Here is a 55,127-nt window from a genome sequence, read left to right as displayed (position 1 = left end):
CCATCCCTCGGTCAAAATCAGGTTATGGGATGTCCCACTCTCTAACCGTGCAAATCCCTTACACCCAGTGTAATCAATGTCATAATCAGGGAGATTATAAGGTCGATACTATGGATTTTATTCCTCGCCCTGATTTAGAACGTGTTAAATCTTCGCCACCCCCGGATAAGGAAAGTCTGGAGACGCGCTGGCAGAATGTATATTCCCCGGGATTGGTCTTTACTAAATGCGAAGTCAACTTGGACTGTGTAGACTGCCATACCCGCCAGGAGACTATGGGAGACGGGGAAATGTATTCTTCTGAATGGAAAGCGTTGAAAATCCAATGTCGGGATTGCCATGGAAGTACGGTTAGTAAGCCCATTGAGTGGGAGATAACGGATAAATCCGATATGGCCTGGGTAGAAGCACGCATCAATCCAGCCTTTCCATCTCTCGAAATGGGGGATGTCATTCTGAAGACGGCAAAGGGCGAGGAATTAGCTTACGTCCGTCAGGAAGACGGCAAATGGTTCAGTTATCGTAAAACAAATGGGGAAAAATATCTAATTCCCCAGGTTATTGATAGTCAATGTCGTCAGGACCCGGATAAGCAGTCTTCCGATGACTGCCATAAATGTCATGATGTCTCGAAGGATAAACCTTCCTCGGGAGGAGAATGAGACTGCAACTGAAGCGATGAGGGGGAAGAAGTATGTGGCAGATAGTCTGAAATGAACGGAGGCCAAAGCTTGGTTGATTGAATTCTATAGTGCTTGGCTATACAATACTGATATATGTTTAATTCCTTAGAAACTTAGAGGATGGTGAAATTGTATTGGATAGTAACCAACTCAAGATCTTTTGTATGGTAACGCGTCAACAAAGTTTTTCAAAAGCAGCAAAATTATTGCATATGAGTCAACCGGCCGTTAGCACACATGTTAAAAATTTAGAAGAATACTACCAGGGGCAATTGCTTGACCGAACTCCACAGGGCGTGACGCTTACCAAGGCTGGCGAAGTCTTTTATAACTATGCACAAAAGATCCTTGACCTTCAAGACGAAATGGAACAACAAATCGAAACTGTCTTCAAGCATGAAAACAATCAAGTCATAATTGGGGCAAGTACCACTATTGGAAATGTCTCTCTTCCCTGCTCGATCTATTTGTTTAAAGAACAATACCCGGAGGTCGAGCTTTGCCTAAATATCGCCAATGCCGAAGAGGTCCTTAGTATGGTGATTTCTGATGTCGTTGATATCGGTGTTGTGGAAGGGGACACAGAGTCTTCTACCCTTAAATCCCTTCATGTTGCTTCGGATGAATTGGTACTTATTGTCCCTCCTCAGCATCCTGCTGAAGGAGGCGTTATCTCCCTGCAAGACTTCCTCAAACAACCGCTAATTATGCGAGAAGATGGATCAGGCACACGTAAGATTTTAGCAACAGCTTTAGCTCGTCATGGCTATTCTGTGAATCAGCTGAAAGTGATTACCGAGATGAAGAATATCTATGCCATCAAATCCGCCGTTGAGGCAGGATTAGGGGGATCAGTTATGCCACTGCTCGCAGTTCGCAAAGAAGCTTACACGGGGACGCTTAAAGTCCTAAGGATTATGGACATGGAGATGCCTCTCATCTTTAATATTGTTTATCCTAATAATCGACCACTTACGACGAAGGCAAAGCTGTTTATTAAATTCCTTACGAATCCTGAAGAAAGTTGCCTTTGTTGAAAATAGGAACAAATGTAAAGAGACAGCGTCGGCTGTCTCTTTACATTAAATATTTAAGGAGAAGTTTTGATCCTAGCCATGTTCCTAAAAAGACCGCGAATGCAAAAATCCATCCGGTAAGAGAACTAGAAGCAATTCCATTTAACAGGGCGCCTACATTGCAACCATATGCAATTCGTGCTCCGTATCCCATGAGCAGTCCACCGATTAAAGCAGAAAAAAAGAACTTTTTATCCCGGATTGGTCGAAAGCGAACTTGTGAAGCCACCAATGTTGCCCAAAAAGCACCCAGCAACAAACCGAGGTTCAAATAGGTTCCTGAGGCAGCCATTAATCCCTCAAAGGTAAATCCTCGGTCACTGAGAACTCCAAGGTTAGTACCGATCCATTCCGCCCAAATTTCTATATTCCAAGTAACTCCCCAGGGTTGACGCCTCACGATCAGCACAAGTATGTTTAGGAGACCTAAAATAATTGCCCCTATCCAATAAGCCCAAGGGCCATGGATGATTGTCTGTAAAGTCTTTTTCATTGCTGCACACTCTCTTTAATCATGCGTTTTTGTCAGCTCAAGATGCCATATTCCATTCGCCACTTCTTTTTCTTCAATAATATATCGATTGGCTTTTGCCCATACAACAATTCCCCTTGAGGTACAACTGTGTTCAGTTTCTAGGACCAAAATATCCCCGCATTGCATGGACGACAACTTTTTTTTTGCTTTAATTAGGGGAATTGGACACATTTCTCCCCATATATCAATTGAAAAACGAGTCATAGCTTTCACCTATTCCCCTAATTGTTTTTTTTGCCACCATCTAGCTAACTGCCATAAGGTTAATAAAACGATTAATTCAAGAATAAGGGTTGGAACCCAACCGAAAATGTCCGGCAAAAAAATTCCTGGCCATTCACCAAAGGTATACCTCCAGCTTTTCAACGATCGCTCTCCTAAAACTGAGCCTACAGCTAAACCGAAAAAAGCCAGCATCTGCATGGCAAAACCTTCTCCGATACGGATTATAATTCCGGTTGAACAGCCGCCAGCCAGCACCATCCCTATCCCGAACAACAAACCACCGACAACAGTGTGCACGCCCATGGGAAAGATATTAAGGGATAAGGGGATATTACTCTGCGAAGCTCCCCAGGAAACCAGGGCAAAACCAAGGATACTAATTCCTAAAAGCAAAAGAAAGGCTCGAGTGAGTTGAGTCATACCAATCAATATGGGATCTCGTAATGCAGACACAAGACAAAAGCGAGACTTCTGTAAAACAAAACCCAAACTTATCCCTAGAGCCGTAATTAGCGTAAGACGGATACTTATTTGAGAAAGGAGAAGGAGCAACAATGTGAGAAAAAGGATAAACCCGATATTCCATTTCCTTTGGGAATGAAAAGCACTATTGATCGACACTGACCAATCTCCCCCTCACATAGTCACCTAAAACAATATAGACAATAAATATCATATCATAAATATTGTTGTCAAGCTCAGGCTATAGAGGAAATTGATAGATAAATTTCTTCCATTTAGACCATATTTTTTTAGGAAGTATCTCAACTTCTGCTAAGGAAGGAAGTTTTAACAATATGAAAAGCACGTTGATTGTCCACGTCAACGTGCTTTCACTATGATTCCTGTCATGTTTCCTCTGTGAATAAGGCGAGGGAGGATGGTGACAGGAAAGTTTAGGAAATTCCTTCCCAACAGCCGGAGGGACTACTGTTTAAAGAAGGCACTTCCTACATTAAGTCCTCCTTGGAGAAACGCCACCTGAGAAATACCTTTACTTTGGAGCATGCATGCAGCTTCGTAGCCCCTTATTCCTAATCCGCATACGGTTACAATTAAAGAATCCCTGGGGATCTCTTCCCAACGTTCTCGGAGTTCGCCTAACCCAATCACCATGGTCCCATCAAGGGACAGCGGGTTAGCCATCACTTCGTCCGGCTCACGGATATCAAGAATACAGAGCTTTTCTCCAGCCGCTAAGCGTTTGGTGACGTTTTCCGCTGTGATTCCTAACGCTATCCCCTGACGCATGTTTTCTAACGTTGTAGCAGCATGTATGAGCACATCAATAGCGGTGGCAAATGGCGGTGCATAGGCTAGGTCTAAATCGATCAAATCTTCTGCCTTAGCGCCAAATTTAAGCGCGGTTGCCAGTACATCAAGTCTCTTGGCACATTCCCCTATGCCACAGACTTGGGCGCCAAGTAAGCGGCCATTTTCCTGTTCAGCAATTAATTTAATCGTGATAAGAGCATGCATGGGATAATAGTGAGTAGCATCAAGGCCGCTGCTCACACTGGTTACGACATTGTATCCTCGATTGCGAGCCTCCTCTTCGCCTAATCCCGTGCGACCGATAGTGAGATCAAAGGCTTGAAGAATAGATGTTCCCTCGACTGGGGCAAAGCGAGCGGGGATTCCAGCAATATGATCTGCGATAACGCGGCCTTGCTTGTTAGCGGTCGAGGCCAGCGGAATATAAACAGGTTCCCCGGTAAGGAGATGACGTTGTTCGGCACAGTCTCCGCCAGCATATATAGCCGGATCATTGGTCATCTGATGCTCATCGACTTGAATTGCTCCTGTGTTGCCAATCGTGAGCCCGGCCTCTCTGGCGAGACCAATTTCTGGACGAACGCCAGTGGCGATAATTACCATTTCCGTTTCAATTGTTCCTTGTTCTGTTATGACTCGGCATACATTGTCTTCAGCATCTCCTTCGAAAGCCTTCACTTTACAGGAAAGTTGCAAATCAACGCCATGTCCCTTTATTTTTTGCTCAACCAGTTTGGACATGTCAGAATCAAGTAACTTTGGCAATACCCGAGAATCTGCCTCACAGATTGTAACCTTCAAACGAGGGCTAACTAGTGCATCCGCTGTTTCTATTCCGATTAACCCAGACCCAATTACGGTGACATGCTTCACCTGCTTTGTTTTGATCAAATCCTTGACACTCTGGGCATCATGCGGATGATGCATGGTGAATATCCGTCCTAACTTAACGCCAGGAATTGGCGGTATACTCGGCTTAGACCCGGTTGCGAGAACTAAATAATCATAAGGCAAGGCATCCTCGAGATTTGTGAGCAAATTTCGGACCCAAACTCTTTTATTAATCCTGTCAATTTTTATAGCTTCTGTTTGAGTGTAAACTTTTGCATTCTTTTGTGCCGCAAAAAATTCCGTATCTCTAATTACACCGTAGGAGGTCGTCATTAAATCTTCTAATCGGGGCACTAAGTTAGCGACATAAAATGGCAGTCCACATCCACCGTAAGAGATTAGACTTCCTTTTTCTAGGATGGTAATCTCAGCATCCGGATTAATACGCCTTAAACGTGCAGCCACTTTAGGACCAATAGCAACCCCGCCTACAATAATTACTTTCATGAAAGCTCCCCCTCATTAAATTAAGAAATACACAATCATTATTCCAAGAACTCCAAAAATGGTTTTTCCATACTCACAAGTGCATTAACCATCAATTCTACTAAACCGCCATATTGAACATTAAATTTGTCTGTCGCCTCGTAAAACTCTAGAATGTCGCGAATAGCTCCTTTACAATTAGAACAAGGTGCACACACATATTTAGGCAGGGCAGTATTTTCCATACTATCCTGAAAGGCTCCGAGGATCTGGTTAAACTTCATACGAGAGCTTACTTTGTTTCTCCATTCAGAGAAGTTCATAGAATTCGTAATAGCAAAACCACCGCCGCCGCCACAACAATAATTGTCAACACCATGCGGAGTCATCTCTCTAAACTGAGGACATATGGCTTTTAAGACATTTCGTTGCGGTTCCACAATCCCCATTCCTCGAACATAATTACAAGGATCATGGAGCGTTACAGGAAAGTTATTTTTTCTGGGATCTAACCTTAATTGTTTGAGCCTGACCATATCCCAAAGAAGAGGGAGACAACTCTCAACCGGAACTTTAGCATCTGCAAACACCATTCGATCCGCTATTAGCGCCGAAGCCTTATGAGCATGTCCGCACTCTGCAATGACTATTCGGTTGACTCCTAGTTCTTTGGCAACTTTCATCTGTAATGTGGCCAGAGCTTTTGCTTGGAAATCATCATACCATATCCCGTAGTTTACATTGTCATATCCAGCGATTTCACTGCTGAGTGTCCAATTCAAACCAGCTTCTTCAAAGAGAATAGCAAAAGCGATAGGGTTTTCCGGCCAGGCCATGTACTCGCCCGCATTATGGATCAGAAGAATATCAGCACCCTTTTTGTCCATGGGAAATTTGATTTTTAAGCCATACTTCTCTTCGATATCCTCTTCTAAAAACTCTATCGTATCTAAGAAAGCCGGTTTGCTAACTCCCGTAGATGAACCGGTTTTTATTTGGAGAACCGTTCCTTTGGTATGGAGGGGGAGAGGTGCAATGCCCATCTCTTGGCTGAAAATTTTACGGATTTCTTTCGTGAGAATGGCATTATCTAAGCCCAATGGACAAGTCTGAGCACAACGACGGCAAAGATTACAGCGATAGGCTAATTCTCCAAGCCGAGCAATTGTTTCCCAATTTACATCGATATCAGCTCCGACAAAACTGCCTAGAAGCTTTCCGCTTTTGGTAAAGTACTTCTTTACAATCTTGCGAAGAACTTCGGAGCGGAAAATTGGGCGATACAGCTCATTGTTTCCCGAGGCTTCGTAGATATGACAGGCCGCTGAACACGTATCACATTTTGCGCAGTATTCAAAGGATAATAAGAGGGGCTGGAGCACTCCATTGTTGGCATCTGAAAAGCTTTTTTCTAAGCCATTGAGGAATTTCCGTACAAATTCATCCTCTTCAGCTTTGGTTTTTGGGCGAATCAACGTATCGATTCCGACGTAGCCATCCAAAGATGTACAGAATTTTTCTTTCCATGCGGGTTTAGGATCAGTTAAGGGCGGTTCCATTCCTGGTTTATTATAGGGCGGAAATAATGGCATTAGCTGTTCAGGTTCAAGTTTGATCAGTTGCTCATCTGATCGTCCCATATCTTTTGGGCGTAAATCTCTTTGATTGATCATATTTAACTCTCCTCTTTCGACAAGTTAACTCTCCAAAATATGTAGTTATTCCTTGGGCTGCGTCTTATCGCCTAATAACGAAGTGAGTAAAAAGATAATCTTAATATGATATAATTCATGTCAATATAGTTGTATAGTTATTGACATATGCCCCATTCGATTTTATTATACTCTGTATTGAACATATGTCAATAAACGTTTTTTATTATCCTAAGCATTGAATTTCTTAATATCTGGAATAGTTGTGCTTTTAATGGAGGGAGGTAAGGTGCAGCAAATAAAAAGTCTGAATTTACGCTGAGAAAGAAGACTTTCTTGGTGTTGAGGGAGGTCACGAATAAACAGAACACTTAGTTATTGACATATGTTCAAAATGGAGTATAATTCAATTTGTAAAGGGCATATGTCAATAACTAAAGGGGGGCGGTAGTATGCCGAGAAGAGATGGAACGGGTCCGATGGGCGGATCTATGAACGGTGCCGGTTTAGGCCAAGGGTCAGGTTACAGAAGGGGCCCGGGTAGGAATTTCACAAAAGATTTAATAGTGCCAAAAACGCAAAAGGAATTGTTGCAAGAGCAAAAAGAACAACTTGAAAAAAGGCTTGCTGATATTAGCAAGCAATTGGAGATTTTATAACTGGTAGTTGAAAGCACGCCTGCAGGCTTGTAACTTTCTTAATGAAATAATTGAGGTGTACGAATTATGCCAAGACCCAGAAAATGGAGAAAAGTTTGTTGCTTGCCGGAAAGCAACAGCTTTGGGCCCCTTAATACGTTAATCAATCAAGAACATTTTGTAATCATGACAGTTGATGAGTATGAGACGATACGGCTCATTGACTTAGAAGGTTTTACCCAGGAAGAGTCTGCCGACCAAATGAATATAGCACGTACAACCGTCCAGCGCATTTATAATGATGCGAGGAGAAAACTGGCAGATTCCTTGGTCAACGGAAAAATGTTAAGAATTGAGGGCGGTGATTATAAGCTGTGTGACGGACTCGAAAAAACATGCGGTTGTGGTGGCTGCCTCAGACATAAATGCGATAGAAGTTTTAGGCTTGAGGATAATGGAGGTGAGTGATCATATATTCGGAGAAAGTGATAGAACACTTTATGTGTCCACAAAATGCTTACAGTATGCCTGATGCCAATGCTCAGGGAGTATGTGGGGATTCTTCATGCGGAGATGAACTCATCATTTTTCTGAAAGTACAAGATAATTATATTCAAGAGATTAGTTATCTGGTGTTTGGTTGTTGTGCATCAATTGCAACATCTAGTATGACGTCAGTATTGGCTAAAGGAAAAAGCCTGGAGGATGCTTTGGCTATTACCGAAGAAGATATTATCCAGGCACTGGATGGTCTACCTGAAGCTAAGGTGCATTGTTCAAATCTAGGAGTTAGTGCTTTGCGTGATGCCATAAACAATTACCGCGAAATCACCAAAGACAAGTGTTAAGGAGGATTCTCAATGAAAATTGCAATTCCAGTCGATGACAAATCCATGGAAACAAGTGTCAGCCAATCCTTTGGTCGCACCCCTTATTATCTGATTTATGATACCGAATCGAAGGAGAGTGTTTTTTTAGATAACAGCGCAGTAGCCAGCCAAGGCGGCGCTGGGATCAAGGCTGCCCAGACGATTGTAGACAGCAAGGTGAGCGCTTTACTTACTCCTCGATGTGGGGAGAATGCCGCAGATGTTCTCAAGGCAGCCAATATCAAATTATACAAAACTGTAAATGCTTCTATTCAAGACAATATTGATGCATTAAATGACGGAAAGCTATCCTTGTTAGAAGATATCCATCCTGGGTTTCATGGTCATGGAGGCTAATAGCATGAAGATAGCTGTCCTAAGCGGCAAGGGAGGCACGGGAAAAACACTTGTATCTGTAAATCTGGCTTCGGCAGCTAAGGATGCTATCTATATAGACTGCGATGTTGAAGAGCCAAACGGACGTCTTTTTTTTAAGCCCAAGAACATTGCATCAGAAAGCGTTTCAATTAAAATTCCTTTCGCAGATCAAAAGCTTTGTGTTGGTTGCCGGAAATGCATTGATTTTTGTAAGTTCAATGCTATAGCCTTTATCATCAACAAGGTGATCGTGTTTGATGACGTTTGTCATTCTTGTGGAGGGTGCGTACTTTTTTGTCCGGAGAAGGCCTTGACGGAGAAAGATAAAATTATTGGAGAAGTTCAGAGTGGTGTTTCAGAAAATGTCAGTGTCATTACTGGGATATTAAATACGGGTGAAGCATCCGGCGTCCCCCTTATCAAGAAGCTCCTGAATAACAATTTAGCAGGGAAAGAATTGACCTTTATAGATTGTCCACCGGGGAGTGCCTGTATTGTCATGGAAAGCATCAAGGATGCAGACTATTGTATTATGGTTGCCGAGCCCACCTTGTTTGGAGTACATAACCTCAATATGGTTTATGAACTGGTAAAGTTGTTCAAGAAGCCGCATGCCGCAGTACTTAACAAATGTCTGGAGGGAGAAAATCCTGCTGAAGACTTTTGCCGAGAAAAAGATATTAAGATTTTAGGCAAGATACCCTTTGACAGTGAGCTTGGAACACTGAATTCCAATGCTCTCATCTCAGTTAGAGAGAACCAGAAGTATCGTGATATGTTCTCTTCTATGCTTCAAATTGTGGCTAAGGAGGTGCAACATGAAACAGTTGCTAATTCTTAGCGGCAAGGGCGGTACGGGAAAGACAACAATCGCCAGTGCTTTTATTCAGTTATCAGAGGCTAAAGTGTATGCAGATTGTGATGTGGATGCACCTAATTTACATTTAATAATGAATCAGGCATCCGTTGCCAAGCGCTCAGGCTATTATGGAATGCCCAAGGCACATATTGATCTAAATGAATGTGTGCAATGTGATTTGTGCAGGCAAAACTGCCGCTTTAATGCTATTCAGGCGGATATTGATTATAAAGTTGATTACTATGCCTGTGAAGGTTGCGGCGTTTGTCAAGCCCTTTGTCCCGCAGGAGCTGTATCGCTCAAACCTGCCCTGGCAGGAGAATTAATGCTCTACGCCAATGATTCGGTGTTTTCAACTGCAGAGCTTAAAATGGGGAGCGGTAACTCAGGGATGCTGGTCACCGAGGTGAAAAAGCAGATGAAGTCAGGGGCTGCAGATGCTGGGCTTGCAATTATTGATGGATCTCCGGGTATAGGATGTCCGGTCATCGCCTCGCTTAGCGGTGTTGATATGGTGCTGATTGTTGCAGAACCTTCTATCTCAGGCATTAGTGATATGGAACGCATCATTAAAACAGCGGAAAAATTCCATACCAGAATCGCCATTTGTATTAATAAATATGACACCAATATTGAAAACACAAAAAAGATAGAGTGGTTTTGTCAAAAACTCTATCTGCCTTGTGCAGGAAGAATACCCTATGACCCGGATGCTGTTAAAGCAATCAACCAAGGTCAGAGCATTGTTGAGATGGATTGCGAAGCAGGACGTGCTGCCAAAGCTGTTTTTGATAAGACAATTAAACTGTTATTCAATGAATGTTTAGGGTTGTAAGTTTGAATATGACTAAACCGATCAGCTTAGCAACTTGATAAGGCATGTATGAATCTTTTGATGGGGAGTGGCTTGGCAATAATATGTAAAAATTAGGAATAAATGGAGGAATGTAACATGAAAATCGCAGTAGCAAGTAATAATGGAATGGTTACAGAGCATTTTGGTCATTGCGAGAGTTTCAGTATCTTTGAAACTGAAAACAATCAGATTGTTAAGAGTGAGTCCATCCCAAACCCCGGGCATAAGCCGGGCTTTTTACCGAACTTCTTAAACGACATAGGAATTAATGTTATTATTTCAGGCGGTATGGGTGGTGGCGCGATCCAAATATTTAACGAGAAGGGTATCGAAGTAATTACAGGCGCAAAAGGGCTGGCAAAGGCTGCAGCAGAGCTCTATTCACAAGGCAAACTTAAAACTACTGGCTCAGTTTGCCATGAACATCAGCACCACGATGAATGCGGACATTAAAGGAGCTATAGGGATGACTGAAGGTAGTGGACAAAATGAACGTTTTGATAACAGACATTAATTAAGCAAGATTCAACAGATGTTGTAATGGGACAATGGTAGAGTAATTCAATGCCTCCTGGCTAATACTATTTTAGCAAGGAGGCAATTTTATTGGGGGTTTATCGCTGGACTGATTCGCTGTAATTCCGATGGTATACTAAGTACTTAATCAACTCTGCCTTAAAGTAAGCAAGATATCTAATAAACGTTTTTGTTATAAGTATGAAATAAACTCATTCAAATTAAGATATATTCTATTCTCCCAGTACTCACAACAAAAGCCCTATAGGAATAATATGGGATGTGAGGATGGAACTGGGAGGCGACCGGTTTGGAAGCTGAGGAACGGGTTTGTTATATCGAACGTTTAGAAGAATTAAGAGATTCCAAAGTCTTAGTCTATTTTTCTTATACACCGTTAGATGATTCGATCTTGGTCCCCCTATATAAACAGTTGAAAGAAATAGGGCATACTAAAAAAATTGATTTAGTTCTACACAGTTATGGGGGAGCGGTGGATACTCCTTATAAAGTTGTGATGTTGATTCGAGAGTTTTGTGAAGAATTTGCCGTAATTGTTCCCTTTGTTGCCAAATCAGCTGCTTCGATGCTTGCCCTAGGGGCAGATGAGGTAGTGATGGGACCGATCTCCGAACTAGGCCCTATTGATCCATTGGTTAAGCATCCAATTTATAAAGACGTTTTAGTACCCGTTCAAGCAGTTTGGCATTGCTTAGATTTTTTTCAAAGGTTAATTGTCAACAGTTCTACCCCTGAAGTTGCAACCGATATTGCTGCTCCAATGCTTGCTAAGCTTGATCCTTGGCTTATCGGGGACTACGAAAAGACAATCAAGGCATCAAGGCAATATGCAGAAACATTATTATCGCGCTATATGCTTAAAGACTCTCCTGAAAAAGTTTCCATCGTGACCCATGCTCTAACAGAAGGATACTTTTCCCACGGATATCCAATCGGACGTCGAGAAGCAAAAGAACTAGGGATTAAAGTAACTGAAGCACATGGAGAACTATGGGATATTATTTGGAATCTGTATCTTGGCTATGAAAAACTTTTTAAAGAAAACGAATAAAAGGACTCGCGTAGGCGGTCTTTTTATTCGTTTTCTTTAGTTTCCAGTGATAACATATTGCAGGTTATCCATTAATGAGGTAGGATAAACATAATGCTTGGTTTTGCAATTTAGTTATGTTAAGTATATGATTAGATGATGAGTAGATAGTTTTGGAGGTGCCTGAATATGCTAACAACGTTTGGATTAATTACTCCAGTGACTGCGGGAATCGCCCTTGTAATTGCTCTAGTTATTTTTGGACCAGGAAAACTCCCGGATTTGGGGAAAGCCCTTGGAAAAGGGATTAAAGAATTCAAATCCGCTACTGAAGGTGATGACAAACCTGAAGAGGTCAAAGAAGTAAAAGAAGTAAAAGAAGTTAAGACTGTAAAAATCGAAAAAGAGTAATAGTCACACAGATAGAGAAAGACGGAGCAGAAGCCCCGTCTTTTTGCTTGTATAGAAAATTTTATTTAAAGCTGTAAAGAGTTAAACTTATCTTTAGTTTTTTGAACTTCTTGAGCTTGAGCATCACTAGTCGGATACCATCCTTTTTGGTTCATTACATTATACAGGTTTTCATGAATACTATGTTCTTCCGTTAGGATATCCTTTAAGTTCTGCCTTAAATTAGCACATGTCGATTCGGTAATGAACGTATTAATGGTAGAAGATGTGTGCTTTTCAGAAGTCAATAAATCTGTCAAAATTTCCTGCTCAGACAACGTATTTTGCATGTTAAATCCCGCCCTTTCTGTTTATTGATGAGAATTTAAATAATTGAGCAATGTATCGTAATGTTTACGATGTTGTTGGGAGATGGAAGTAAGTTGGGAGCTAATGGCTTGGTCTTGAACGGATTGAGCTGCTTGGGCGAACTTATGAACTAGCAACGCTTCCGCGCCAAGTTGGTCATTTAAAATGGTCAGATTTTTTGCTGTTAATTCAGGATTTGAAGTATTCATTTGCATTCTCCTCTCAGTATATTTAACCTTTTATAGGATGTCACATTAAAGAAGAAGTATGTAGACTTGAAAATTAAATATAAGAAATATTACTTCAAATATATATCATCAGGAATATAAAATTGGGGTTGAAATGGATTAATTTGGAAACAATATTTTAGTAAGTTGAACATCAATCGCAATGCTCTAACCTCGAACATCCTTGTTGGGGTCATGGCTACAGTAACACTCGGAGCTGGTGTTAGTTATAGTTTTCTAAAATAAGGAGAAAATAAATATATGAATACTTCGGATGTTAAGCCCTCAAATAGAGTGAAGTTGATTTATCTATACGTAACAAAGGTCTTTCCTATTGTGAAACAAGAGCTAAATGAATGGAAGCAAAAAGCTAAAGAGGCACCTGATGCACGATTGAGTCAACAAGCCTTAGAGAGTATTCGCTTAAAAGCCTTTCACTGTCAAGGGGGGAGTATTTATGCTCTTTATCCAGGCATTAATAGGGCAGAAACTATTCGATTTATCGTAGCCTATCAAACTATGAGCGATTATCTGGATAATCTTGTGGACAGTCTTGAAGTGCAAGACGAAAACGCATTCTCACAATTGCATTTAGCAATGCAAGAGGCCTTAAATCCTGAAGCGGTTCCGTCAGACTATTATTTATACTATCCTTATCGCGAGGATGGTGGGTACCTGGAACAGTTGGTCAAAACCTGCCAAGAAAGTATACGCCAATTGCCATCACATAAAACAGTTCAAGAGGAAGCCATTAAGTTAGCCGAGCTATATTCTTACTTGCAAACTTATAAACATTTAGCAATGGATAAACGGGAAGCTAAAATGCTAGAGTGGATTAACCCTCATATATCTAAGGACTCTCAGATTACGGCCTGGGAATTTGCAGCTGCAACAGGGTCGACCTTAGGCATTTTCTGCCTGTATGCAGTGGCTCATCATCCCAAATTACCAATAGGACAAGTTAAGATGATTACTAATGCCTATTTCCCCTGGATATGCGGCCTTCATATCTTATTGGATTATTTCATTGATCTGCGCGAAGATCGCGAGACGAATCAGTTAAATTTCGTAGCCTATTACGATCATGCGGATATGATTTATGAGCGCATGCACTTATTTCTGGAAAACTCCCTAAAACAAGCACAGCTTTTGGAATATCCTAAGTTTCATGAAGTTGTCATTAAAGGACTTCTCGCTATGTATCTGTCCGATGAAAAGAGCATGGATGTTGACATTCAGTCTATTGTGAAGAAACTATTAGACAGGAGCGGGGTAGGAGTTAAGTTGCTCTATCGATTGTGTCGGCAACTTCGAAAAAGTAACGTTATTTAAATGAGGGACTGAAAGAGTCGATAACCTATAAATTGCGAGGGATCCATTATGGCTTTAAATTAGACCATAATGGATCTCTTTTATAGTCGCATGATTTTACACTCTGCGGAGTAAGATCGAATCAGCGAGATTGATCAGTGTTGTTTTATAATGGCTCGAAGGAATTGCATCCAGGCTTTCCTTGGCATGGTTAATACATTGAGTTGCGGTGAGATAGGCTTGATCAATACATCCTGTATTGATAAGAGCTTCTTTGATGCTTTGAGTGCCTTGATAGGTAATTTTACGAAGTTCCATGATTTCCTTTAGCCAGCTCCCATAAATCGGTTTTTCTAAGAGATATAGTATCGGAAGAGTAATGTTTCCATTGACCAGATCAGCTCCTACCGGTTTACCAAGGGATTCAGTATCCCCGTTAATATCCAGGATGTCATCAGTGATCTGGTAGGCATAACCTAGATTTAGTCCGTATTCTCTCATTAGACCCAGCTCTTCTGGCTTGGCACCTGCCAGGATAGCCCCAGATTGACAGCATGCTGCTAGAAGAATTCCGGTTTTTTTAGCAATCCGATTAAAATAACCTTCCGTGTTAACCGAGCTCGAAAATTGATCATCCGCTTGATGAACTTCCCCATGGCACATAGCTTGAATGGCATCAACCAGAAAGGTCATACTGGTTAATAACTGTTGTTTAGAAAGGATATTAAAGGCTTCAGCGAAGAGGTAGTCCCCAGTTAATATTGCTGCATGGTTACCATATTCCGAGACTATTGTTGGTTTTCCTCGTCGAGTAGCTGATTCATCAATAACATCGTCATGAATCAGGGAAGCCATGTGAATAAGTTCTGACGCGACAGCTGCTTCAATCATTAATGGATTTAAGGGAGCAAAACACATACCACTATAAAGGGTGAGGAGTGGTCGGATTCTTTTGCCACCGGATTGTAACAAACTTATACAGGTTTGTCGAATGAGACCATCGGCTTTTTGGAGTACAGTCTGTAACTGATCCTCAACAAAGAGGAGTTCCGTGAATTGGAGATTGGGAATAGATGTTTCTGTATTGATATAAAGTTGTTGTATACTCATTGCATCCGCCTCTGTCCTCTTTTTTGAAATATAGTAAAAGCTTTTATATTATGTCATAAAGCGGATGATAGGATACCCTAAGTAGAAATATATTTCTAAATCCTTAACCTCGTAATTATCTTAATGATACGTTAGCAATATGAGTAAGATTAATTCTATGGGGGAATCTAAAAATGTTCGAGCTATAGTTTGAATTAATTAAAGGAACAAAAAATACATTGAGGAGGCAAATTTAATGAGTAATGAAAATGACAAAGAACATGCATCTCAATTAAATCGTCAGCCCTGGGAACCGGCAGGTGTAGTGAGTGTAATAGAAGATGATAAAACGCCAAAGTACGGTGATGATGGCGGCAAGAATGCCAAGGGCGGCATGTTAACCTTAGAGGTTAAAGAAGTCTTTCACGATAAGGGGATCATGCAAGGGCTCAACAACACAAATCCAAAAGGGTAAGGCTAATAGCTGAATCATGTACTGAATAAATTAATTAAAAATCTCCGGCAGGTGTCAATATGATGGACACGTTGCCGGAGCAAATACGAGCATTTAATTAAAATTTCATTTGGAAAATATAGTAACATTCGATGACTCAGAGGTGAAATAATGCATAAAACAAGAATTTGGAATGATCTAATCAAGCCAACAATCTTGGCATACATAATAGCATGTGCAATCCCAGCAAGTATCGCTGGAACATATTATATTTACAGTCGTTTTTTTTAATCAAAAATATGGGGTTTTGTTTTTTTATTAGGGGAGTTTTAGGGATGGCTTATTAGCTTGTATATAAATCTTGAATACTAACATTAACAATGCGATAGAAATAAGGGTTAATGCTCCGGTAAGCCAAAAGGCTGTATGAGCCCCAAACCTATCTGCTGCAAAACCAGCAAACATGTTTCCAATCGGACTCGCCCCGGCAAAGACGAGAGAATAGACACTCATCACTCTTCCTCGATATTCATCTCTCGCATTAATTTGGAGGATCGAATTAGCTGTTGTGCTAAACCAAATATTAAAAATTCCGGTGATAATTAATAGTATCCCCGTGTAATAATACATTTTAGTAAAGCTAATTAAGATTAAATTAACGGAAACAACCACAGCACTGCCTATCAAAACATTAGCCTTTGGTCCGGATTTGCTGTTTAGGGATACCATTAATGCTCCTAAAAATGATCCCACGCCTAAGGCCGACATCAAGAATCCATAGACATATTCTCCTTGGTGAAGCACATTTTTCGTGAAGACTGGAATTAGGACATTGAAGTTAAAAACAAAAATTCCGATTATTAATACCATCATAAGGGTTTTAAGAAGGGGTGGCTCACCAGTTATATACTTCAACCCATTCTTTATCTCTTTAAGTATATTGTTTTCAACTTTCTTTCTTACATAAGGCGTGACTTTAATCTTAAGCAGGCTGACAAGAACCGCCATAAAGCTTAATCCATTGAGAAAAAAGCACCATTCTGGACCTAAAGAAGCCATGATTAAGGCTCCTATAGCAGGCCCAATAATCCTTGCCAAATTAAAGGTGGCAGAATTCAAAGCAATGGCGTTCATTAAATCCTGCTTGCCAGCCAATTCAATAGTAAAGGATTGTCTTGTAGGCATATCAACAGTGTTTAAGAATCCTAGTATTAAAGCCAGAATAAGTATGTATTCATAGCGGACTGTATGAGTAAAAACTAGCATAAATAAGGTGAAGGCCAAAATCATCGAAATAAATTGAGTGATCAGCAGAATGGTTCTTTTAGGATATTTGTCAATCAGCACTCCAGCAAACAACGAAAACAAAGTAATGGGTAAGAATTGAATAGCTCCTAATAAGCCCACCAGCATGGGAGATCCTGTCAAAGAAAATACAAGCCATGTTTGCCCGATACTTTGCATCCATGTTCCAATTAAAGAAACACATTGCCCGAGCCAATAAATTCGGAAATTATCATGGGTTAAGGCGGGAAATCTACGGCTTAACATCCTTTTAGCGTTTATAATGATATCCATAAGAATACACCTTCGTGTCACTTTAGGTTTTGGAATATGTGACTTAGTAATTATATCATAATGAATTACTGTTACTAAGGCAATTTTTGACCATAGAATATAATTCGAGTTGATATGGCATAAAAATCCTTTCAGAGACATTACTTTACTGATACAATAGGAAAATAAATAAGTAATGTAAGGATATGAGAATTATGAACGTGATGATTTTAACAAGCAGCCCGAATATTGATGGGTTGACTGCTGCCTGTGGAAACGCTGCTAAGGCGGGGGCAGAAGAGACAGGGGCAAAAGTCGTAATGGTAAACTTAAATCAGCAACGAATTGGCAGTTGCCATGCCTGTGGCAATGGCTGGGGAACTTGCCGCAATGAACATGAATGTCAAGTAAAGGATGATTTTCAGAGTTTACATGCTTCTATGGCGGATATGGATGCCTTTGTCTTAATAACCCCAGTTTATTGGGGAGAGATGAGTGAATCAGCGAAATCTTTCACTGATCGGTTAAGACGGTGCGAGGCCTTGAAAAAAGAGAAGACGTTCTTCGAAGAAAAACCAGTGATAGCCGTTGCCGCAGCAGGGGGAAGCGGTAATGGAATAACCTCATGTCTCACCTCAATGGAAAGACTTCTTACTCATGTAAAAGCTGAAAGGTTTGACTTTATTGGAGTAACTCAAAAAAATAAAAGATACAAGCTGGAAACTATTTATGATGCCGCTAAAGAGATGGTTTTAAAGCGAAAAGATAAGTAATACATCCTATAGAGTATGGCAAAAGCCATCACCTTGGTATTCAAGGTGATGGCTTTTATACATCGGAGGGCAAGAAGGCTAATTTGAAGCTTCCTGCTTCTTAAAATAATCAGAAACAGCAGTAGATTGCATTTCATCCCAGTTTTTGAATTTGGTTTTCTTCTTTATGAATACGTCAAAATCCTCATTGAGAAGAGCCATAAAGTCTTCCAGACTATTTACGTTAAACTTTCCAACAGTGAGGAGCTCACCAAAATTTGCAAATTGGGTATAAGTGCTCATGAAAGATGGTGTAAACAAATCAGTAAAGCTTACCATACCAAGTTTTTGCTCGGATTTTTCAGCGTTTTTTTCCAAGTTTTCAGTTAAACGGTCTAAATCAGATTTATTATTATCATTCATACGTTCTTTCTCCACCTTTACTAATGTTGAGTTTGTATTAATGACTTTTGAACAGCTAGATACATTATAATATAAATGACAATAGAGTGACAGTATTTAGCTTATTCCGAGTCATTCTTGAACGGGTGTTCTTCATTATTCCAAAACGTACCACCTTGTTTAAATGCATCAGTGCTAAGAATCTCCATTTCTCCTTCACGCAGAGCAGTATTAAAGAATTGTTCAATAGTAATACCAAGTTTAGTACATACATAATTAAGACGTTTACGATCTTCGTCAGAAACCGGGATCACAAGATATTGAGTTTTCATTATAAATCACCTCTAATCTAGTGATTCGATAGAAAGAGAGAAAAACCTGCCTCGCGGACAGAAAAACTCTAAATGGTTTAATTTGGATGCTTCGTCATGTAATCCTTAAGCCACAGTGTATGGAATTCTTCATCGAGCAGATAATCCATAAGAGTATTTCGAAGCTCAGAATAATGTTTATCTCTACTCTCGGTGATAAAAGTGCGATAGGCCTCCATGGCCTTGTTTTCCAGAGCAACACCTAGCTTGCAGGTATTACTGGCACCGCTTAATCCTACCATATCCCCAATAAAACCACCGGCCATTTCAAAGACTGAACCTACAACATTAGGCACTTCAATATTTGCCTTGTCTAACACCTGTGCAAAAAAATCAGCATGGCCACTTTCGATTTGTACCATTTTTTCAAACGCTTTACTGTAGTATTCATTTGTTGAAGCAGAGACTTGAGATTCATAAAATGCAACCTGAAACGTTTCTAATGTGTAGAACTCTTTTAACCGAAAAATCAACTTATCGTCCATAGTTATACCTCACAATCTAGAACCTCATTTCTACTTAGATTTTATCAAACATGGCTATTTTATCCCAAATAAAAAATACTTGGAAAAGCTTGGCCGTTTCTGTTAATATAACCTATAGAGTCAATAATTGTTCAATGTATACAATGGCCAAATATTCCTGTATTGGATTTCTGGTCATGGTTGGGTGGTATGCATAATACATATTAAAGAATCTAGGGGGTTAATTAGAAGATGGATACCAGTTCCAGTGTAGGTCGCTTATTTACCATAAATCCTCCTGTCGGTAGAAACTTGCCTGTAAGCAGGCTTGTAGAAATAGCATTGAATCGGCGGGAAGGAGTGCTGTCTAATACCGGTGCGCTTTGTTGTACTACCGGAAACTACACTGGCCGCTCTCCAAAGGATCGATTTATTGTTGAGGAGACTTCGGTGCGTAGTCAGATTGCTTGGGGAGAAGTTAATAAACCTATTAGCCCTGAGACATTTAATAAACTTTATCAGCGGGCATTGGCTTATTTAGAGACTAAAGAATACTTCGTGTTTGAAGGGTTTGCGGGGGCAGACAACAAATACAGTATGCCAATAAGAGTAATTAATGAATATGCCTGGCACAATATTTTTGTCCAACAGCTATTTATTAGACCGACTGCAGAACAACTGGAAAGCCATCAACCTGAATTCACTATGATATGTACTCCAGGTTTAAGAGCGGATCCTGAAACAGACGGAACGAATTCCGAAGCTTATATTATTTTATCCCTTGAGAAAAAGGTCATTATCTTAGGGGGTACTGAGTACGCTGGAGAAATGAAAAAGTCGATTTTTAGTGTCCTTAATTACTTAATGCCTTTTCGTGAAGTTTTGCCTATGCACTGTTCGGCTAATGTCGGAGCTAATCAAGATGTCGCACTTTTCTTTGGTCTGTCAGGCACGGGGAAAACTACTTTATCGGCTGATCCGGAACGCAGTCTAATTGGTGATGATGAGCATGGTTGGTCCGAAAACGGAGTATTTAATTTCGAAGGCGGTTGTTACGCTAAATGCATTGACCTGTCTCAAGAAAAAGAACCCCAAATTTGGAATGCCATTCATTTCGGGACAGTTATAGAAAATGTTATTTTAGACACAGATTGCAGGGTGCCAAATTACAAAGACAACTCTCTTACTGAAAATACGCGGGCTGGTTATCCTGTAACTTATATTGATAACGCTTTAATACCTAGTCTAGCCGGCCATCCGCGTGTGGTTGTGTTTTTGACCGCCGATGCCTTTGGGGCATTACCGCCGATTGCAAAGCTAACCAAAGAACAAGCCATGTATCATTTTTTGTCCGGCTATACATCAAAGCTTGCCGGTACGGAACTAGGAATCAGAGAACCTCAAGCCACATTTTCGACTTGTTTTGGAGAACCTTTTTTGCCATTGAGCCCGGCCGTTTATGCGGAAATGTTAGGAAATCGCATTGAACAGCATCAGTCTAAGGTTTATCTGGTAAATACCGGCTGGTCAGGCGGCCCTTATGGAATTGGAAAACGTCTGAATCTAACGTTTACCAGAGCTATGATAACAGCTGCTTTAAATGGAGACTTGGAGAAGGTTGCTTATCGTCCTGATCCGGTTTTTGGTATTCTAGTCCCAGAAGCGGTGAACGGAGTACCTGTTGAAATTTTAACTCCGCGTAATACTTGGGAAGACACTGAGGCTTATGACAAAACGGCAAACTCTCTCGCAGAGAGCTTTCGTCAGAATTTCCAAAGATTTGATGACGTTTCAGCTGAAATTCGTTCCGCTGGGCCCAACATCAAATAGAATGGGTTTGAAACGTTAAAATTACTTGAAGAACTTTCAAGTAGAATATATAGTAATATACCAAAACGGACAGCATTTGCTGTCCGTTTTTTTGTATAAAAGTCCTTTGGGTTGCACATTCTGTTCCAGGTTAATGTAATAATCGTTAATTTTCGATAAGGACCGTCAGAAAACAAGCACCAGAAACGTTATTACTATTATAGAAGAATTTTGGGGGGGATTTATATGAGCGGACTGGATTTTTTACTTACGTCCATTTGCTTCTCCGTTTTGGGCTATGGGTTATGCTACATTACTCTTTCATGTAACAATCAACTTAATACGCAAGATGAGCACATAGAAAATTCCTCACAGATTCTACACAAATAGGTCACGAAAATGCAACATATATAGATTATATTAATTATAGAGCCTTAAAAAATTAGGAAGGGAGATGTTTAAACCATGAAATTGATTATCACCTTACTCTTAATCGGTATGATACCCTCGTTTTTAAGAATGCTTCCAACGAATGAATACTCAGACTAATATGATGTCCATACATGAGTTAATTCCCGTTTATTAACGGTGATATAAGCTTCTTCAAAACAGAGCAATTGCCTGGATTCTTCTGTGGAAGCTATCTGAATAAGGTTTTATCAATTATTGAATTACTTAGAGAGAAAATAATCCCTGGAAGCTGAGCTTTCAGGGATTATTTTTATATGTTTTATGTTTTATGCTAGAGAGCAACCTGAAGAGTCTTAGGCTGTTTCCTCACTTCCATTCCATTTATCCTTCCAGCCATCCCATTTGGGGGCAGACGCCAGTTGTTTTTTCATTGATTTGCACTGTATAGTCCAAGGTCCGATACAAAGTGTAGGAATTTGCAGAGATAAATGAGTTATCATAATCCCTAAGTGTCTCCTAAATGCTTTACTCCCCCTGTCCTCTATAACATCAAATTCCTCAATAATTCCTAACACTTCGTTTATATTAGAACAAATTGACCCATTGGCCTTATTTTTATGTGATACAAAATACCCTATCACATCACAGTCGTTCTGCTCTTGTTCTTCCTCCGCCGGTTCCTCTTCTCTGAATTGAAGTCCATTAATGGTATCAAGGGCGTCTCTTAATTCTTCGGCTCTTTGTATTACCTCCATAAGATCATTGCCTTGTGTTATACAACCTTTAACTCCGATTATTTCTGCCAACCAAAGTCCTTCTTCATTAAGTGGGCTTGCTATAAGGGTGCAATTTTTCATTGCGGCTAACCTCCAAAAAGAAATTTAAGTTAACATTTCAAGATGTTATCTGGAAATACCTTCCATGAAAAGAAATTACTTTCCTACTATTCCGACTGATCAGGCCTTATTTTTACTGTGTTTTTATTTTGTCAGACATTTTTCACTGGCATTAGTATATTCTCGATTATGTAATTTATGGAACTGAGATTAAAACGATAATATATTCAGAAATATTTAACTTATAAAGTGAGAAACTATATTGTATAAAAACTGCAGGGGGAATTTAAATGAATAAGATTAAGGACCGCATTTTCTTAAGTATTCTAGCCGGTGGAATTGGAACGATATTTATGATGATTGTTGATCTAATAACTTCGCAGTCTGGATTATCTCAACGGTCATATCGCACAACGGCTGCTGGTGTATGGGTTTCTTCTCGAAGACAAGCGGACTCCTGGGAGGGTCAACTCTTAGGGTCAATCATGGCTTTAGGGCTAAGCATGATAGGTGCTTTTGGCTTAGTAAGTCTATTAACTAAATATGGCAAAGACAAGATAGTTCTCAAGGGAACGTTTTTCGGCATCTCATTTGGGGCAATTATCCAAGCATTGCTTAGCGGGTTAGTAAAAAACAAAGTATCGCCCAAAGATGCCCTGAGTAATTTGTGGTATGTAGCATCTAATGCAGTTTTTGGCATCACTACGGCTTTAGCAGCCTCAACCTTAGGTCACGATTCACTTTTCGATGCCGAACCTCGGAATAATTGGTTAAAACCTACTGAAAAAACTTCAGAAGAAATTGTGGCTAATAATCCAATGGCCGCTAGATAACAAAGGCATGAATTGAATTCCATACACCCATTTCAAACAAGCCTGCAGGTATACTGCAGGTCTGTTTGCGTTATAATAACTTCGCTAATGGCAAAAAAATCTATTTAGTTAAAAATGAGGTGCGGTGAATGTCCGAACAGAATAAATGGTGGTTATGGCGGGTATTGAGCACAATAGTCTTTTTGCTCTTGGGTGTGCTTGCATCTGCAACTGTAGCACAAGCCCAAGACAATTGTCGCCAATGCCATGGGGACGTAAGTTCGAGGATTGAGAGTTCGGTGCACAGCTTTTTAAGTTGTACAAGTTGCCATACAGGCATAACAGGGTATCCACATCCTGAAGGAGCCTCACTTGATAAAAAAGAGAGCGTTGCAACCTGTACAAGTTGTCATAAGGGTCTGGTAACGGATAGTTATGCCAGAAGCTTCCATGGCAAAGCTGTTCACCTTGGCAGTCAAAAGTCGGCAAGCTGCGCGGATTGCCACGGTGCCCACGACATTTTTGGACAAGATAACCCTCATTCTAAAGTCGCCAAGGGAAACATTCCAGAAACTTGCGCCAGCTGTCACGGTGAGGCATCACCCGGCTTTTCAGAGGGTGAAGAGCATTTCGAGTTGAAGCCTGCCGGAGCAGGAGCGCCTATGTACTATACAGGCAAGTTTTTCATCTGGCTGACCCTTATAATCATAACTGCACTGGTTATCCATATAGAGTTGCAACTGTACCATAACCTGCGTACAATTCGCAGGGAACGGAAAAGGAGGTGACAATCAGTGGAAAAAAAGCATGTTTTTCAACGTTTTGATCTCCACCTTCGTATTCAGCATATCGGGATGTTTACCAGCTTTATTGTTTTAACAATTACGGGATTGCCCATTAAGTTTGAGCAAAACCTTGTATCCCAATGGATCGTCTCGATATTCGGCGGTTTTGATAACTTGTTTGCTGTTCATCTGTTTGCGGGAGCAGTTATGCTGGTGGATTTTGTTTATCACTTGCTTTATTTAGTGATCTATCCCATGGTGACGAAGAAACTATCCCTGGCAATATTGCCAAAGGGCAAGGACGTTCTCGATGTGATTCACGACGTACAGTATTTATTAGGCCTAAGAAAAGATCCGCCTAAATTTGATCGTTACACATATAAAGAAAAGTTCGACTACTGGGCAGTATTTTGGGGTATGGCCATCATGGGAGGGTCAGGCTTAATGATGTGGTTTCCGCAGATTTTTACCCGCTATATGCCGCGGTGGGTCATTGATTCCACAAGATATGCCCACACGGATGAAGCAATCTTGGCTATCAGTGCTATTTTCATTTGGCACTTTTTCAACTCCCACTTCAGCCCCAGGTTTTTCCCAATGAATCATGTATGGTACAGAGGGACAATAACCAGAGAAGAAATGGAAGAAGATCATCCATTGGAGTTGGAAAGACTTGATAAGGAAAGCGAAGCATCCAGTTAGGACATAATAGAAGGAGGGCTGATATGTCACAATATTACAAGTACAGAAAAAGCCTGCCACTGACCATATTTCAGATGGTAATCTATCCGATTGCGCTTGTGTTAATTCTTATCTGGGGATTTCATTACATTTAAATGGAAAATGCTTGATAGTATAACTAACAGGGGAATTCAATTAAAAGGAAAGAAATTAATTTGGGTAAGATCATTAATAAAGCAGCCGTTTTAGGCTGCTTTATTAATAATAGTTGGTTAATTGCTAGGAAATCATTTTATCTATTGGAGGTATGTGATTATGAGTAATCTTATGAACAAGTGGAATCAATTGAGCCTTGTAAAACAAATAATTATAGGTTTGTTTATCGGTATTATCTTGGCGGTAACGATCCCAGAAGCAGCAAAACCGATTACAATTTTTGGTGCTTTATTTGTAGGTGCTTTGAAAGCAATTGCCCCAATGATGGTCTTCTTCTTGGTCATGTCAGCTATCTCACAACATAAGAGCGGTCATCAGACCAATATGAAGCCCATTATCTTCCTCTATCTATTAGGGACATTTGTGTCTGCACTGGTAGCGGTTGTTGTAAGCTTTATGTTTCCGGTAACCTTAACATTTGCTGCGGGCGCAGAGAATGTCACTCCTCCCGGCGGTGTAGTAGAGGTCCTCAAAGCATTACTGATGAATGTTGTTGATAACCCAATAAAAGCACTTTTCAATGCCAACTATATCGGTATATTGTCTTGGGCATTGATTCTTGGCTTTGCTTTAAAAGATGCGCCAGATTCTACTAAAACCATCATTTCAAATTTTTCCGAAGCCTTAACTAAAATAGTAAGGTGGGTTATAAAATTTGCACCGTTAGGTATCATGGGTCTCGTATTTGATTCAATTGCTACAAGTGGAATCAAAGTCTTACTTGGCTATGGACAATTACTTGCAGTTCTGATTGGATGTATGGTTTTTATAGCTCTTGTTGTCAATCCAATTATTGTTTACTTAAATATTCGTAAAAACCCATACCCACTTGTGTTCAAGTGCTTAAGGGAAAGTGGTATTACGGCATTCTTTACACGGAGCTCAGCGGCAAACATTCCTGTAAATATGAGCTTGTGCGAAAATTTAGGCTTGGATAAGGATACATATTCGGTATCCATTCCATTAGGCGCTACTATTAATATGGCTGGTGCAGCTGTTACTATTTCTGTTATGACCCTTGCAGCGGTTAACACACTTGGTATTGAAGTGGATATGGCTACGGCCTTAATTCTTAGTGTGCTGGCAGCTGTAAGCGCTTGCGGTGCTTCAGGGGTAGCTGGTGGTTCGCTATTGCTGATCCCGCTAGCAGCAAGCTTATTCGGAATTCCAAATGACATGGCTATGCAGATAGTTGGGGTAGGGTTTATCGTAGGGGTTTTACAAGACTCTTTCGAAACGGCACTTAACTCCTCCACGGACGTACTTTTCACAGCAACAGCTGAATTTGCTAAGTTACGTAAAGAAGGAAAAGAAATCGTTATTAAAAGATAGAAGTTCTCATGAAAAAGCCGACCGCATTCTTACGGTCGGAGGTGAGATGAACCCCTATTAAAAGTTTTAGGTTTCTTAATGATTTTACTTTCACTTATATTTAATGGACCATATTTCTCCCATTCGTCAGGTGTCATTTTCCGAGTGATGCAATCGCCTACCAAAGAAGGAGACTCTTCTTTTTCACTCAGCATTTGAGCGGTTAGTAAAGTACCAAGTTTGCTTGTTTTTACATACATTGCGCATAAAACCCCTTTCGACTTTTTTCTACAGTTTACAAGAGAAAGGATAGCATGAGCATATGTCGTTAGTCATATTTGAATAGGACTTTAAGCACGAAATTCTTATTACCCTAAGGAGAAAGTAATCTGCGTGTGTATTCCAATCTCTTAAAAATAAAAGATAACCCCATCTTTCAGAGGTTAATGAATAATAATTGATGCTAATATAATTTTTGCCTACATGAAATGGATTTTTGAAGATATAATTAGGAAACAGGTAGAAGACTATGCAAGACGGATTAATTAGCAACACTTGGAAAGTAAAGATAAAGTTGTGAAGCAGAATAAGGAACTCCCACTTATAGTGGGAGTCTTGTTTGAATTAGTGAAATAAGGGGTAGTATCTGGAATGAAGAAAGAGAGTAAGAGCCATGAAGAAGATAATTATATTTTTATTATCTGCAACACTGCTGTTAGCTATGGCCACTCCAACAGCTACTGAAGTTTATACCTTAACGGGTATTAGCAAGCTAAAAAGCGGTACAGTCAACGCCGTGATCCTTGGGGACTCAATTGCAGTCAGTCAAGGGGCTTCAGATCCTGCAACAACTGGATGGAATTCTGAGCTTAAAACGTCTTTAGCCAACAAATACTCAAATGACATAGTCTGGAACAACAAGGCTTCTTCAGGACATCTCATAGATTATAGCTTAACGAGAGCAACAGAGATAGTAAATACTACAGACGCTGTATTTATTTGCACAGGAAGAATAGATAGAAATTTTGACACGCCAGATCAGTTCAGTGAAAAATATACACAGTTAATCAATGATATTAAAACCAGAGCGCCTGATGCAGATATATTTTGCATCGTTGAACCTCCAATGGTTTCTGCAGACGAATCATTATTTCTAGGTATCAGAACAACAATTATTAATGTATCTGCTAAGACTGGATCGAACTTATTAGATGTATGGAGTGCATTTCCACAAGATCAAGTTACCTTAACAGACTATTTAATAGATGGACTTCATCCAAATGACAAGGGGTATAAGCTAATGTCAAGCTACATCTTTAATCAATTAGTTACAGGGATAAACACAGTCAGGTGAATTAACCCGTAATAGGACATTGCAGGCGCTTGCCACATTTTCGTACGGAATGTGGCTTAATTGAGGATGCGGGAATATAAGGCACTGATCAAATGAGAGGAGGAGCAGGAAGATATCACGTTATGTAAGAAGCCTAGGTTATTAACCTAGGCAAAACTATGAAGGGAGAACTACAGGGATTACTGTTATTAACACTAAAGAAAAGATTATTAATAATGCGACTATAAATCCTAAAAAACCTAAAAATGCTAATAGCTCTAAAAGCATTTACTTCACCCCCCTATTTGGATTCCCCATAAGAAGGAGAAGGCTTTTGATGTATACTATTCAGCATGTCCTTTGAATGTTCATGGATCAGATGAAGCGAGATAATTTAGAGTCTGGAGACCAGTACGAAGAAAGCCCAGGCAATAAATGCCCAGGCCCAAACCTTTAAGAATTCGCGGGTGCAGGTACAGTGATTTTTCCAATGAATCCGAGCAATCGAGTAATAATTCTCCACAATGCTACTATGACACGTAAAAGACCTAAAAGCATTCACTTCACCACCTTATTTAGATTCCCATAAGAAGGAGAAGTCCTTTTATATACTATTCGGCATGTCCGTAAAGGTTCTTGGGTTTATAAATAGAAAGGGCCTAGGTTATTATACCTAGGCTAAAATTCACAGCTAATCGTTAATAGTATCTGCATGGTTTTGGTGGTGGAGCTGGTGGTCTTCTGAGTCCTTGCAGTTCCAAGATGATTATTAATAATAGAACAATAATGATTATTAATGCTGTCAGCATACATTTCACTCCTTCTGTATTCGTTCGGATGAGTCTCTATACATGCTATTCAGCATGTCCTTTGAATGTTCTTGGAGGGGGTGAACCCCTGAGAGGGCTTCTTGAATTTATAATTTTCAGGCAATTTTCGACATGTTTTTGGACAAGGGTATGTAATAATCTAATCATATAAAGAAGGGAGTTGAAAATTGTGGCTCGTGTTACCACGTTTATATACGCGCAAGAACACTTGAATGAAATGAATCCTAATGGACCGAGAGTTCATCTGATTAATCCATTGAATGTTTTAACCCCTCCATTGATTCCTTGTCAATTTTCGTTTGTGATTGGAGTTGGTATTATTGATCTCGATACTAGCGTAGAGCATTGTATTAAGTATAAGTTTATTGGGCCTAAGCCAGACTCACTGGTGATCGTTGATTCCGGGGACAATATTATCATTCCACCTCAACGTAATATCAATAACTTGCCTCAAGAATTACTGGGCGTTTTTTTTGACATGAATTTAAGGAACACTATCTTGGGTACCAATGGAGAATATAGATCTGAAGTATACCTTGATGGTATTCTTTTGGGCGAGTTTCCAATTAACGTTTGGGGGTTAAAAGATGTCAGCGAAGATTAATACTGCGTATGTTACCTTGGACAAATGTAACTAAGTTCCCTTGAATCTTCTCCTGTCCTTGAGGAAATAATTATAAGATTAGATTTTCATATATGAGACTTCAATTAGTCAGAAAGAAGGCCTAGGTATTTATACCTAGGCTAAACTGTTACAGGTTTATTAAGTTGGGTGATTTTGGTGGTTTAGGTGGGACGGGTGGGCTAGGCGGTCTTTGGAGTATTGCTAACAGTTCCCATATGATGATTAACAATAAGATAATAATTGTGATTAATGCAGTTAGAATCATATACCTCACTCCTCTGTTTTAGATTCTCTAAGATTGAGATGGTTCCTTATGTATTCTATTCAGCATGTCTGTTGGATGTTATTGGAAGAGTAAAGAAGGGATGACCACGGGATTAAAAACATGGGAGATCGTTGACATTTCAATTGAATGTTCTTGGTTATTTAGACACAAAAAACAAACGCAAAGCCCCTGATCGTGATCAGGGGCTTTGCATGGTAAGTTTAAGTAACAATAGTATCTCTGAGGAGGTTGTAAAATATGACAGTTGCTAAGCGTCCGAACTTATCAAGTAATTATATAACGCTTCCAAGGAATTCTGTGGGGATCTACCTTTGCAAGAAATTTGACGATATCTTTTCGCCCATAGTAAGCAGGTTTTCCTTCCGCGTTTTCGCCCATTAAGATGATTGGCATACCGGGAAAAATATGACGATAAGCATCTCTTGCTGCTTGAGTTTCAACGCTGCTCTTGATTATATGAGGTTTAACTACCACAATAGCAAACGTAATATCCTGTTCCTTAACAATGGCACCATCGATTTGATAACTCATAATATCACCCCCTTAATAAAAAAAGATTTGGTATTTTATGTCCAACTAACAAAATTCGACATAAAAAGAAAAACCCCTGTTAATTAAAAATATTTAAAGAGTTGCAAATCGAGTAGCCCATGATTGCTTAACTCATGCCTAACTCTTCAAATCGCAGATTCTATCATACATTTCCATCTGGTTTACATATCGTTTAGTGTTGCAGGTCTAGCATGTCCAAGTTCATTATGGATAAATCATAGATAGGCGCTATTCTTGTAATTTTGCTTTATGTATTATAAAGCGGAGGGGACTTCATATTTAATAGGAAAGTTCTAGCTTCGAGTTTGGCAATATGCCTGTCAAGTATTCTTGTCACAGGAGGTTCAAATTCCCTACAGGAGGAATTCCCAATGTAAAAGGCCTAGGCATTAAACCTAGGCCCAGTTCCTTAACCCGCTACAGGAACAGGTACAGCGATTCGTCCGACGAGCCATAACCATGGAGAAATTAACAACAATAATGCAACTATAAACGCCAAAAATCCTAAGAATCCTAAGAGTCCAATTAAAAACATTCTACCTCACCTCCCCATAATAGGATCCAATAAGATGAGAAGGTTCTTGATATATTCTATTCAGCATGTCCGATGAATGTTCGTTGATTATATGATAAAAACAGTAACTTTTATGTGTCGATAGAATCGGGTTAGGATAACATCGTAGCCTCGTATCTTTACGATGTGTAAGAATGCAAAGGTGTGATCGATTTCATTTCTTCGATTGAGGAATGACGTGACAAGAACGGACGATAAATTGTTGCATAGCATACACGGGAAAGATGCGTTGAGAGCTGGATTTAATATAGTGTAAAAAATTATCCCTTTTATACTGCAAGGATTTGTTATAGAATGGGAGTAGAAGGTTTAATTAATCAGCACAAAAATTATTTTTAAGATAACAAGGAGAAGAAAATGGGAAAAACAATAGCTGAGAAAATATTTGATGCACACAGGGTAAATATGCCGTTTCCTGATACCCATGTATTAAAATTGGATAGGGTTTTCTGTCACGAGATTACCACACCGATTGCTATCACAGATCTTATGGCAAGGGGAATGGACAGAGTCTTCGATCCCACAAAGATAAAAGCTGTCATAGACCATGTAACGCCTGCGAAAGATTCTAAAACTGCTGAACAGGGAAAGATACTGCGTGATTGGGCTAAAAGGCATGATATCAAAGACTTTTTTGACATTGGAAGAAATGGTGTTTGTCACGCAATATTCCCGGAAAAAGGATTTGTAAGACCGGGTTATACAGTTATTATGGGGGATTCGCACACCTGTACTCATGGAGCGTTTGGAGCTTTTGCTGCAGGGGTCGGAACGACTGACCTTGAAGTCGGTATATTTAAGGGTGTATGTGCCTTCCATTTTCCGAAAACCATTAAATTTGTGCTTAATGGCACCTTAAAACCGGGTGTTTATGCCAAAGACTTGATACTTTTTATTATTAAAGAACTGACGGTTAACGGTGCAACGAACATGGTCATAGAATTTACCGGACCGGTTATCGATGCCATGTCAATGGAATCACGTATGACATTATGTAATATGGCAATTGAAGCCGGAGGCACTTGTGGAATATGCTATCCGGATATGACAACCGTGGAATACCTATGGGAATTCATTAAAGACGAATTTAGCACAAGGGAAGATGCTTTGAGAGAATACTCAAAATGGATTTCCGATGCGGATGCGTCCTATGAAAAAGTGTATGAATATGATGTTACTAATTTAGAACCAATGGTAACTTTCGGGTTCAAACCAGACCAGGTAAAAACAGTCAATGAAATGGCAGATACAAAAATTGATCAGGTTTATATAGGAAGTTGTACCAATGGTCGTATAGAAGATCTGAGGATTGCTGCAAGTATCCTTAAGGATAAAAAAATAAGTGACGACGTACGCGCTATTGTAAGTCCTGCAACTCCAGCTATCTATTCTATGGCCTTAAAAGAAGGACTAATTGAGATTTTCCAGAACGCTGGTTTCTGCGTTACAAACCCAACCTGCGGAGCTTGTCTTGGCATGAGTAATGGGGTTCTTGCTAATGGTGAAGCCTGTGCTTCTACAACAAACCGAAATTTTAATGGCAGAATGGGAAAAGGCGGTACAGTTCATCTGATGAGTCCTTCTACTGCTGCAGCTTCAGCTATTGTAGGAAAAATAACAAACTCACAATTTTATAAAGCGTAAGTATCGGAGGGAAAAATGAAAGAATTTAGCGGAAAAGTCTTATTCTTGGATAGAAGTGATATCAATACCGATGAAATCATTCCGGCAAAGTATCTTACTGAAATCACTAAAGAGGCATTGAAACCGTATTTATTAGAGGATTTGTCTCTCGCCGGATTTAACACTAAAGAAGATATTAAAGACAAAGCTGTGCTTGTAACAAGAGCGAATTTTGGTTGCGGTTCTTCCAGAGAGCATGCTCCATGGGCGTTTGAAGTAAATGGAATCAATGTAGTGATTGCTGAAAGTTTCGCAAGAATATTCAGACAGAATATGTATAATTGTGGTATGTTTGCCATTGAGTTACCTAAAGATAAGATCGAATATCTTTTTGAGAACTTCGCGGGGAAAGAGACTTCAATAACAATTGACATTGATAAAGAGAAGATCATTGTAACTTCATCGGATCAATCAGAAGAAATTGATTTTAAAGTCGGCGAGTTTGACAAGACACTTGTTAAAGAAGGCGGCTGGGTTGGTTACGCTGATAAAAACTATTGATTAATTAAGGCTAATTATTTATTGTGCTGTATTGCTTTAAACCTGCTTAACCATTTGGTTTTGCAGGTTTTTTATTGTACAGGAAAGTATAAGATTTTTGTTTTGTGGATAACTGATTTGAGCGCGTGCGACAGCACGCTTTTTTTATTAGAAAGGCGAAAAAATTACAAAGAATTGGGTAAAGAAATTGAGCTGTCCTTTTAATGATTTAGAGGTTGACTGGAACAGAATCAAGTCGTGATTGTTCAGGCGGCAGTGGAGACAACATTAAAAAACGCTGAAATCAGTTCATTTCTGAATGATTTCAGCGTTTCTGGGAAATGGGTATCATTGTAATGGATGTCTTCTTGGTCGAAAGAAGTTGAGGTATTCCGAACTTGGTGTTCCTAGGATCTCATTTGTATTGACAAGAACAATTGGGGAGAGGGCCGAACCGGCAAAGATTGAACCTGCAAGAGCATCCGGAAAGTTCAGATTTACGAGGAACTACTACAAACCTGCGAATAAAATGCGAATGCGGAGGAGCATTTAATAGTGGTTACTCTAGATTTATTTTAAATGAAAGCCTTGGAAATGAAGATTTTATTTAATTATAATTTGAAACCGTAACAATAAAAGTATAGATGAATAAAAATGCGATGATTATGCTCACAGAAATAATCGCTCTTTTGCCATCTTCTTGGTCTTCTTTTGCAGCACTATAGTCGTATGATGTCCTTAAATAAATGATATCAGCAGTTTCTCTTACGGCGGCCTTGAAGTTCCCATTTAATTTCTTGTTTCGGTTATCAATTACATAAGATCTTCCTCTCATAAGCTTCTCTCCTTTTTTAGATGAATATGTAAGGGCACCTTCTCTTAATGATAAAGTTCGCGAATAATTCTGAATTTCCTTCTTTTGTACAATATTAATAGTTTTTAGACTATTTAATAATAGATTTGTGATTTTAAAAATAGCAATGGTGTGAATTCAAATGCAGACGATATTGTTAACATAGCCCGCAATCGATTATTAAAAGCAGATTATACAAGTATAATAGATTTTTCATTGTATATTGGATCATTTTCCGCTATCTTGGAGGAGATTGAAAAGATATGTAGAAAGTACCAGAAAACATACTGAATAACACATTTTTCAGCACATCAAGGATGATAAAAACCTTAGGTAATGAAGATATTTTGTTCTTTGACGAAACGACTAGCGCGCTTGATAATCAGACCCAAGCGATTGTTAGTGAAGCATCTGGGAATGAGAGAAGCAATATGGTCGTTGAAAAAGTAGTTAAGAACGGTGCCTTTCGTAAACGAAAAGGATTAGTAATTGGAAAACGTTGCCCAGAGAGAGTGCATATGGAAATATTTCATTCGGACATGTAATGAAATCAGGACCCAAACGTATTAACCCATATGTAAAGTAAAAACGATGAAAAACGTGTCAAAGACACGTCTTCAAATAGAAACTTTGGAGGAAACAAATCATGAGTGAACAAAGCACCCCAAACCTACCCAGCTGGCAAGAGTTCCATAATGAACTGATTGTCAAAGCCCTAAAGGACGAGAGCTTCCGTCAGGAACTGCTCGCCAACCCAAAAGCGGTAGTGGAACAAGAAATGGGCAAGCTGAAAGAAGGTTCCAAGTTGCCTGCAGGCCTGGAGGTCAAGGTAATTCAGCAGCCAGCCAATGCGCTATACCTCGTCCTGCCTACAATGCCTGAGGAGCTTTCAGACGAGGCACTAGACAATGTGGCGGGGGGCAGAACCACGACTGGGTTTTTAGTTCCGATACCGTTTACGCTTTACGGAAAATAGCACAAAACCATAATGCATTTGTCCCGGAGGGGAAGCGTTTCTTCTCCGGGATTCCTTTTGTCTGTATATGCCGAGCAGCTTATTTCCCCAACAAGAACGTCTGCCGCTGGAATGCTTGGCATCAGAAACGCTATTTTCAAGGTCGTACTGGCGGTTACCGGGCCCTTGAACAGGCCCACTTCGCCACGGCCGTGGTGGCTTAGCTATAAGACTAACAGAAGGGTGAATTCAGCCATGCCTAAGATCGTAATTGGTTTAAAGGAAGGGATTAGTATTGAAGAAACCCCGGGAGGCGGGGTGGAACTCGATACCGGTTACATAACTCAGCCGCTGTCAAAGGCAACTCCCGGCACGGTCAAAGCCCTGCTGATACTGGCCGCCGGTGGGGCAACCCAGGAGGAACTGGAGGATATGGCCCAGGCTGAAGAGTGGTTTTTGTCCAATCTACCTCAGTACATAAAACAGTTGTCCCGCTTGGGGTTCCTCACCTGGTCGGTGATCAATGACGGGCAAAGTCTGGCTAGGTTGGTAGTGATCGGTCAGGGGTTTAATTTTCGTCTTTCGGAAATTGGCTCTGACCAGCGATTTGTGCTCTCTCGCTTTGCTTACAGTCGTTGCCTGAACCACAAAACTGTCCTTGAGACCCCTATTCAGCCTGTGCGGCTGGAACTTTGATGGCTGGCTCGGTATGGCCCTTTGGGGCCTGTTGTCCCGCCCGGTCACTTATCAGGAACTTTGTGCTGCCATTCCCGGAACGGATTCCGCAAACGTCAAGCTGTTGTTGCAGTTGTTTGGCGCAGCAGGGGTGAGCCAACCGGCGGACGAGGCAGGGGGGGGAATCCCGGAGGACCGAGACGAGGTCTTACGGCAATGGGAATTTCATGACCTCTTGTTTCATTCCCGGGTCCGGGATGGCCGACAGGATCAACCTCTGGGAGGGACGTTCCGTTTCTGGCCGGAGATGGCACCCCTGCCCGTTTGCAAGCCCCCGATGCGGGGAGAAATAATCGAATTGGCCAAGCCTGATCTGGAACATCTCAGAGAAGAAGATTATCCCTTCACCCTGGTGCTGGAAGAACGCCATTCCATTCGGGACTACGCCCCGGAAGCGATTACCCTCCAGCAAATCGGTGAGTTTTTATACCGCACTGCTCGGGTCAAAAGTATCCGGCCCGCTGACCCCCAAAGGGGAATAATGTATGAATCCAGTGCCCGACCCTATCCGGGCGGTGGCGCCTGCCACGAACTAGAGATATATTTAACGGTAGGAAAATGCGGCGGACTGGATTTCCGGCTTATACCACTATGACCCCTTGGTACACACCCTGACAAAACTCTGTAATGCCAACCGCTACACCGGATTAATCCTTAAGCAAGCAGAAAATAGTGCCGCTAAACACTGCCAAGCGCAGGTGGTGATCAACCTGACTGCCCGCTTCTCGCGCTTGTCCTGGAAATATAACTCCATCGCCTACGCTTTGATGTTAAAAGACGTGGGTGCGCTGTACCAGACCATGTACCTGGTGGCTACGGCCATGGACCTGGCCCCCTGCGCCTTGGGTGCCGGTCATGCTGACTGGCTGTGCCAAGCGGCGGGGCTTAATTACCTGGAAGAATCGCCGGTGGGAGAATTCCTGCTGGGGAGTAAACGTATTTAAGGGCATGTGGTTTTTGTAAGAATAGCCATAAACAAACCTAGTTTGCTAGCTGAAATATAAAGGAGTGGCAGGACGTGTTCTGGACAAGACCGAGATTTAAGCATCATTTTCGGGTGGACGTGGTGGCTGAGGAAAAGGCCGTATTTCTGTCATCTGACCAACAGCATTTCGTGCTCAAAGGCAAGACCTATGTGGCCCTGGCCCCTCTGTTAAACGGGATAAATAGCCTCGATGACATCGTGGCAGCACTTGAAGGAGAAGTGTCCCCACCCTCAGTGTGGTACGCCCTGGCGGAACTGGAGAAGAAGGGATACATCACAGAAGAGTCTGATTCTCTCAACCCTGATCAGGCGTCCTTTTGGAGTGCCCTGGGAGTCGATCCAGCCTTGGCCGGGCCGAAATTGGCTAAGGCCAAGGTCGAGGTCAGCGTGCTGGGTGAGTTGTCTCCGATCCCCTTTACAAATCTCCTAGAATCGATGGGGTTGACTGTGGCTGCCGAGGGCAACCTACGGGTGGTACTGACCGACGATTACCTGACCGAGGAACTGGCCGAGATCAACCGGGAAGCCCAAACGAAGGGCATTCCCTGGTTAATTGTCAAGTTCACAGGTTTAGAAGCTATGGTGGGTCCCGTCTTTGTACCCGGCCAAACCGTCTGCTGGGAGTGCCTGAGTGCCCGGTTGAAAGGGAATCTCAAGGTGGTGGAGCAGGCGGTGGACAAGATGGAGGGCCGGCAAACCGTCATCCCTGGGGTTAGAGGAGGCCTGGCCGCCGGGGAACAAGCGGCCCTTAGCTTGGCTGCTTTGGAAATCGCTAAATGGATTGTGAAAAATGAAACTTCCGCCCTGGCAAGCAACTTAATGACCCTAAATCTTAGTAAATCTGAAATTCAGTTTCATGCTGTCCAGCGCCTACCCCAGTGCCCGTCTTGCGGGAATGCTGACATGACTGAGGCCCGTCCTTTGGTACTGGAAAGCCGTGTCAAAACCTTCGTGACGGACGGCGGACACCGTAGCCTCAAGCCACTGGAAACTTATCAACAATTTGCCCACCTGATTGACCCCTTGACCGGTTTAGTGAACCAGGTCGTACGCATGGGGCCGGAAGAGAGCCAGGTCCATCTCTACTTTGCTGGGGAAAACAGGGCCCTGTACCATGGGCGCTATAACCTTAAAAAGTTAAAAGCCAGCCTGCGCTCCAGCAGTGCCGGCAAGGGCATGAGCGACGCCCAGGCCAAAGCCAGTGCCTTGTGCGAGGCATTAGAACGCATTTCGGGGGTGTTCAGGGGGGATGAGCCTGTGCGAAAGAAGTTCAGTTACCGTCAACTTGGTGATGAAGCTGTTCTCCTTGATGCCTGCCAACACTTTAGCCAACGCCAGTACGAGCAGCGCGAGGAGATTAACCGTCAAGAAATTAACTTTTATTATGTACCCGAACCCTTTGATGAAGAAGCTGTAATCGACTGGACCCCAGTCTGGTCCCTTACCCAGAAGCGCTTCCGCTACCTGCCCACTGAGTATTGCTATTATAGTTATCCCGAGGCCCGGTTTGCCTTGGGCGACTCCAATGGCAATGCCTCGGGCAACACCTTAGAAGAAGCAGTGCTGCAGGGCTTTTTCGAATTGGTGGAACGCGACTGCGTGGCCCTCTGGTGGTATAACCGCCTGCCAAGACCCGGGGTGGACCTTGAGAGCTTCAGTGAACCTTATTATGGGGAGCTCAGAGAGGAGTACAGCCGGATAGGACGGGAGCTGTGGGCCATCGATCTGACCTCTGATCTGGGCATTCCCACCTTTGCCGCCGTCAGTTGCCGGTCCGATGGGACGGGGAGCCAAGTAATGTTCGGTTTTGGCACGCATCTGGATCCGAAAATTGCTTTGTCCCGAGCGGTAACGGAAATGAACCAGTCACTTTCTACCTTGGATGTAGTAAATCGTGGTCAGGCACCCTTGGAAGACGAGACTACCCTAAAATGGCTGAAAGAGGCCACCCTGGACAACCAGCCGTATCTGGCTCCGGATCCTACTGTACCCGCTCAACAAGTTACTGACTACCTTCCGCCTTTCCACCAGGATATGCTGGAGGACCTTGAATACTGTCGGAGAATCATTGAGGAAATGGATATGGAGATGCTGGTGCTGGATCAGACTCGCCCGGATATTGGCATGCCGGTAGTCAAAGTGATTGTGCCGGGGCTCAGGCATTTCTGGGCGCGGTTTGCCCCGGGCCGCCTCTACGAGGTGCCGGTTAAGTTGGGCTGGCTGAAGAAGGCGAACACGGAAGACGAGCTGAATCCGATCCCAATGTTTTGGTAAGGTTGTTTAACGTATGTTGTAATGAAATCAGGACTTAAACGAATTTAATATGTAAAGTATTTACGAAAAAAATGAAATAATGATGGAATGCGTGATTGGCAAACACGTTTTCAAATAACATTTTTTTGAGGGAAACAAATAATGAGTGAACAAAAACTACTAAGCTGGCAAGATTTCCAGAATGAACTGCTTGTCGGGCTCTGAAGGACGAGAACTTCCGTAAAGAGTTGCTCGCCAACCCAAAAGCGGTCGTGGAACAAGAAATGGGCAAGCTAAAAGAAGGCTCCAAGTTGCCTGCAGCCCTGGAGGTCAAGGTAATTGAGCAGCCTGCCAATGCGCTTTATCTGGTTCTGCCCACACTGCTGCCCGAAAAACTTTCCGATGAGGCGCTGGATACAGTTGCCGGGGGCTGTACTTTTAACATATGTAAGCATAATCAAGTGGGGTGTAATTTAGAAGGACGTAGTGAAAAGCGAAGGCCCGATTTCTTTCTTATAGGGCTATTTTTCCCCATAATAATGATATTTGTCCCGGAGGGGAAGCGTTTCTTCTCCGGGATTCCTTGTGTTTGTACGCCAGTAATGGGTTGCACGGCTTTCCAGTGAAGTATGAAATCATAAAAAGCCGGATGCCATTGTGTTAATCCGTCATTGGTTAACTGGTCATATAAAGAATTGCAATAGCTTAGTGGTTACATCAAAAGATGTTGGAGAGGTGAGAAATGAGAACTTGTATTAACGAAATATCCTTCAGTGATTATTTGCTGGGCTTTAAGCTTGATCTTCCACCTATTGGAACTTATTACGTTAATCGTAGTTTGACAAATAATGCTCTTCTCTTAGGAGCTTATCTTGAGGATACTTTTGCAGGTATTGTTATTCTGGAATTTGCACATAGGCCTATATTGACCTATGTTTTTGTTGAGGAACGATTTCGAAGGCAGAATATTGGTACACAGTTAGTTGAGGCAGCTATGACCTATGCTCGAGATAAAGGTGCAGCAGAGCTTGGGGTTAATCTGATTCAGCAAAACGAATATGGTGAAGTCATGGACCAGATGCTGAGAAAAATAGGCTTTGAAATAATGGATTCGGCAACGATCATCCGCTATGCCAATGATGAGCACTGCAGTAGTAGATGGGCTGCATTTATGGAGGAAAAAGGGAAGCGTATTTGCAAGGCATTGGCAGGGCGTGGCTTTAAAACCTTGCCTTTCAGCGAAGTACCTTCTGTGAACTTTGATAAACTAAAAGCTGCTATAGGCGGAGAATTTCCTTCAAACCTTGACCCATTCAGCTTTATTCACAATCAAAACGATCGGATTGTGCCGGAGTATAGCTTTATTACATTAAAAGACGATCAACCTGTTGCCTTTGTCACGGTCACTACTGTGGATAATAGATCCCTAGTTTTTCAGCAATTATCAACGGCCTTAAGTCATCGAAGCAGAGGAGTTTTTCTCCTTCCCTTTGCGGCATTTATGGAAAGGTTCTTGGCAGGAGATAGTTATAGAAAGTTGTCTGCTGTAGTGCTTGACAAGAATGATAAAATGCAAAAGTTAATACATAGCCTCTTTGGAGCTCTTGCCGAAAGTATAAAAGTGCAGAATTATTATGAGATTAAGTTCGTACCATTTAATCCTGGGCAGTTCAAATAAGGACCCCCAATAACCTTACCTTCAGTAGTTGAGCTTAATCACGGTCGTGCAAAGAGGATTGATCTCGAAACCTTAGACAAACTTTGTGCTTTTTTGAATGTAGGGATAGGAGAGATATTTGAGCACAAAAAGACGCTGGCAATAAGCCGGCCCTTTGTCACACTTTCCTGGACAGGGACATATAGTACAGTGTGGGGGGTCGTAGAGGTCATTGGTGGTTGTATCAACGATTTTGATATCTCGTTTGAAGCAGAAACCCGGTGTGGCGAGCCGGGTTTCTGCTTTTAATGAGGGGGACAGATTGGGGACAACGCCAAGTTACTTTCGTTAATGCAGTCTTTAGCGAAGTTTAGTTGCTATACTTATCATGAAGCTGTGATTTGTATCTGTAATTTGGTAATCCGAAGGTTCCAGGATACACCACATTCGTTCACTGCACCAAGTACATCACGCCGGCATAAACAGAGATCACGACGCCACTTTCGGCCTTCTGCCGGAAGAAAGCGAAGTCATAAGTATTAGTTCTATAATACAAAAAGCAATTAACCCTTTGCGTACAGCAAGGGATTAATTGCATGTAAAAAACATTGGTTACTATTTTTTCTCCGTTAGTCCCTCGAGAAACAAAGCTAATTTGTATTTAAGGTTTTCCTCGAAAGGGATTTGTGAACGGCTAGTTATAGCTGATTGGATCAGGCCCATGAACATCTCAGTCACTATTTCAATTGGAATAGTGACTCTAAATTCTCCATTTTTCTGCCCTTCCTGAATAACATTTACTAAAAGGTCTTTAAACTCCGGACCATGTGGCGGTTGTATTGGTGATAGTGAATGGATACGATATAATTTAAATAATTGTTGATTATCATCAAATATCTTACCTAAAATCAATAATATTTGAGAGATTTTTTGTTGAGGATTAATCGATGATTGGTTCAGTTCTTCTAGCGATCTTTTAGCCTCACTGATTTTTTGGGCCAAGGCGTATTTGAGAATATCCTCTTTAGATTGAAAATAGTTATAAAAAGTACCTATACCAAAATCAGCACCTTCCATAATTTCCGCTACAGTTGTTTGCTCAACGCCTTTTTCTATAAACAGTTTAATTGCAACATCAACAATAGATTTCTGTACTTGCAGTTTTTTCCTTTGTCTGCGGTCCATTCCGTCCTCCGTAAGCTTATCCTCCAACAAACTAATTCAACAATGAATTTATTCATTATTAATTATAGATAGTTATTCTATCATCGTCAAATGTTAGCATAACCGTTCTACAGCGTTTGAGCATAGAGAGAGTAAAATCTTGTGGAGGAATTAAAAATGCATACTATTTAACAGAATTTAGGTATGCATTTTTATTTATCGTTGGTAGGTAGTTTTACCAAATTTCTTCGACTATCTGTACCGAATCCCTAATTACGTTACTACATATTCTTTCAAATATCCCTGACTCATGGGCGAGTTTAATGTTTTCCGGCTTTGTAAGATCTAAACCTATGAGATCTTTGCATGTATAACATCCATGCTTTGCCTTAATTCTCTCTATTAGCTCCTGGGCAAGATAGAAAGTATTACCTTGAGAATCTGCGTCGGAGAGGCCCTCATGGTTTCCGTGTTTTAATCCTATGGCTAAAATTGAGCCACTAACAGCCCCACAAATATCACCTTGACACGATATTCCTGCACCTAAACCAGTAGAAATTTTTAAGGCTAATTTTCGTTCTAAGCCAAGTTCTTCACTTAGTGTAGCAAAAACAGACTGACTGCATAAAAACCCATTTTTCATCATCATTACAGCCTTTTCAGAAACAGACATATTGTACCCTCCTTAAAATATGAATGTGTTCATGTTTGTATTATGTTCATATTCGTATTATATTCATAAACATTAAGACTGTCAATCAAAACTGAATGTATTCATTATTGAGCATAGATAAATAATGATGTATAACATTTAGTGGTTAAACCAGAAATATTGGAGAGAGAAATGTCAAAGAAAAAACGCAAAAGCGGCCATTACTGCAAGATTGGTTCTGAATATAAATCGAATGAGAGCTTTTCGGGTAAGGGACATGCAAATCACATCTGTAGAAGATGCAGTAAAAAGTCTCCAACTGAGCAAGCTGCAGAGGTTGACTATTCCAATGGCACAATACAGAAAACGAGTGGAACGCATGTTTATCTGCCAGAAATGGTAGAAGCGCTTTATTGGGGTTTTCAGGAATTTTTTGCTCCAGCTTATTCTGAAGAGGAAGAATGGGAAGAAGATATGGAGTTACAAACAGGTATTGAGGACTTACCATTCTGACTATCCGATAACCACCACTGTTTGAGGGCAACCTCGCGCTTTTATCCTGCGTCGAGCGGGGAAAACAATGGCTCTCTACATGGATTTTGTTTCATAATGACCGTTTGGGTTGGTTCTAAAAGGTGTTTGGCAGAATACCAATACCCCCTCTTCTCGTATGATCGATTGAACAGGGATCTATTCCTCTGTCAGATCAAAGCGGTTATTTCGGGTTACGGATACCAACGGGTATTCCAGCAAATCGAATAATGTGGTTGCTACTTCGTAAAGATCCTCATCGGACACGTCCATCTTTTCTTATGGAGCTTTTCCTCCGGAAAAGCTTATGAATAAGCAGAGGAGCTCGAAAATCATGATGAAGGGAATAAGCGAGGGGACGCAGCAGATTATCACGGCCGAAATTAACAGTATTAAAGATCAGACCGGCAGAATGCTGCAGAGCAACGGTCACTTGTTTTCAAAAGGACATCAATCCCTTCTCGGCCGCGATCATTCTTGGGACTTACGCTATGAATCAGGCGATTGCGAAGAATGATACAACGACCCAGGATTTGTTTGATCCGCCTATCGTATAGAAGCTTGTTTGATAGCCTGGGCAGGGGTATCGTTCGCTTGAATTCTTCTATAAAAAAGGAGTGCGCAAGAAGTGGAGAGGCGAATTTGCCTCTCCACTTCTTGTTATAGGTGCGCCACGCATAGGCGGTTAACTAGACGGTGAAAGTCCGTTATGGAGGTATGTAGCGACCAACCATTAGCTTAAGGCAAGGGTGTCCACCGCGAGGTGGAATCTGAACAGTACGGAGGGTAGAAATACCCAAAAAGAACGGAAAGAAACCTGCAGATGCTAAGAACCTACTCAATAGTTTGGATGAATAGATGAGAAGTCGCATACGAATGGTAACTTGGAAGCGATGGAAGAAAATACGAACACGGTTTGAAAACCTGATGAAAGCAGGCATTAGCAAGGGAACAAGCATGGATGTGGGCAAACACTATTGGCGTGTAGCCCATAGTCCTATTCTGACGAAAGCTCTATCCAACGAGCGATTCAAACGAATCGGATACCTTAGTTTCAGTGAATGTTATTCTGCGAAATAGCGTGTAAACTTTGGAAGCGCCGTATACCGGACGGTAAGTACGGTGCTGTGGGAGGTCGGCTGATCAATTAATGATCAGCCTCCTGCCCGATTCACTTGGAATTGTCGAACGATGCTATAGTTCATTACTTGCGTCTAAAAAGCAGGGCCTATGGTAAAAAAACTTTTTCATATCCAAGCGTTCAGACTTTAGCCGATTATTTTGGAGTTAATCGAGGACGATCCAACGCTGGTTGAAGGAACTGATTGACCGAGGAGCTATCACAAGAATTGAATGGTTTAATGATAAAACTAAGATGCAAACCAGTAACCGCTATCTGATCCGTGACATCTCTAAAATGGAGATGTCCACAAAGGGTGACAAAAATGTCATACTGGTGGTGACACAGATGTCGAACAAATAATTACATTCCCAAATTATCCGATAACATCTTGAGTCTTTTAGCAATATTATTATAAGTTTGTACTTGTTTATTATCAGGTTGTTTTACCTCAATATTAGTTATATGGACTAACAAATTATCTATTTCAGTAAGTTCTTCGTGCTTATTTTTAAGTGCTTCTAAATCAGATTTTTTAACTATATTTTTATTTAGTTTTTTTAAATAATTATTCATTTCTAATAGAACTATCACAACAGATTCTTGTATTGAAGGGTCAACAATCTTGTTTAATTCTTTGGAAGATGTAGCTTTATTATGCGAATTTAGAATTAAAATTACTTGACCACTATTATTCGTATATCCCTGTATTAAACCATCCAAGAGAATTAAATCCGACGTTGTTTTTGCGTCAAGCGCAAAATCGATAGAATCATTAAATTGCCATAGTTTTGTTGAATACTCATAATTAAAAACACTTTGCATCACTGAATAATAATCTGATTCTGGCACCATAGACCTCTGGTTGGTATTACAGCCTGAAATTAGAATAAAAGATAATATCAAAATAATATATATTTTTTTATTTTTCATTTTATATCACTCCTATTTATCTCTCAAAAGATCATACCTAGTGCCGCCCAAGATATAAAGATCAAAACCTTAGTTTTATACGCTAGATAAAAATAATGCCCCAAATCATTAGATATTAGGGGCATTACATTATGATAATTTATTTAATAGTAAATGGCATTTTCATCACCAATTCCCCAAACAGTTTCAGTACTAGCCCAATTTATCGATACACCAACTGAACCTGAAACTGCTCCCTTTCCTCCATAATCAACAGCTGGATTAAGAGCTGCTCCAGTAAATGATGTGGTATAACAACTATGATGATACTCTACAGCACACTCGATTTCCCCGGATGAGCCAATTGGAGTTACATACACTGATACATATTGGGTAGGTGTTGAACTTGTAAACTTTGAGTCATATGAGTTAAAAACAACCGTTCCATTACTAGAATTACTTGAACTTTTCAAGCTATTATAAGTACTGCTTGACGTACCCTTACCAGAAAATTTCCCCGTCGCCTTATCCCAATACACCACAATTGCATCGTACGAAGCGGGCCTAGATTCATTCGTATCTGGTGTATAGTACGTGATCATCCTATAATAAGAATCTGAGGCTCTTTTGGCTATTGCCATTTCTAACTCTAAGTTCCATGCTTCAAAAGATTGAATAGAAAAACTTTGATCGTTGCCTTTTTTGGGTTCTTGCAGCTCTACTCCAAGTTTTGATAAATTATTTTTTATCTTAGAAAAATCTTTTTCCTTAGTTAAGTAACCTACAATAAAGCTATCAAAATCACTATCAGATAATGAATTAACTTGTTGCTTAAATTTATTTAGATTTTCAGTACTTAAACTATTCAAATCTTGATTTGATAAATCAAACACTAATTTTGATGAAGGGCTCATGCTTGAAGTTGTTGCTGCAAAAGCAGTAGTTGATAATGACATGGCTAAACACATAGTGATAACAATACTCAAAAGTTTCTTTCTCATTATTTTACCTCCAAATTTTTAATTTAGTACTCATTTTGTTAACGGATATCATTGTGTTTGGGGAAGCGTGATGGTTTCTTAGGCTACCATGGAACAATTGCGGGGTAAAGTACGTTTAGCTGGCGAAGACCGTTATGCAACAGACCGAATGGGGTCTGTCTTTCCATCGGCAGTAACATTGTTGCTCTGGCGAAAATTTTCAAATGCCTAACGGTTATCGTTTCGGCTACCATCTACAATTCGATTCCTAAGTATACTTATTAAACATTTTAATTACCCCCTATCTCATAGTGAATAAAAGTAGATTCATACTATAGAGTGTTTTTCTAGGTGCTTTGGTTACATTATTTTTAAATTTTTAAGATATAACTCTATCTCAAAAAGCTTTATAGCCTTAGAAGTAACGTGGTAAAAAGTTACAAGTTAATTGTTAAATTTGCACCGGTACCTATGCACATCTATATGGTCGGGGACGTTTGCCCATACCTTCAAATATGTTTGACAAGGGTATAAGGTATTATCGTTGTTCTTCATAGATGAAGTGGCCAAGTACCGCCATTCGCTGCCAGTCTGAGATTAACGGCGGGCTCAGACCGTTTGAGATTAAGTTCGAAATAGGTACCTGCAAGTGGTTTTTGTGGAAGATGTAGGTTTATATAGCTGAAAGGCTTTTTCAGTAATCTTTCAGCCGGTCCTCAGGCTTGTTTCAGACTATTATTGCATAATGATATTGTTGTCAAACGGGTTTCTATCTTTTCTCAAATACCTCCTTCTCTTACCCCTCTAACGAGGGGCCTTTTTTATTTATACGCATGTAAAGAGGAGAGCTGTCCATGATGAACCTTACAGGCCCGGTTTAAATAAAGAGACCGACAGCTGCTGGATTGGCGTGATCATTAAGCTGTTTGGCAACCAGAAGACAACCAATGGAACCATATTCTTAAATAATTTCAAGAGAATGGTTTAAAAATATAACACAACAGTGAATAACTTGGCTATAGATACAGAAATAATAAGTATTGATGTTATGGTGATGTAACAATTCTTTGGTTTTGAGTAGGATAGGGTTCAAAATAAGTATGAAGGAGGGAGTATTTTCATGAATGCAATTTTAGGAGTAAGAATCCGAAGTTTGAGAGAGTCCAAAGGCTTTACGCAAGAACAGATTGCAGAAAAAATTAAGTGTTCAAGGCAAAAATATGCTAGGCTCGAGAAAGGTTTAATCGATATTTCATATGCTTGCCTTATGACTATTGCCCAAGTTTTAGGGATTAAAGTTGAAGACATAACATCGTCTGTCAACAATATTTCTCAAGAGCAACCCATGTTTAGAGCGAATAACGATTCAATTCAAGAAGATGAATTCGAATATATTAACAAGATGATTGATACATTTTATGTTCATCGAAAGCTATACCAGAGCGTGAGGCAGGTTAATGTCGATGAATAAAAGCAGGCAACTTGTGATAGAAAGAGCGGCTGAAAATGTAAGAGATGAATGTAATGTAACGGATTATGGATTCCAAAATATTTTTGAAGCAGCTGAAAAAGTGGGGTATCGAGTGATCCGATACCCTATTGGCGCTGAATCGTTTTTAGGATTTGCTTTAATAAAGGATACAGAAAGAATAATCTTTTCGAATTCATCGCAGATCTTATCACGGGAAGTTTTTTCTGTTGCTCATGAAATGGGGCATCAACGATTACACTTATCCGAGCAAGGTAAAACAATGATCCGAGATGATGATTTCAACGATAGAGATGAAGATGAAATTGAGGCTAATTATTTTGCTGCCTGTTTATTGATGCCGACAGATAAAATCCTTAAATTTATTAGACTAGAACTTAATGATAAGAATATCAAGATTTGGAATGGGTTAGACATAGCCAGGATTCAAACGACGTTTAATGTTAGCTATGATATGACGCTTGTTCGTTTGAAAGCACTAGGTATCTTAGATAATACTAGTTTAGATAATTTGAAATTAGAAAAGATAGAGAAAACGGCTGCAGCACTATTGAATGCAATCAAGGGTAATTCGGATTTGTGCAAATCCTCGGAAGCAAAGAAAATACCCGCTGAATATCTCGAATGGGTCATTTCAAATTATTATGATAAGTTAATTTCTAGGAAGAGTTTAGAAACCGCGTTAGGCTTTGTTGATTTAAAGGCAGATGATTTTGCAGACCCTTCCGAAGAGCTAAATGAAGATAAAAGCTTTGACGATTTGCTGAGGGGGATGGATTAATGGATGCGTCTCTTGACACAAATGTTATTATTCATCTCTATAATGCAGATTTCCAAGATCTTTTATTTAACAGATTTGAGAAAATTAAAGTGTATAAATTATTCGAACTCAAGAGTTGAAGAAGCACGCAGATGCTGAAGTCCTCGAGATATTTGATAAAGATGTTGAATCTGGGAAAATTGAGTTGGTCACGGATACTTATTTGAGAGAAATTGGAATGTTTGTAATGATATTATTAATGCCGCAAGAGAAATTCTGATAGTAAGCCCTTTTGTAACCAAGAGACGTACTCTACAAATGATGCAGCACCTGAAGATTGCTTTAGAAAATAAGGTGAAAGTCATCGTGATAACTCGGCCCATTGAAGATTTCAAAGACAAGGATACGAGTGGGATCTTGATCCGGAAGAACTTTATAATTCATGTCCCGATGTAATGGAACCCAAATTAGACAATTCAATACAGACAGCAAAAGGGTGACAAGGTTTTTGTCACCCTTTCCTGGACAGGGACATATAGTACAGTGTGGAGAATCGTAGAGGTCATTTGTAGTTGTATCAACGATTTTGATATCCCGTTTGAAGCAGAAACCCGGTGTGGTGAGCCGGGTTTCTGCTTTTAAGTGACCTTTTATCTGCGGGCATCTTTTTAGATCATATTTATTCTGTTTATGTGCAGGCTTATAAGAAAATGTAGAATATAAAGCATGAATAGTACTGGATTAGTTCATAAAGGTATCATAAAACTGCGCAGTTAACTCAGAAGGCTAGCGGCGGGACAACAGCCTGTCATCGCAAATCCCGATGCGTGAGGAAACTACTGCATGGGTTGCTCCTTATAGAATTTTTCGATCCCATGAAAGATGAAATAAATAACTCATAATGTGCATATTGTCACATTTTTAATTATACGAGATAATCAAACCATAAAATGGAAATTTAAAAAAGCTTTTGGTATCAATTGATTCCAAAAGCTTTGATGAAGATGTCTATATAAAAATTAGAGTAGAGCTTTTAGGTTCTGCTGGTAGATAATTATAAATGGTATATGTTTGAGAAGAATACATGATAATGTAAAAATACACCATAGGTTTTGCACTGGGTGACAGTTTCGACACGTTTCTAATTTAATCCATAGGTTTGCGGGCTATGACAGCTTCGCTGGTATTACCCCTAATTAGGTATCGCTAATATTGATACCAACAGATCCTCGAAGATCCTCTCCTTCATCTGCGAATCCTGGGCTTTTGAATAGAATGGGGTAACATTTACTGCCAACAGAGTTGGTTCAATGAAAGCCTCCAATATTGAATATGTTAAAATATCTGATCCAGCTGGTAATTGTACAGAAATATGGACAGATCTTGCTAACCTTCAATCAAGATCAGATTCTTATGACTCAGAGGGTCTACAAAATATAACAATAGTAAAAGAACAAGGGAGACGTGTTATCGTAATTGGTAATGTTGACGGAAAGGTAGATACTACTACTTGGTTAATTCCTGATAAAATAGCCTCTGAGAACAAAATCCTGTTAGGAAAATTTTTAAAAGTGTAAAGGATGATATTAAACAAAATTGGATTTTAGGGGAAGAGAAGACTCTTAACGGGAAAACATTGTTAGTATATAAAAATAAATACAATGATCAAACTCTAGATGTAGATGCTGAAACAGGCCTTCCAATAGCACGTCACAATTCGCTTACTCGTAACGATAAAAAGGTTGAGGGAACCCTGAGCGAAATATATATGAGTCCTAGCGAAGTTCCAGAGAACTTATTCAATCCTTATCCCAATATTAGCCCTAAGGAAGTAACCGCTCCCTTTGTAGATAAAAACTAATACGAAACTCTCAGGGCGGTCATTGTTGGATTTTATGGAGATTTTGAGAAGCCGAGGATTGCATTGGGGCGAGTATTCGGAAGAGCAACAATGCCAGGATGATGAGTCTCTTAGGAAGTTGCTTGATGAAATGGGATTTGCGAAATGATTAGGGTCGTTTGCAATTCCAGCCCAATCATAGGCCTTACTTCTTACAACAATCGGTGTTATTGGAATCTTATTGTTAGCCAAAAGAACGGAGAAAATTACAAACGTCAGACCTTATCTTGATAATTTGGTGCGGAGTGGTTACAGGATATCAAAAAAGTTGTATGTCGAAACGTTGGAAAGAGCAGGCGAATGAGAATTTTACCTGCTCTGTTCTTGCACCCGGATATTTTCCTTAGTCGTACTTATCATATTGAAACTTAAGAGGAAATGCGATAGTTCTTTGAGCTATAATAGTATTGTTAGAAAGCGTTCCGAAAAGGGCACTTTTTCTATTTGCAAAGTTTGGTAAGGGAAAGTTGGTTACCAGTTATTGGTATAGGGACTATTTTGTAATATAAAAGAAAGAAGCCGGGCAAACTGCCCGACTAGAGATTCAAACACTTACCGATTTTGGACATCAAGCCTTTCTTTAAGGCCTTCCTGTAGAACCTGCGAAAAATTAACACCAGCTTTTTCGGCTAGATCATTAAGCCAACTCGGAATGGTTAAGTTCTTTCTGATCGTACGATTATCGTTTGCCCTGCGGTATGCGTTGAAATCAATATCTACCAAGGTAACAAGCTCATTAGATTCGCATACAGGGTATAGAGTAGATGGTGATGGAATAGAGCGGCCCATATCCTCTTCGCAGATCCCCCAAAGCCCAATCGCATCACGGGCCATTTCTATGGCGTTAGCTACATCGGTGCCCTCGGTGTTAATATGCAAATCAGGGACAAAGACAACATAGCCTACGTCTGCCGGAGTTAAAACAACAGGATATACTTTTTTTATTAAAAAACACCTCCATATTTTTAAGCGGTTAAAGAGGCTTAGTTTAGCCCCTGTCGCTTGATAATCACTTTTGCTAGCTTTTCATCAACTTCTCTATGGCGAGGAATCGGTTCACTGTATATTCCGTTGGTGTACAAATCATGGTTTGCACCGTTTCTCAATAACCACCAACCATTATCAGTTAACTTATTTATTAATTAAGTCTTTCCGTTTCATTTCCTCACCTCTTAGTTATATTATACGCATTTGATGCGTATAAACCAAGCGTTTTATGAAAGATATCGCTTAAAAGAGCCTGGTAACTAGGCTCTTTTCTAATAGGCAAAAGGAGGGGGAACATGTCCAGGAAAAAGAATGGGTTCGTAAACGCAGGGAGATACTGACAAGAGATAATAACGAGTGCCAAAGATGCAAAGGTGAGGGGAAGTTCCACGTTGCGGAGTGTGTTCATCACAAGAAGCATCTAAGGAAGCATCCAGAGTTGGCGTTAGCTGATAGTAATCTTATTAGTCTCTGCCTTGGTTGGGATCCTTCTTTCTATTCCTCGAACACTTATGACATGGTTTGCCAAACCCATATGTAATAATTATTGCAGGATAGGGGTGACTCACTTGCTCTTACATAGTAAAATTCTTGGACAGCAAAAAGCCCAACGAGGAAAAAGCGATAGCTATCCCAGGCTCAGTAGCTGCTAAAACAGTAATAAATCCAATAAGAATCTATGTAATATTGAAGCTGGGCAGAAGGCTAGAGTTCGGATTTATACACTTGCACGGTTAGAAGCAGGACTTAGGGTTCCGATGGATGAGTTAGCTGGACAACATTAAGTTACTTTCGTTAATGCTGTCTTTAGCGAAGGTTGAGTTACATTTATTCCCTTACTTCAAAGATCAGAATATCTTCTCTTTTTCTATCTATTGAAGAATATTTATTATTTCATTGAGATAATCTCTGGCTGCGTATTAAAATAATTATAATTAAATTAGTTGGCACTTCCTTCTGTGATACAATTTTATAACCCCGAAAGAATCAAATGACAAAAATTGATATTTGTCATTTGATTCTTTCGGGGTTATACTATCTTTAAGGAGGTGACAAATACGACGAGTCAGTCGGACTTTTATGGAGAAGTTAGAAGTTTTAACAAAGGAAAAGATACTTGAAGCCACAGAAGAAACGCTTAAACGTTTTGGTCTAACAAAAACTTCTGTAACAGACGTTGCTAATGCACTTGATGTAAGTCATGGTTCGATATATCGTCACTTCAAAAGCAAAGCTGAGCTTTTTGAAGGTGCAACCGAAAAATGGTTGGATGAAAAAATCATTAAGCCGTTAACAGACGTTTGCAAGGATTCTTCGATGGTTGGGACCCAACATTTAAAAACGTATATTAAAACATTAATCGAATTAAAACGGTGTTACGCCCGTGAGGATGAAGAATTGTTTAAAATGTATGCCAAAGTAACAGAAGAATCCGCCGATTTAATACACAACCACGTAAGTCAAATTACAGACCAAATGAGTGAAATCATCTGCCGCAGTAGTATTAATGTTGATGACCCTCACCAATTAGCGCGGACCATTTTCCAGGCTACCACTCGATTTCACCATCCGGCCCATGCCTATGAATGGAAAAGCCCAACAATTAATAGTGAGTTTTCGAATGTTTGGGCTCTTATTGAGAACGGTCTTTCATGAAGTAACAACACAAGATATTGATGGGAATACATTACTTTAATTTCCATATAAAAATGTAATAAAAGGATTGATAGCCATAGTGAAACATTTAGAAGGAAAAGTTGCAATTATAACAGGATCTTCAAGAGGAATTGGACGAGTCGTAGCTGAACGATTGGCTGATTTAGGGGCTAAAGTGGTCATCAATTATTCCAGTAGTCGGGAAAAGGCAACAGAAGTAGTAAAAGAAATTGTTCAAAAGGGTGGACAAGCGATAGACGTTCATGCGGATATTGGGAAAAAAACTGATGTAGAAAAATTATTTTCAGAAACTATTGCTGCATTCGGCAAGGTGGATATCTTGATCAATAATGCTGGACTGATGATTACCAAACCTCTTGCCGAGGTAACAGAAGATGATTTTGATAAACAATTTTTTATAAACGTAAAAGGAACTTATTTTGCATGTCAGCAAGCTATGAAGCATATGGAGAAAAATGGACGTATTGTAAATTTTTCGACTTCAGTTGTTGGACAGATGTTCCCATCGTATAGTGTCTATGCTGGCACAAAAGGTGCTGTTGAACAAATTACTCGTCAGCTTGCAAAGGAATTTGGTTCTAAACAGATTACTATCAATGCTGTAGCTCCAGGTCCTGTTAACACAGAACTTTTCACTGCAGGGAAAACTGAGCAGCAGATCGAAGGTATGAAAAAGATGAATGCTCTCGGACGTATTGGTGAACCTGAAGATATAGCTAATACAGTCGAATTCCTGGTGAGTGACAAATCACAATGGGTTACAGGTCAAACTCTACGTGTGAATGGAGGATTCATTTAAATGATTAATTCTGCCGAGGATAGAGGGGTAACATAACAGTTATCCCTTTTTTCTATCCTTGAGAGAAGTAAAGGGATAAACTCTGGGGTGAAGCTCCATTTTTAAATGCTCCAACCCTAGTCATTTAGAAATTGATTTTGTTCGTTAAACTCCCATTTAAGAATGATCAACAGCTCATTGAATTTATTCGCGAATTAGCATTATCATATGGGTGGTTCTAAGACTTCCTTAGTGTTTGACTTCACGTAAAAATTCACAGCCTGATTCTCATTATAATTCCCGCTATAAAATCTAGACTACAGCGGCTCTCCAATACTGGACAAAAGTCCTTGGTTGGATAGTCTTCGACACCAGACTTTTACTTAGTACTTTGACACACTAAAGTACCATTGGGCTATACTATACCCTATAGCTAAAGTTAGGGGATTGTTGGTAAAATGAATATATTCCACGTCAAATATGAAAGGAATTGGGATTCCAATGAGCAAGTTAGAAGAAAGAAAAGCAGTAGCTAAAAGAAAAAGAACTACAAAAACAACAGCGACTGATGATAACACTGAGCAGATAGAACAACCGCAAAAGGCCGTTAAGAGCTACCCTGAACAAACGGATAAATTGATACAGCGATCTTACTATTTGACAGATAAATTGCAAAAGGCAATCACGATTAAAACTGCCGAAGGTGATCTTGACAAAAGCGGCGTTGTAAGGGAAGCGTTGAAGCTGTACTTAGCTGATATATTAGAAAAAATATAAATGAGGGTAAGCATATGGGCACACAAAAAGACAAGGCCTGGGATTACGCCTTAGGGATTATTAAGGTTGATGGATTAGAGCCTTCACCGGAATTTTTGGAACAGTCATATGCCTTCACATTTCCATGCCCAATATGGTGATCATAAGATAATTGTGGATATAGTCAATGGTTCGGTAATAAAGGGGATATTCCCATCAAAACAGCTAAGACTAGTACTTGCTTGGTGTGAGATTCACAAAGAAGAATTAATGAGAAATTGGGAAGCAGCAAAAGAACATCAAGACATCCAAAAGATTAATCCTCTTATCTAAAAAGGAGGTGTTATTATGTTCCATAGAGTTGTACAGGTGTTACCGACTAAGGATTTTAGGGTGTATGTCTATTTTGAAGACGGAAAGATAAAACTATTTGATGCATCTAATTTAATTACTAAGGGAGTGTTTCAGAGACTCCAGGATATAAGCGTTTTTATAGATACTTGTACAGTTTTGAACCATACATTAGCCTGGGACCTTGGGGGAAAATTTGACCCAAGTGGATGCTTGGATCTTGATCCGGAAGAACTTTATAATTCATGTCCCGATGTAATGGAACCTAAATTAGATAATTCAATACAGACAGCAAAAGGTTGACAAGGTTTTTGTCGGCTTTTCTTTTTAGCATCCCGCTTTATCTAACTAAGTAGGGCTTGCTAAATATTAAAAAAAGCTAGATTTCACAAGGGTTTGAGGGCATTTTTGTCGAATATTATGTGCATGGAAAAACGTAACTACCCCCAAAAAACCGTGCACATGGAGGAGAAAAAGATGTACCGTAAGCCCAGTTCGCAGATGACCATAGATGATTTCATCCTACCTTTTTCGGGTAAGCTCAGTGCCGAAAATCGCTGGGTTCAATTGGCCAAAATCATTCCTTGGGATGAAATCGAAGAGGAATACGCTTTTATGTTTCCAAGTGATCGGGGTAATGTGGCTAAACCTGTCCGCATGGCTCTAGGATCATTGATTATACAAACACGGTGTGGATATACCGATCGCGAAACCGTGCTGCAGATAACAGAAAACCCCTATCTTCAGTACTTCATTGGCCTCAGTGAGTACCAATTGACGAAACCCTTTACGCCAGTAGCGATGGTCAAGTTTCGGAAACGTTTTAATGCCAAACGGCTAGCCAAGATCAACGAACGTATCATCTCTGCAGAAGCTGCGCAAAGAGCCATACAAAGTGAAAAAGAGAAAGCGCATGATGAAGATCATCACGATGATGACTCGAAAGGATCCGGTATCGTTAATACAACTAAGCCTGTTGAAACACAAGAGGTAGAAGCGGCTACACCCGAAGTTAAACCTAATCAGGGAACGCTCATTCTGGATGCAACCTGCACACCAGCCGACCTGCGTTTTCCAACAGATCTAGCATTG

Annotated in this window: 70 protein-coding genes and 1 pseudogene (2 of these 71 cut by a window edge); 48 read left to right on the top strand and 23 right to left on the bottom strand. The window is 40.3% G+C overall.

Going from position 1 to position 55,127, the window contains the following annotated elements; translation table 11 throughout:
* Together BUB11_RS09890 and BUB11_RS09885 are read left to right on the top strand one after the other, a co-directional pair.
* A protein-coding gene (locus tag BUB11_RS09890; RefSeq protein WP_073029594.1) for a hypothetical protein crosses the window boundary here: on the top strand, positions 1-662 show its 3' end. 802 nt of this gene lie to the left of the window's left edge; only the last 662 of its 1,464 coding nucleotides appear in the window; its start codon lies beyond the left edge, outside the window; it ends in the stop codon at positions 660-662.
* 155 nt (positions 663-817) lie between these two features.
* Positions 818-1,720 (top strand): selenium metabolism-associated LysR family transcriptional regulator, encoded by a 903-nt coding sequence (locus BUB11_RS09885; RefSeq protein WP_073029593.1) that lies wholly within the window; start codon positions 818-820, stop codon positions 1,718-1,720.
* A 40-nt stretch (positions 1,721-1,760) separates the two neighbouring features.
* Here the strand turns inward: BUB11_RS09885 and BUB11_RS09880 are convergent, their stop codons facing one another.
* From BUB11_RS09880 to BUB11_RS09860, 5 genes are all read right to left on the bottom strand, one after another.
* Complete coding sequence (locus BUB11_RS09880; RefSeq protein ID WP_073029592.1) at positions 1,761-2,252, bottom strand: YeeE/YedE thiosulfate transporter family protein; 492 nt, start codon at positions 2,250-2,252, stop codon at positions 1,761-1,763.
* A 15-nt stretch (positions 2,253-2,267) separates the two neighbouring features.
* The gene (locus tag BUB11_RS09875; RefSeq protein WP_073029745.1) at positions 2,268-2,498 is read right to left on the bottom strand and encodes a sulfurtransferase TusA family protein; all 231 of its coding nucleotides are present in this window, start codon (positions 2,496-2,498) and stop codon (positions 2,268-2,270) included.
* 9 nt (positions 2,499-2,507) lie between these two features.
* On the bottom strand, positions 2,508-3,140 hold the full coding sequence (locus BUB11_RS09870; protein WP_242947509.1) for a YeeE/YedE thiosulfate transporter family protein: 633 nt from the start codon (positions 3,138-3,140) through the stop codon (positions 2,508-2,510).
* A 306-nt stretch (positions 3,141-3,446) separates the two neighbouring features.
* Positions 3,447-5,132 carry an FAD-dependent oxidoreductase gene (locus tag BUB11_RS09865; RefSeq protein WP_073029591.1) on the bottom strand — a complete coding sequence of 562 codons (1,686 nt, stop codon included), beginning with the start codon at positions 5,130-5,132 and terminating at the stop codon, positions 3,447-3,449.
* 38 nt (positions 5,133-5,170) lie between these two features.
* Positions 5,171-6,784 (bottom strand): (Fe-S)-binding protein, encoded by a 1,614-nt coding sequence (locus BUB11_RS09860; RefSeq protein ID WP_073029590.1) that lies wholly within the window; start codon positions 6,782-6,784, stop codon positions 5,171-5,173.
* A gap of 431 nt (positions 6,785-7,215) precedes the next feature.
* On the opposite strand from BUB11_RS09860, the gene BUB11_RS09855 reads away from it, so the two are divergent.
* From BUB11_RS09855 to tatA, 9 genes are all read left to right on the top strand, one after another.
* Entirely contained in the window at positions 7,216-7,422 is a 207-nt protein-coding gene (locus tag BUB11_RS09855; protein WP_073029589.1) for a DUF5320 domain-containing protein, read from the top strand.
* 66 nt (positions 7,423-7,488) lie between these two features.
* Positions 7,489-7,869 (top strand): DUF134 domain-containing protein, encoded by a 381-nt coding sequence (locus tag BUB11_RS09850; protein ID WP_073029588.1) that lies wholly within the window; start codon positions 7,489-7,491, stop codon positions 7,867-7,869.
* Positions 7,866-8,249 (top strand): iron-sulfur cluster assembly scaffold protein, encoded by a 384-nt coding sequence (locus BUB11_RS09845; protein ID WP_073029587.1) that lies wholly within the window; start codon positions 7,866-7,868, stop codon positions 8,247-8,249. Before BUB11_RS09850 ends, BUB11_RS09845 begins: the two co-directional genes overlap by 4 nt.
* Positions 8,250-8,261: 12 nt before the next feature.
* A complete protein-coding gene (locus tag BUB11_RS09840; RefSeq protein WP_073029586.1) occupies positions 8,262-8,627 on the top strand; it encodes a NifB/NifX family molybdenum-iron cluster-binding protein in 366 nt (121 codons plus the stop codon).
* Positions 8,628-8,631: 4 nt separating this feature from the next.
* Complete coding sequence (locus tag BUB11_RS09835) at positions 8,632-9,489, top strand: nucleotide-binding protein (protein ID WP_073029585.1); 858 nt, start codon at positions 8,632-8,634, stop codon at positions 9,487-9,489.
* Entirely contained in the window at positions 9,467-10,342 is an 876-nt protein-coding gene (locus BUB11_RS09830; protein ID WP_073029584.1) for an ATP-binding protein, read from the top strand. The genes BUB11_RS09835 and BUB11_RS09830 overlap by 23 nt, the downstream gene beginning before the upstream one ends.
* Positions 10,343-10,459: 117 nt before the next feature.
* Complete coding sequence (locus BUB11_RS09825) at positions 10,460-10,816, top strand: NifB/NifX family molybdenum-iron cluster-binding protein (protein WP_073029583.1); 357 nt, start codon at positions 10,460-10,462, stop codon at positions 10,814-10,816.
* Between the two features lie 373 nt (positions 10,817-11,189).
* Positions 11,190-11,951: an SDH family Clp fold serine proteinase gene (locus tag BUB11_RS09820; protein ID WP_073029582.1), complete on the top strand. Its 762-nt coding sequence runs from the start codon at positions 11,190-11,192 to the stop codon at positions 11,949-11,951.
* A 168-nt stretch (positions 11,952-12,119) separates the two neighbouring features.
* A complete protein-coding gene (gene tatA / locus BUB11_RS09815; protein WP_073029581.1) occupies positions 12,120-12,341 on the top strand; it encodes a twin-arginine translocase TatA/TatE family subunit in 222 nt (73 codons plus the stop codon).
* A 65-nt stretch (positions 12,342-12,406) separates the two neighbouring features.
* Here the strand turns inward: tatA and BUB11_RS09810 are convergent, their stop codons facing one another.
* Positions 12,407-12,670, bottom strand: coding sequence for a spore coat protein (locus BUB11_RS09810; RefSeq protein ID WP_073029580.1), 264 nt, complete (start codon positions 12,668-12,670; stop codon positions 12,407-12,409).
* 21 nt (positions 12,671-12,691) lie between these two features.
* Complete coding sequence (locus BUB11_RS09805; RefSeq protein WP_073029579.1) at positions 12,692-12,898, bottom strand: ferritin family protein; 207 nt, start codon at positions 12,896-12,898, stop codon at positions 12,692-12,694.
* A 279-nt stretch (positions 12,899-13,177) separates the two neighbouring features.
* On the opposite strand from BUB11_RS09805, the gene BUB11_RS09800 reads away from it, so the two are divergent.
* Positions 13,178-14,248, top strand: coding sequence for a tetraprenyl-beta-curcumene synthase family protein (locus BUB11_RS09800; RefSeq protein ID WP_073029578.1), 1,071 nt, complete (start codon positions 13,178-13,180; stop codon positions 14,246-14,248).
* 96 nt (positions 14,249-14,344) lie between these two features.
* Here the strand turns inward: BUB11_RS09800 and BUB11_RS09795 are convergent, their stop codons facing one another.
* Positions 14,345-15,337, bottom strand: coding sequence for a polyprenyl synthetase family protein (locus BUB11_RS09795; RefSeq protein ID WP_073029577.1), 993 nt, complete (start codon positions 15,335-15,337; stop codon positions 14,345-14,347).
* Positions 15,338-15,572: 235 nt separating this feature from the next.
* Between BUB11_RS09795 and BUB11_RS09790 the strand changes: the two genes are divergently transcribed.
* Positions 15,573-15,791, top strand: coding sequence for a hypothetical protein (locus tag BUB11_RS09790; protein WP_073029576.1), 219 nt, complete (start codon positions 15,573-15,575; stop codon positions 15,789-15,791).
* Positions 15,792-16,088: 297 nt separating this feature from the next.
* Here BUB11_RS09790 and BUB11_RS09785 read toward each other — a convergent pair whose 3' ends face one another.
* A complete protein-coding gene (locus BUB11_RS09785; RefSeq protein ID WP_073029575.1) occupies positions 16,089-17,348 on the bottom strand; it encodes an MFS transporter in 1,260 nt (419 codons plus the stop codon).
* 194 nt (positions 17,349-17,542) lie between these two features.
* Between BUB11_RS09785 and BUB11_RS09780 the strand changes: the two genes are divergently transcribed.
* Positions 17,543-18,100, top strand: coding sequence for a flavodoxin family protein (locus BUB11_RS09780; RefSeq protein WP_073029574.1), 558 nt, complete (start codon positions 17,543-17,545; stop codon positions 18,098-18,100).
* A gap of 78 nt (positions 18,101-18,178) precedes the next feature.
* Here the strand turns inward: BUB11_RS09780 and BUB11_RS09775 are convergent, their stop codons facing one another.
* From BUB11_RS09775 to BUB11_RS09765, 3 genes are all read right to left on the bottom strand, one after another.
* On the bottom strand, positions 18,179-18,502 hold the full coding sequence (locus BUB11_RS09775; protein WP_073029573.1) for a hypothetical protein: 324 nt from the start codon (positions 18,500-18,502) through the stop codon (positions 18,179-18,181).
* Between the two features lie 101 nt (positions 18,503-18,603).
* Entirely contained in the window at positions 18,604-18,813 is a 210-nt protein-coding gene (locus BUB11_RS09770) for a hypothetical protein (RefSeq protein ID WP_073029572.1), read from the bottom strand.
* 77 nt (positions 18,814-18,890) lie between these two features.
* A complete protein-coding gene (locus BUB11_RS09765; RefSeq protein ID WP_073029571.1) occupies positions 18,891-19,337 on the bottom strand; it encodes a demethoxyubiquinone hydroxylase family protein in 447 nt (148 codons plus the stop codon).
* A gap of 231 nt (positions 19,338-19,568) precedes the next feature.
* On the opposite strand from BUB11_RS09765, the gene pckA reads away from it, so the two are divergent.
* Positions 19,569-21,146 (top strand): phosphoenolpyruvate carboxykinase (ATP), encoded by a 1,578-nt coding sequence (gene pckA / locus BUB11_RS09760; RefSeq protein WP_143187595.1) that lies wholly within the window; start codon positions 19,569-19,571, stop codon positions 21,144-21,146.
* Between the two features lie 743 nt (positions 21,147-21,889).
* Here pckA and BUB11_RS09755 read toward each other — a convergent pair.
* Entirely contained in the window at positions 21,890-22,393 is a 504-nt protein-coding gene (locus BUB11_RS09755) for a type II toxin-antitoxin system HicB family antitoxin (protein ID WP_073029570.1), read from the bottom strand.
* Between the two features lie 269 nt (positions 22,394-22,662).
* Here BUB11_RS09755 and BUB11_RS09750 point away from each other — a divergent pair, with 269 nt between their 5' ends.
* From BUB11_RS09750 to sstT, 4 genes are all read left to right on the top strand, one after another.
* Positions 22,663-23,205, top strand: a complete 543-nt coding sequence (locus BUB11_RS09750) for a hypothetical protein (protein WP_073029569.1) — start codon at positions 22,663-22,665, stop codon at positions 23,203-23,205.
* A gap of 128 nt (positions 23,206-23,333) precedes the next feature.
* A complete protein-coding gene (locus BUB11_RS09745) occupies positions 23,334-23,972 on the top strand; it encodes a molecular chaperone DnaJ (protein ID WP_073029568.1) in 639 nt (212 codons plus the stop codon).
* Between the two features lie 6 nt (positions 23,973-23,978).
* Complete coding sequence (locus BUB11_RS09740) at positions 23,979-24,671, top strand: formate dehydrogenase subunit gamma (RefSeq protein ID WP_073029567.1); 693 nt, start codon at positions 23,979-23,981, stop codon at positions 24,669-24,671.
* A 294-nt stretch (positions 24,672-24,965) separates the two neighbouring features.
* Positions 24,966-26,198 carry a serine/threonine transporter SstT gene (gene sstT / locus BUB11_RS09735; RefSeq protein WP_073029566.1) on the top strand — a complete coding sequence of 411 codons (1,233 nt, stop codon included), beginning with the start codon at positions 24,966-24,968 and terminating at the stop codon, positions 26,196-26,198.
* Between the two features lie 29 nt (positions 26,199-26,227).
* Here the strand turns inward: sstT and BUB11_RS09730 are convergent, their stop codons facing one another.
* On the bottom strand, positions 26,228-26,437 hold the full coding sequence (locus BUB11_RS09730) for a hypothetical protein (protein ID WP_073029565.1): 210 nt from the start codon (positions 26,435-26,437) through the stop codon (positions 26,228-26,230).
* 413 nt (positions 26,438-26,850) lie between these two features.
* Between BUB11_RS09730 and BUB11_RS09725 the strand changes: the two genes are divergently transcribed.
* Both BUB11_RS09725 and BUB11_RS09720 read left to right on the top strand, forming a co-directional pair.
* Positions 26,851-27,531, top strand: coding sequence for an SGNH/GDSL hydrolase family protein (locus tag BUB11_RS09725; protein WP_073029564.1), 681 nt, complete (start codon positions 26,851-26,853; stop codon positions 27,529-27,531).
* 978 nt (positions 27,532-28,509) lie between these two features.
* Positions 28,510-28,944: a hypothetical protein gene (locus tag BUB11_RS09720; protein ID WP_073029563.1), complete on the top strand. Its 435-nt coding sequence runs from the start codon at positions 28,510-28,512 to the stop codon at positions 28,942-28,944.
* A gap of 571 nt (positions 28,945-29,515) precedes the next feature.
* Here BUB11_RS09720 and BUB11_RS09715 read toward each other — a convergent pair.
* Positions 29,516-29,782, bottom strand: a complete 267-nt coding sequence (locus BUB11_RS09715; RefSeq protein WP_073029562.1) for a hypothetical protein — start codon at positions 29,780-29,782, stop codon at positions 29,516-29,518.
* Positions 29,783-30,212: 430 nt separating this feature from the next.
* A complete protein-coding gene (locus tag BUB11_RS28780; protein WP_282433995.1) occupies positions 30,213-30,338 on the bottom strand; it encodes a hypothetical protein in 126 nt (41 codons plus the stop codon).
* A 396-nt stretch (positions 30,339-30,734) separates the two neighbouring features.
* On the opposite strand from BUB11_RS28780, the gene BUB11_RS09710 reads away from it, so the two are divergent.
* Both BUB11_RS09710 and BUB11_RS09705 read left to right on the top strand, forming a co-directional pair.
* Entirely contained in the window at positions 30,735-32,021 is a 1,287-nt protein-coding gene (locus BUB11_RS09710; protein WP_073029561.1) for a 3-isopropylmalate dehydratase large subunit, read from the top strand.
* A 15-nt stretch (positions 32,022-32,036) separates the two neighbouring features.
* Positions 32,037-32,561: a 3-isopropylmalate dehydratase small subunit gene (locus BUB11_RS09705; RefSeq protein WP_073029560.1), complete on the top strand. Its 525-nt coding sequence runs from the start codon at positions 32,037-32,039 to the stop codon at positions 32,559-32,561.
* 586 nt (positions 32,562-33,147) lie between these two features.
* On the opposite strand, the gene BUB11_RS09700 is transcribed toward BUB11_RS09705, so the two are convergent.
* On the bottom strand, positions 33,148-33,375 hold the full coding sequence (locus BUB11_RS09700; RefSeq protein ID WP_073029559.1) for a hypothetical protein: 228 nt from the start codon (positions 33,373-33,375) through the stop codon (positions 33,148-33,150).
* A 335-nt stretch (positions 33,376-33,710) separates the two neighbouring features.
* Between BUB11_RS09700 and BUB11_RS09695 the strand changes: the two genes are divergently transcribed.
* The 9 genes from BUB11_RS09695 to BUB11_RS28775 all read left to right on the top strand — a co-directional run bounded on the left by BUB11_RS09695 (position 33,711) and on the right by BUB11_RS28775 (position 40,287).
* Complete coding sequence (locus BUB11_RS09695; RefSeq protein WP_073029558.1) at positions 33,711-33,938, top strand: hypothetical protein; 228 nt, start codon at positions 33,711-33,713, stop codon at positions 33,936-33,938.
* A gap of 101 nt (positions 33,939-34,039) precedes the next feature.
* Positions 34,040-34,369, top strand: a complete 330-nt coding sequence (locus BUB11_RS09690) for an NHLP leader peptide family RiPP precursor (protein ID WP_073029557.1) — start codon at positions 34,040-34,042, stop codon at positions 34,367-34,369.
* Between the two features lie 57 nt (positions 34,370-34,426).
* Positions 34,427-35,044 (top strand): hypothetical protein, encoded by a 618-nt coding sequence (locus tag BUB11_RS09685; protein ID WP_143187594.1) that lies wholly within the window; start codon positions 34,427-34,429, stop codon positions 35,042-35,044.
* A gap of 13 nt (positions 35,045-35,057) precedes the next feature.
* Positions 35,058-35,678 carry a nitroreductase family protein gene (locus tag BUB11_RS09680; RefSeq protein ID WP_073029555.1) on the top strand — a complete coding sequence of 207 codons (621 nt, stop codon included), beginning with the start codon at positions 35,058-35,060 and terminating at the stop codon, positions 35,676-35,678.
* Positions 35,679-35,682: 4 nt separating this feature from the next.
* A complete protein-coding gene (locus BUB11_RS09675) occupies positions 35,683-36,027 on the top strand; it encodes a SagB family peptide dehydrogenase (RefSeq protein WP_073029554.1) in 345 nt (114 codons plus the stop codon).
* A gap of 74 nt (positions 36,028-36,101) precedes the next feature.
* A complete protein-coding gene (locus tag BUB11_RS09670; protein ID WP_073029553.1) occupies positions 36,102-38,342 on the top strand; it encodes a TOMM precursor leader peptide-binding protein in 2,241 nt (746 codons plus the stop codon).
* 251 nt (positions 38,343-38,593) lie between these two features.
* The gene (locus BUB11_RS28260) at positions 38,594-38,947 is read left to right on the top strand and encodes a hypothetical protein (protein WP_242947508.1); all 354 of its coding nucleotides are present in this window, start codon (positions 38,594-38,596) and stop codon (positions 38,945-38,947) included.
* A 116-nt stretch (positions 38,948-39,063) separates the two neighbouring features.
* The gene (locus BUB11_RS09660) at positions 39,064-39,999 is read left to right on the top strand and encodes a GNAT family N-acetyltransferase (protein ID WP_073029552.1); all 936 of its coding nucleotides are present in this window, start codon (positions 39,064-39,066) and stop codon (positions 39,997-39,999) included.
* 9 nt (positions 40,000-40,008) lie between these two features.
* Positions 40,009-40,287, top strand: coding sequence for a helix-turn-helix domain-containing protein (locus tag BUB11_RS28775; RefSeq protein ID WP_084110230.1), 279 nt, complete (start codon positions 40,009-40,011; stop codon positions 40,285-40,287).
* 306 nt (positions 40,288-40,593) lie between these two features.
* Here BUB11_RS28775 and BUB11_RS09650 read toward each other — a convergent pair whose 3' ends face one another.
* Positions 40,594-41,163: a TetR/AcrR family transcriptional regulator gene (locus BUB11_RS09650; protein WP_073029551.1), complete on the bottom strand. Its 570-nt coding sequence runs from the start codon at positions 41,161-41,163 to the stop codon at positions 40,594-40,596.
* A 214-nt stretch (positions 41,164-41,377) separates the two neighbouring features.
* The gene (locus BUB11_RS09645; protein WP_073029550.1) at positions 41,378-41,815 is read right to left on the bottom strand and encodes a C-GCAxxG-C-C family protein; all 438 of its coding nucleotides are present in this window, start codon (positions 41,813-41,815) and stop codon (positions 41,378-41,380) included.
* Between the two features lie 171 nt (positions 41,816-41,986).
* Here BUB11_RS09645 and BUB11_RS09640 point away from each other — a divergent pair, with 171 nt between their 5' ends.
* Complete coding sequence (locus BUB11_RS09640) at positions 41,987-42,307, top strand: hypothetical protein (protein WP_073029549.1); 321 nt, start codon at positions 41,987-41,989, stop codon at positions 42,305-42,307.
* A 177-nt stretch (positions 42,308-42,484) separates the two neighbouring features.
* Here the strand turns inward: BUB11_RS09640 and BUB11_RS29070 are convergent.
* A pseudogene (locus tag BUB11_RS29070) lies at positions 42,485-42,601 on the bottom strand (DUF1659 domain-containing protein); the annotation flags it as partial.
* Between the two features lie 58 nt (positions 42,602-42,659).
* Between BUB11_RS29070 and BUB11_RS27000 the strand changes: the two are divergent.
* Together BUB11_RS27000 and BUB11_RS09630 are read left to right on the top strand one after the other, a co-directional pair.
* Entirely contained in the window at positions 42,660-42,842 is a 183-nt protein-coding gene (locus BUB11_RS27000) for a hypothetical protein (protein ID WP_143187593.1), read from the top strand.
* Positions 42,843-43,183: 341 nt separating this feature from the next.
* A complete protein-coding gene (locus BUB11_RS09630) occupies positions 43,184-43,405 on the top strand; it encodes a hypothetical protein (protein WP_242947507.1) in 222 nt (73 codons plus the stop codon).
* A gap of 403 nt (positions 43,406-43,808) precedes the next feature.
* Here the strand turns inward: BUB11_RS09630 and BUB11_RS09625 are convergent, their stop codons facing one another.
* The gene (locus tag BUB11_RS09625; protein ID WP_073029548.1) at positions 43,809-44,378 is read right to left on the bottom strand and encodes a hypothetical protein; all 570 of its coding nucleotides are present in this window, start codon (positions 44,376-44,378) and stop codon (positions 43,809-43,811) included.
* Positions 44,379-44,521: 143 nt separating this feature from the next.
* A complete protein-coding gene (locus tag BUB11_RS09620; RefSeq protein ID WP_073029547.1) occupies positions 44,522-45,358 on the bottom strand; it encodes a hypothetical protein in 837 nt (278 codons plus the stop codon).
* 88 nt (positions 45,359-45,446) lie between these two features.
* On the opposite strand from BUB11_RS09620, the gene BUB11_RS28770 reads away from it, so the two are divergent.
* From BUB11_RS28770 to BUB11_RS29065, 6 genes are all read left to right on the top strand, one after another.
* Positions 45,447-45,569 carry a hypothetical protein gene (locus tag BUB11_RS28770; RefSeq protein ID WP_282433994.1) on the top strand — a complete coding sequence of 41 codons (123 nt, stop codon included), beginning with the start codon at positions 45,447-45,449 and terminating at the stop codon, positions 45,567-45,569.
* A gap of 888 nt (positions 45,570-46,457) precedes the next feature.
* The gene (locus BUB11_RS09615) at positions 46,458-46,808 is read left to right on the top strand and encodes a helix-turn-helix transcriptional regulator (RefSeq protein ID WP_073029546.1); all 351 of its coding nucleotides are present in this window, start codon (positions 46,458-46,460) and stop codon (positions 46,806-46,808) included.
* The gene (locus BUB11_RS09610) at positions 46,795-47,607 is read left to right on the top strand and encodes an ImmA/IrrE family metallo-endopeptidase (protein ID WP_242947506.1); all 813 of its coding nucleotides are present in this window, start codon (positions 46,795-46,797) and stop codon (positions 47,605-47,607) included. The genes BUB11_RS09615 and BUB11_RS09610 overlap by 14 nt, the downstream gene beginning before the upstream one ends.
* Positions 47,608-47,722: 115 nt before the next feature.
* Positions 47,723-47,866: a hypothetical protein gene (locus BUB11_RS27530; protein ID WP_159436926.1), complete on the top strand. Its 144-nt coding sequence runs from the start codon at positions 47,723-47,725 to the stop codon at positions 47,864-47,866.
* A gap of 1,030 nt (positions 47,867-48,896) precedes the next feature.
* Entirely contained in the window at positions 48,897-49,163 is a 267-nt protein-coding gene (locus BUB11_RS09605) for a hypothetical protein (protein ID WP_073029545.1), read from the top strand.
* Between the two features lie 483 nt (positions 49,164-49,646).
* Positions 49,647-49,790, top strand: coding sequence for a DUF3368 domain-containing protein (locus tag BUB11_RS29065; protein ID WP_084110229.1), 144 nt, complete (start codon positions 49,647-49,649; stop codon positions 49,788-49,790).
* A gap of 248 nt (positions 49,791-50,038) precedes the next feature.
* On the opposite strand, the gene BUB11_RS09590 is transcribed toward BUB11_RS29065, so the two are convergent.
* A complete protein-coding gene (locus BUB11_RS09590) occupies positions 50,039-50,431 on the bottom strand; it encodes a type II toxin-antitoxin system HicB family antitoxin (protein WP_073029543.1) in 393 nt (130 codons plus the stop codon).
* Positions 50,432-51,553: 1,122 nt separating this feature from the next.
* Here BUB11_RS09590 and BUB11_RS09575 point away from each other — a divergent pair.
* From BUB11_RS09575 to BUB11_RS09550, 7 genes are all read left to right on the top strand, one after another.
* Positions 51,554-52,129, top strand: a complete 576-nt coding sequence (locus BUB11_RS09575; protein ID WP_073029540.1) for a TetR/AcrR family transcriptional regulator — start codon at positions 51,554-51,556, stop codon at positions 52,127-52,129.
* Between the two features lie 79 nt (positions 52,130-52,208).
* Positions 52,209-52,949, top strand: a complete 741-nt coding sequence (locus BUB11_RS09570) for an SDR family oxidoreductase (RefSeq protein WP_073029539.1) — start codon at positions 52,209-52,211, stop codon at positions 52,947-52,949.
* A gap of 480 nt (positions 52,950-53,429) precedes the next feature.
* A complete protein-coding gene (locus tag BUB11_RS09565) occupies positions 53,430-53,705 on the top strand; it encodes a hypothetical protein (RefSeq protein WP_159436923.1) in 276 nt (91 codons plus the stop codon).
* Between the two features lie 14 nt (positions 53,706-53,719).
* A complete protein-coding gene (locus BUB11_RS27785; RefSeq protein WP_200797895.1) occupies positions 53,720-53,845 on the top strand; it encodes an antitoxin VbhA family protein in 126 nt (41 codons plus the stop codon).
* Entirely contained in the window at positions 53,814-54,017 is a 204-nt protein-coding gene (locus BUB11_RS09560) for a DUF4160 domain-containing protein (RefSeq protein ID WP_073029537.1), read from the top strand. The genes BUB11_RS27785 and BUB11_RS09560 overlap by 32 nt, the downstream gene beginning before the upstream one ends.
* 15 nt (positions 54,018-54,032) lie before the next feature.
* Positions 54,033-54,338, top strand: a complete 306-nt coding sequence (locus BUB11_RS09555; RefSeq protein ID WP_073029536.1) for a DUF2442 domain-containing protein — start codon at positions 54,033-54,035, stop codon at positions 54,336-54,338.
* A 174-nt stretch (positions 54,339-54,512) separates the two neighbouring features.
* Positions 54,513-55,127: the 5' end (the start) of an IS5 family transposase gene (locus BUB11_RS09550; RefSeq protein ID WP_073029535.1), read on the top strand. It continues 909 nt past the right edge of the window; only the first 615 of its 1,524 coding nucleotides appear in the window; it begins with the start codon at positions 54,513-54,515; the stop codon falls past the right edge of the window.

Origin of the sequence: Desulfosporosinus lacus DSM 15449, from assembly GCF_900129935.1 — a bacterium.
Lineage (GTDB): Bacteria > Bacillota > Desulfitobacteriia > Desulfitobacteriales > Desulfitobacteriaceae > Desulfosporosinus > Desulfosporosinus lacus.
The sequence above is the reverse complement of the archived record's forward strand: the minus strand, read 5'-3'. Positions and strand labels throughout refer to the sequence as shown.

Excerpts from the sequence above, each read along its gene's own strand:
- BUB11_RS09785 (WP_073029575.1), bottom strand. The coding sequence starts at position 17,348 with ATGGATATCATTATAAACGCTAAAAGGATGTTAAGCCGTAGATTTCCC.
- BUB11_RS09875 (WP_073029745.1), bottom strand. The coding sequence starts at position 2,498 with ATGACTCGTTTTTCAATTGATATATGGGGAGAAATGTGTCCAATTCCC.
- BUB11_RS09715 (WP_073029562.1), bottom strand. The coding sequence starts at position 29,782 with ATGAGTTATCAAATCGATGGTGCCATTGTTAAGGAACAGGATATTACG.
- BUB11_RS09625 (WP_073029548.1), bottom strand. The coding sequence starts at position 44,378 with ATGAAAAATAAAAAAATATATATTATTTTGATATTATCTTTTATTCTA.
- BUB11_RS28770 (WP_282433994.1), top strand. The coding sequence starts at position 45,447 with ATGGAACAATTGCGGGGTAAAGTACGTTTAGCTGGCGAAGACCGTTAT.
- BUB11_RS09730 (WP_073029565.1), bottom strand. The coding sequence starts at position 26,437 with ATGTATGTAAAAACAAGCAAACTTGGTACTTTACTAACCGCTCAAATG.
- BUB11_RS09865 (WP_073029591.1), bottom strand. The coding sequence starts at position 5,132 with ATGAAAGTAATTATTGTAGGCGGGGTTGCTATTGGTCCTAAAGTGGCT.
- BUB11_RS09575 (WP_073029540.1), top strand. The coding sequence starts at position 51,554 with ATGGAGAAGTTAGAAGTTTTAACAAAGGAAAAGATACTTGAAGCCACA.
- BUB11_RS09840 (WP_073029586.1), top strand. The coding sequence starts at position 8,262 with ATGAAAATTGCAATTCCAGTCGATGACAAATCCATGGAAACAAGTGTC.
- BUB11_RS09775 (WP_073029573.1), bottom strand. The coding sequence starts at position 18,502 with ATGAATGATAATAATAAATCTGATTTAGACCGTTTAACTGAAAACTTG.
- BUB11_RS09610 (WP_242947506.1), top strand. The coding sequence starts at position 46,795 with ATGTCGATGAATAAAAGCAGGCAACTTGTGATAGAAAGAGCGGCTGAA.
- BUB11_RS09780 (WP_073029574.1), top strand. The coding sequence starts at position 17,543 with ATGAACGTGATGATTTTAACAAGCAGCCCGAATATTGATGGGTTGACT.
- BUB11_RS09605 (WP_073029545.1), top strand. The coding sequence starts at position 48,897 with ATGAAAGCCTCCAATATTGAATATGTTAAAATATCTGATCCAGCTGGT.
- BUB11_RS09880 (WP_073029592.1), bottom strand. The coding sequence starts at position 2,252 with ATGAAAAAGACTTTACAGACAATCATCCATGGCCCTTGGGCTTATTGG.
- BUB11_RS09660 (WP_073029552.1), top strand. The coding sequence starts at position 39,064 with ATGAGAACTTGTATTAACGAAATATCCTTCAGTGATTATTTGCTGGGC.
- BUB11_RS09805 (WP_073029579.1), bottom strand. The coding sequence starts at position 12,898 with ATGAATACTTCAAATCCTGAATTAACAGCAAAAAATCTGACCATTTTA.
- BUB11_RS09700 (WP_073029559.1), bottom strand. The coding sequence starts at position 33,375 with ATGAGAGGAAGATCTTATGTAATTGATAACCGAAACAAGAAATTAAAT.
- BUB11_RS09810 (WP_073029580.1), bottom strand. The coding sequence starts at position 12,670 with ATGCAAAATACGTTGTCTGAGCAGGAAATTTTGACAGATTTATTGACT.
- BUB11_RS09860 (WP_073029590.1), bottom strand. The coding sequence starts at position 6,784 with ATGATCAATCAAAGAGATTTACGCCCAAAAGATATGGGACGATCAGAT.
- tatA (WP_073029581.1), top strand. The coding sequence starts at position 12,120 with ATGCTAACAACGTTTGGATTAATTACTCCAGTGACTGCGGGAATCGCC.
- BUB11_RS09790 (WP_073029576.1), top strand. The coding sequence starts at position 15,573 with ATGAGTAATGAAAATGACAAAGAACATGCATCTCAATTAAATCGTCAG.
- BUB11_RS09855 (WP_073029589.1), top strand. The coding sequence starts at position 7,216 with ATGCCGAGAAGAGATGGAACGGGTCCGATGGGCGGATCTATGAACGGT.
- BUB11_RS09800 (WP_073029578.1), top strand. The coding sequence starts at position 13,178 with ATGAATACTTCGGATGTTAAGCCCTCAAATAGAGTGAAGTTGATTTAT.
- BUB11_RS09830 (WP_073029584.1), top strand. The coding sequence starts at position 9,467 with ATGAAACAGTTGCTAATTCTTAGCGGCAAGGGCGGTACGGGAAAGACA.
- BUB11_RS09825 (WP_073029583.1), top strand. The coding sequence starts at position 10,460 with ATGAAAATCGCAGTAGCAAGTAATAATGGAATGGTTACAGAGCATTTT.
- BUB11_RS09765 (WP_073029571.1), bottom strand. The coding sequence starts at position 19,337 with ATGGACGATAAGTTGATTTTTCGGTTAAAAGAGTTCTACACATTAGAA.
- BUB11_RS09835 (WP_073029585.1), top strand. The coding sequence starts at position 8,632 with ATGAAGATAGCTGTCCTAAGCGGCAAGGGAGGCACGGGAAAAACACTT.
- BUB11_RS09770 (WP_073029572.1), bottom strand. The coding sequence starts at position 18,813 with ATGAAAACTCAATATCTTGTGATCCCGGTTTCTGACGAAGATCGTAAA.
- BUB11_RS09795 (WP_073029577.1), bottom strand. The coding sequence starts at position 15,337 with ATGAGTATACAACAACTTTATATCAATACAGAAACATCTATTCCCAAT.
- BUB11_RS09680 (WP_073029555.1), top strand. The coding sequence starts at position 35,058 with ATGGCCCTTTGGGGCCTGTTGTCCCGCCCGGTCACTTATCAGGAACTT.
- BUB11_RS09725 (WP_073029564.1), top strand. The coding sequence starts at position 26,851 with ATGAAGAAGATAATTATATTTTTATTATCTGCAACACTGCTGTTAGCT.
- BUB11_RS09565 (WP_159436923.1), top strand. The coding sequence starts at position 53,430 with ATGAGCAAGTTAGAAGAAAGAAAAGCAGTAGCTAAAAGAAAAAGAACT.
- BUB11_RS09690 (WP_073029557.1), top strand. The coding sequence starts at position 34,040 with ATGAGTGAACAAAGCACCCCAAACCTACCCAGCTGGCAAGAGTTCCAT.
- pckA (WP_143187595.1), top strand. The coding sequence starts at position 19,569 with ATGGATACCAGTTCCAGTGTAGGTCGCTTATTTACCATAAATCCTCCT.
- BUB11_RS09645 (WP_073029550.1), bottom strand. The coding sequence starts at position 41,815 with ATGTCTGTTTCTGAAAAGGCTGTAATGATGATGAAAAATGGGTTTTTA.
- BUB11_RS09850 (WP_073029588.1), top strand. The coding sequence starts at position 7,489 with ATGCCAAGACCCAGAAAATGGAGAAAAGTTTGTTGCTTGCCGGAAAGC.
- BUB11_RS09745 (WP_073029568.1), top strand. The coding sequence starts at position 23,334 with ATGTCCGAACAGAATAAATGGTGGTTATGGCGGGTATTGAGCACAATA.
- BUB11_RS09710 (WP_073029561.1), top strand. The coding sequence starts at position 30,735 with ATGGGAAAAACAATAGCTGAGAAAATATTTGATGCACACAGGGTAAAT.
- BUB11_RS27000 (WP_143187593.1), top strand. The coding sequence starts at position 42,660 with ATGATGAAGGGAATAAGCGAGGGGACGCAGCAGATTATCACGGCCGAA.
- BUB11_RS09560 (WP_073029537.1), top strand. The coding sequence starts at position 53,814 with ATGCCTTCACATTTCCATGCCCAATATGGTGATCATAAGATAATTGTG.
- BUB11_RS09640 (WP_073029549.1), top strand. The coding sequence starts at position 41,987 with ATGTCAAAGAAAAAACGCAAAAGCGGCCATTACTGCAAGATTGGTTCT.
- BUB11_RS09755 (WP_073029570.1), bottom strand. The coding sequence starts at position 22,393 with ATGAAAAATTGCACCCTTATAGCAAGCCCACTTAATGAAGAAGGACTT.
- BUB11_RS28780 (WP_282433995.1), bottom strand. The coding sequence starts at position 30,338 with ATGTTTTTAATTGGACTCTTAGGATTCTTAGGATTTTTGGCGTTTATA.
- BUB11_RS27785 (WP_200797895.1), top strand. The coding sequence starts at position 53,720 with ATGGGCACACAAAAAGACAAGGCCTGGGATTACGCCTTAGGGATTATT.
- BUB11_RS09555 (WP_073029536.1), top strand. The coding sequence starts at position 54,033 with ATGTTCCATAGAGTTGTACAGGTGTTACCGACTAAGGATTTTAGGGTG.
- BUB11_RS09615 (WP_073029546.1), top strand. The coding sequence starts at position 46,458 with ATGAATGCAATTTTAGGAGTAAGAATCCGAAGTTTGAGAGAGTCCAAA.
- sstT (WP_073029566.1), top strand. The coding sequence starts at position 24,966 with ATGAGTAATCTTATGAACAAGTGGAATCAATTGAGCCTTGTAAAACAA.
- BUB11_RS09705 (WP_073029560.1), top strand. The coding sequence starts at position 32,037 with ATGAAAGAATTTAGCGGAAAAGTCTTATTCTTGGATAGAAGTGATATC.
- BUB11_RS09630 (WP_242947507.1), top strand. The coding sequence starts at position 43,184 with ATGAGAAGTCGCATACGAATGGTAACTTGGAAGCGATGGAAGAAAATA.
- BUB11_RS09750 (WP_073029569.1), top strand. The coding sequence starts at position 22,663 with ATGAATAAGATTAAGGACCGCATTTTCTTAAGTATTCTAGCCGGTGGA.
- BUB11_RS09620 (WP_073029547.1), bottom strand. The coding sequence starts at position 45,358 with ATGAGAAAGAAACTTTTGAGTATTGTTATCACTATGTGTTTAGCCATG.
- BUB11_RS09650 (WP_073029551.1), bottom strand. The coding sequence starts at position 41,163 with ATGGACCGCAGACAAAGGAAAAAACTGCAAGTACAGAAATCTATTGTT.
- BUB11_RS09695 (WP_073029558.1), top strand. The coding sequence starts at position 33,711 with ATGATAAAAACCTTAGGTAATGAAGATATTTTGTTCTTTGACGAAACG.